Source organism: Sagittula sp. (genome assembly GCF_052825245.1).
The window spans coordinates 110,064-165,337 of record NZ_JBRBWD010000025.1; the positions used below are offsets into that span (position 1 = coordinate 110,064).

Consider the following 55,274-nt stretch of genomic DNA (forward strand, 5'->3'; position numbering starts at 1 on the left):
CTCAACATGGACGCGTTGGTAACCGGCGTGTTCTGCATCGCGCTGGCCCTGCTGGGGCGAACGGTGGCCGTGGTCGTGCCGATCCTGATGCTGAAACCCTTCCAGACCTTCGCGCCCGGCGTCATGCCGATCATGACCTGGGGCGGCCTGAAGGGCGGCATCTCCGTCGCCCTCGCGCTGTCCCTGCCCGAAAGCGAATGGAAGTCGCTGATCCTGACCGTCACCTACGTGATCGTCGTCTTCTCGATCATCGTGCAGGGCCTGACCGTCGGCAAACTGGCAAACCGTGTCGGGCGGGAACCCGATCTGGTCTGAAGCAGCATCACCCTGCCATAAACTGACAGGGCCCCGGGCTAGCGTGGAGACATCCAGAAAAAGGACTGATCCATGCTTACCCTCTACCATTCGCCGATGTCCCGCTCCTCGCGCATCGTTACCCTGATCGAGGAACTCGGCGCCCAAGACGCCGTCACCGTGCGCACCGTCGGCATCACCCGCGCCGACGGATCGGGCGGCCCCGATGCCGGCAACCCACATCCGGAGAAGAAGGTTCCGGCGCTCGATCACGACGGGACTGTCATCGTCGAGAGCGTCGCCATCGCCCAGCACCTGTGCGAGCTGTTCCCCGACGCCGGTCTCCTGCCGCCCGCCGGCACGCCCGAACGTGCCAAGTGCCTCGAATGGCTGGCGTGGTACGCGGGCGTGGTGGAGCCGGTCGTCGTCGCGAAGTTCCTCAAGATCGACAATACGGGTTTCCGTTCCAACTTCCGCGGATGGGACGAACTGGTGGCCCGCCTGTCGGGCACATTGAACGCGCGGGATTACCTGGTGGGCGACAGCTACACCGTGGCCGACCTGATCGTGAACTCGCTGTTCCGGTGGCTGCCGGACCTCGTCCCGGACGATGCGGGCATTCGCGCCTGGGTCGAGCGGTGCAATGCCCGGCCTGCGTCGCAGAACACGATGGCGCGCGACGCGGCGCTTGCCACTGTCGAGTAACCTCCGGCAAACGAAAAACGCCCGCTCCTGTCGGAGCGGGCGCCTGTCCCTCGGAATGATCCGAATGCCTTAGCGGCGGATGCCGAGGCGCTTGATGAGGTCCGTGTAACGTGCCTCTTCCTTGGCCTTCAGGTAGTCCAGCAGCTTGCGGCGCTGTGCGACGAGCTTCAGCAGACCACGACGGGAGTGGTTGTCCTTCTTGTGGGTCTTGAAGTGCTCGGTCAGGGTGGTGATGCGAGAGGTCAGGATCGCGATCTGGACTTCCGGGGAACCGGTGTCGCCCTCTTTCGTCGCGTATTCCTTCATCAGGCGTGTTTTTTCTTCTGCAGTGATCGACATCGGGGTCTCCTTTCGGATTAAGGGTCATGGCACAAGCCGGGATGTCGTCCAGCAGGGCCCGTGGAGAAATCCGCCCGGGTGTCCCGAACGGATGCGTGCGCATACGCGATTCCATCTGGTTTGGAAAGACCGTTTGTGCCCGATGTGCCGGGCAGGTCATGGGTGTGGCGGCCTCCCTGATGCCGTGCAGAGTGTGGCGGGGCGGAGCAACGGCACACCCGTCTCCTTGAGCCTTGCGTGCGCTTGGCTGGCTGCGCACGATTGCACAGGCAAGGCGTTAGTGCGGCCCCGCCTCCTTGAAATTGAGACTGCGGCCGAGCGACAGCCGCCGAGTCATCCCCGGCGCTGGCCAAAACGCACGACCTCGTACCTCAGCCGATCAGGACGTCGGCCATGCTCTCTCCCACAAGCACCAGCCCTTCCAATGTCAGGGCGTCCGCTGTCGGCATGGTGGTCAGTACATGGCCATTCAGCACGATCTCCGTGACAGCGGGGTTGTCGGCGGACAAGCGGATTTCCAGTTCCGGTTCCGCGTTGCCTGGACTGTCGTCGAACACGATCACAAGCTGGTCCTCGGCCGCGTCGTAATCGACAAGCTCCGCCGCCGGGCCGGCGATCCAGTCACCAAGGACTAGCGTGTCCGCCCCCTCGCCGCCGTGCAGGAGGTCGCCGGATCCTGCGATGATCGTGTCGGCACCGTCACCGCCGTTCAGGAAATCGCCTGCATCCAGGTCGGTGCCATCGGCGTCGCGCGTGACGCCGACAAGGAGGTCATTGCCCCAACCGCCCAACAGCGTGTCGGTGCCACGTCCGCCGCGCAGGAGGTCCGCACCCTCGCGACCGTGCAGGGCGTCGTTGCCTGTGCCGCCATCCAGCACGTCGTCTCCCAGCCCGGCCTGCAATACATCCGCGCCGCCGTTTCCGGCGAGGCTGTCGTTGCCGTCGTGGCCATACAGAACGTCCGCACCGTCGTCACCGCGCAGCACATCGTCACCGCCATCGCCATAGAGCGTATCGTTGCCTTCCCCGCCTCGGAGGGTATCTGCGCCGTTGCCGCCACGCAGGTCATCGGCCCCGCCCAGTCCGTCGACCAGGTCATTGCCACCCCCACCGCTCAGCAGATCGGCTGCATCCGCGCCTGTCAGGGGATCGGCGTCGTCCGTGCCGTCCTCGGTCAATCCAGCGCCGCCCACGCCCAATGCCTCATCGCCGGGCATGGTTTGCGGTTCGGGCGACACCGAAGGCGTGTCCACCTGGCTTTCGCCGAACAACCCGGACAAGCCCATCACATCGAACAGGCTCGGCAGTTCGGACACGACCCGAGCGTCTAGTCCAGCTTGCCCGGTCGGAATGTCCATCGGATCGGCAGACGGTCCCGGCCATGGGATGACCTCTGCAACCGGCGCCGTGTCGGTCGAGCCGTCCAAGGCCGAAAGAAGGCTGTCGACGGAGGTATCCGCATCGGCAGAACTGATGCCATCCGGTGGCAGACCGTCGTCCTCCAGGCCTTCCTCCACGTCGGCGGTGCCGGCGATCACGATCGATCCGACAGCCATCATGCCCAGCAACCCGACGAGAAAGAACATGGTAGACTGTCCCGATGCAAACTTTGCGGAAGATCACAGATCACCCGTGTCCCAACAACGAAATTCCCCCAAACAGGTTAAGGAAGCGTCGCCCCGTTCGGGAAAGACCGGGTCAAACTGCCACGGGGTAACGTGCCTCGACCGGCCACGGCACGGGTTGGCGGGCATAAGGAACGTAAAGCGGGTGGCGCGGGTGGCCTTCGCGGGTCAGTCCGAGGTGCCGGACATCGCCGGTCAGCCTGCGTGCGACGCGCGGCCCTTCTCCCATCAGCGCACCATGAACACCCCATGCGGCCAGCGTCATCTCCGCCCCGGCACACCAGTCCTCCAGCAGCGCCGCGTTCTCTGGCCCGACGGGATCGGCGACGGTGCGCAGTTCCTGCGGACGGGTTGCACGCCATGCAAAAAGGTTGGCGATGCGCATCCCGCCGAACCCGAGCTGGACGGCCCGCCGCTGGCAGCGCTCGATGGTCGGGTCGTTGGCCAGCTCCGTCGCGGTCGACGGGTTCAGCATGATGTACAGCAGCTCCGGGCCCGCGCCCCAGACACGCCGCAGCCCGTAGCGCCACGCCAGGCAGGGCGAATAATACGCCCAGCTCCGAATGCCATCTGTTTTCGCTGTCCGCTCGATCATCGCCCGGCCTTCTGCCTTCTCGGACGGCCCGGCGCAAGACCGCGGGCATCGCCGGCCTGCAGCGCTTGACAGGGGTCGGCCTGCGCAGCACCTTGCCCGCGCGACATGAAGTAGGGCGGGGCTGTGCGCCGCCTCCCTCCGGAGATATCCATGAACATCCAGATGATAGAGGCCGCCGCAACGCGCCTTGACGGCATTGTCCGCCGGACGCCGCTCCTGTCTTCCCCGGCGCTCGACGCGCTGGCCGGCCGGGCGGTCTACGTGAAACCCGAGTGCCTGCAGAAGACCGGCAGCTTCAAGTTCCGCGGCGGTTATGCGGCGCTCAGCGCGCTCTCGCCCGACCTGCGTGCCCGGGGCGTCATTGCCTTTTCCTCCGGCAACCACGCACAGGGCGTGGCCTATGCCGCGCGGCTGCTTGACTCCACCGCAGTCATCCTCATGCCCGCCGACGCACCCTCCGCCAAGATCGAGGGCACGCGCTCCTACGGGGCGGAGGTCATCCTTTACGACCGGGCCGGCGGGGCCTCCCGCGAGGAGATCGGCGCAGAGATCGCCTCATCGCGCGGCCTCACCCTGATCCGCCCCTACGACGAACCGGAGGTCATCGCCGGGCAAGGCACCTGCGGGCTGGAGATCGCCGAACAGGCGGCAGACCTCGGCATTACGGATGCGGATGTGCTGACCTGCTGCGGCGGTGGCGGGCTGACGGCGGGGATCGCGCTGGCACTCGAAGCCCGCGCGCCCGGGTTCCGCGTCCACCCAGCGGAGCCAGAGGGCTACGACGACACCGCCCGTTCCCTCCGCTCGGGCACGCGCGAGCGCAACGCGGTCGAGGCGGGCGGGCTGTGCGATGCCATCCTGACGCCGCAACCGGGAGAGATCACCTTCCCCATCGTGAGCCGACTGTGCGGGTCCGGTGTCGTGGTTTCGGACGAAGAGGCGCTGCGCGCCATGGCCATGGCTTTCCGCCACCTGCGTGTCGTGGCGGAGCCCGGTGGCGCCGTGGCGCTGGCCGCCGCGCTCTTCCACGGCCATGAACTGGAAACGGACAGCGTGATCTGCACCGTGTCCGGCGGCAACGTGGATACGGACGTGTTTGCCCGGGCGCTCAGCTACGCCTGACCACGGGCCGCAGCCGTCACGGATCGAGGCGGCGCGCTTCGTCTACCAGCATCACGGGGATCCCGTCGCGGATCGGATAGGCCAGACCGGCGGGCTCGCTCACCAGCTCCTGCCGGTCGGCGTCGTAGCTCAGTACCGACTGGGACACCGGGCAGACCAACGCCTCCAGCATCCTGCGGTCGAAGGCCACCGCCTCGGCCGCGTCTTGCCCGCCGTCATTCACATCAGCAGTCATTGCAGGACATCCTCTTCACCGCCCCTGAGGGCATATTCGATCAGCGTCACCAGCGTCTCGCGCCGGGTCGACAGCGACGGCGCCTCAAGAAGCGCCTGCTTGTCCTCCGGGCCGAAGTCCAGAAGCATCGACAGCGAGTTGACCAGAAGCTCGTCCTCGGCCTCCTGCAGGGTCTGCCAGTCCACCGACAGATCCCGCGCCGTGAAATACCGGTCCAGGAGGTCGAGGAACGACGCCCGGTCAAAGCTGCGGTCGGCCTCCGGTCCCGCCTTGTCGCGGTCGAAGCCGTCCCAGCTGACACGGCAGCGCCGGTAGGGGTGAAAGCCTTCCAGCTCCTCCTGCACCCGGAACCGGGAGATCCCGGACAGGGTGATCATGTATCGCCCGTCCTCCGTCTCCGAGAACTGGGTCACGCGGCCCGCGCAACCGATCCTGTGCAGCCCCTCCTCGCGCCCCGGCGCAGCCATCGGCTGCACCATGCCGATCAGGCGCGTGTCCGTCTTCAGGCTGTCGTCGAGCATGTGCAGGTAGCGCGGCTCGAAGATGTGCAACGGCAGCCGCGCACGAGGCAGCAGAAGTGCCCCGGGAAGGGGAAAGACTGCAATGATGTCCGGGAGATCGCCTATGCGTGTCATACCCGGCTACCTAGACCGCACGACCGGTCAGGCAAATATCATCGAGCTCAATTTGCGGCGGCCGTTTAGCACCACGGGATCGTTGGGCTTCAGCGCCTCGAAGATGGTGAAGAGCTGCGCCTTGGCCGCGCCATCGTTCCACTCGCGGTCACGCCGGAAAACCTCCAGCAGTTCGGCCACGGCGCCTTCGGAATCGCCATGCGCGTATTGCGCCTTGGCGAGGTCGAAGCGCGCCTGCAGGTTGTCGGGCTCCGCCTCCACCTGTGCGGTCAGTTCGGCCACCGGCCCGGCCTGCGCGGCCTGCTTCGCCAGCTCGATCTGCGCATGGGCGGCCTCAAGTTCGGGGGCCTTGGAGATCTCCACCGGTGCGCCGTTAAGGACCGCCTCTGCCGTGTCGAGATCGCCCGCCGCCAGATGCGCGCGCACCATGCCGCCATAGGCCTTGGCGTTCATCGGGTCCTCTTCCAGAACGGCGGCAAAGACTTCCACCGCGTCCGCCGGGGCGCCCTGCTCCAGCATCTCCTCGGCGGCAGCCAGCGCGTCGTCCAGCCCGCCGGAGGCATCGCCACCCGCCGCCTGCACCACGCGTTCGACGAACGCCTTGAGTTCGGACTCCGGCAATGCGCCCTGGAAGCCGTCGACCGGCTGTCCCTGCCAGAAGGCATAGACCGTGGGGATCGACTGGATGCGCAGCTGACCGGCGATCATCTGCGCCTGGTCGACGTTGACCTTGACCATCTTCACCGCGCCCTTGGCAGCGGTCACGACCTTCTCGAGCGCGGGCCCGAGCTGTTTGCACGGGCCGCACCACGGCGCCCAGAAATCGACGATGATCGGCGTCGTCATGGAGGCATCGACCACCTCTGCCATGAATTCCGCCTCGGTGATGTCCTTGACCAGATCGCCTGCCGTCTGGCCCTGCGGCTGCAGATTCAGCTCCATCGTCTCTCCCCTCCGGGTTCGAATGCGTCAGACAGCTAGATGGATCACGCGGCCACAGGTTGCAAGAGCGCGGCACGCCGCAGGTGCCCGCAAGGCCCTTATCCGTTTGTTAACCACAACTGCATAACCATGACCGCATGCGGCGTTGCCAGGAGGAGGGCGTCCCGTGCCATCGGACATTCCCGTCATGCTCATCGGCCTCGCGATCGCCTTCTCGGCCATCGCCGTGGTCGCCCCGTTCAGGCCCTTCACCGGCCGCCTCACGGCTTTCGTCTCGCTGTTGGTGTCCCTGATCCTCTTCGCGACCCTCGCCCCGCGCATGGCGTTGGTGGATGAGGAGGTCGTCTCGCGCAGCCTGCCAAAGCAATGGACCGCGCCTGCGGACGGAACCGCATTACGCGATCACTGAAACGGTGGGCCGGGCGGATCGTCACGGCCAGCTTCGCTTATCCGCTAAGCCCGGCCGGACAAACGGTCATTGCCGCCGCACGTGAGGCAGGCCGCTGCGTTGTAGGGTGGGGTTACACCCCACGTCCCCTCACAGTTCGAAGGTCGCGAAGACCGGGGCGTGGTCGGACGGCTGTTCCCAGCCGCGGGCCGCGCGCAGGATCCGGCTCGAATGACCGGCGTTTGCGATGTCGGGCGTCGCCCAGATGTGGTCCAGCCGACGGCCCTTGTCCGCCGCGTCCCAGTCCTTCGCCCGGTAGGACCACCAGGAATAGAGCCGCCCATCCGGGATGTCCTTGCGGGTAATGTCCACCCAGCCGCCGGCATCCTGAGCGGCGCCGAGGTGCTCCACCTCGACCGGCGTGTGCGAGACGATCTTCAGCAGCTTCTTGTGATCCCAGACGTCATCCTCGCGCGGGGCGATGTTCAGGTCGCCCACGAGGATCGCTTTCTCGGGCCGTTCGGCATGGAACCAGTCGCGCATCTCGGTCAGGTAATCCAGCTTCTGCCCGAACTTGATGTTCTTCTCGCGGTCCGGTTCGTCTCCGCCCGCGGGGACATAGAAGTTGTGGATCGTCACGCCGTTCTCCAGCCGCGCCGCCACGTGGCGGGCATGACCAAGGGTGGCGAAGTCCTTGTCGCCCACATCCTCCAGCGGCAGCCGAGACAGGATGGCGACGCCGTTGTAGCCCTTCTGCCCGCGCCCGACCATGTACCGATAGCCCAGTTCGGCGAAGACATCGTGCGGGATCTTCTCCACCGGCGCCTTGCATTCCTGCAGGCAGAGGACGTCCGGCGCCTCCTCCTGCATCAGTTTCGACACCAGCGCCTTCCGGAGGCGCACGGAATTGATGTTCCACGTTGCAAGGGTAAAGCTCATCGGGCGGTCCTCGTCTGCTGCCCCGGCGGTATCGCAAGCCACCGCGCGCGGCGCAACCTCCCGCAGGCCCGACGTTCAGATGATTTCGTCCTCGTCGAACAGCGCCGGCGCCTCGAGGTGGGAGTCGAAACCGCCATCCGCCGCGGCCTCCGCGTGTTTGCGAAGCGCGGGCTGGGCGATGTGGAACAGGGCGTCGCCCTCGTTCACGACCGGCAGGTTGGTCCGCCCGATGACGATGCCCGGCGTATCGGCCCTGACCTCGGCCTCGCGTTCGCCGAAGGGGTCGGTGACGATCCCCAGCACCGCGCCCTTTTCGACGTATTCGCCGCTGCCCTTCAGGGTCCGCAGCAACCCGCCCGACGGCGCCCTGACCCAGGAAGACCGCTCGCAGAAGACCGACAGGCCCCGCGCCTTCGGCACGCCACGGCCAGAGATCATCCCGAGCGTCTCCATCACCCGCAGGATGCCCGCGACACCGGCCCGGGCAGCGAACTCGTCGAACCGCAGCCCCTCGCCCGCCTCGTAGAGCAGCACGTCGACGCCCGCCGCGCCCGCCTCCAGCCGCAGCGAACCGTCGCGCACCTTGGAGATCATCGTCACCGGCGCAGCAAAGGCATCCCCCAGTTGCCGCAGCCGCGCGCTGCCCGGTGTCAGGCGGATCTGGGGAAAGTTCTCGCGCCCCACGGCGGCGGAATGCAGGTCGATGCCCACGTCGCAGCGCCGCACGATCTGGGTCATGAACAGTTCGGCCAGCCGCGCCGCGAGCGACCCTTCGCTGTGGCCCGGAAAGACCCGGTTCAGGTCGCGCCGGTCGGGAAGGTAGCGCGACTGGTTGAGGAAACCGAAGGAGTTGACGATCGGCACGGCGATCAGCGTGCCTGACAGGCGCGCCACCGGCCCGGCCCGCAGCAGGCGGCGCACGATCTCCACCCCGATAACCTCGTCGCCATGCACCGCCGCCGAGACGAAGATCACCGGCCCGGGCTTGCGGCCATGGATGACATGGGCCGACAGCGTGACCGGCGTATGATCCGACAGGACAGAGACCGGAAGGTCCACGGTCCGGCGCTCTCCCGGACGCACGATTTCGCTGCCAAGCTGGAACGGATCACGCATGTTTTTCCCCTTTCCCCTTCATAGGGAACGGTTTTTCGGGAAACTTCAAGGCGAGGCCAGCATGGATGCCCGCACTGAAGCCTGCCACCGAGGACGATTGCCCTTAACCGTGCAGACCGATCCGCTGACTGACCGCTTGTGTGATTGCAACCTCTGCCCAGTCCGCAGGAGTCCACCGCTGCGACTCCCGATCAGGCGTTCGCAAGTTCGCGACAGCGACAAACTAAAACGCCCCCGCACGTGCATGCGGGGGCGCAAAGACGTCTGGCCCACGATCTTGCCGCGGGCCGGCTTGATCCCATATCAGGACGGGTTCTTGGCGTAGCGCAAGTACGGCAGCTTGATGTCCAGTTCGCCGTACTTCGCCGCCGCCGCCTCGTTGTCCAGCGACAGGGCCACGATCACGTCCTGGCCGGTTTCCCAGTTGGCGGGGGTTGCCAGCGGCTGGTTGTAGGTGCGCTGCAGACCGTCGAGGGCGCGCAGCACCTCGGCGAAGTTGCGGCCGACCGACATCGGGTAGGTCATCATCAGCTGCACCTTCTTGTTCGGCGCTATGATGAAGACCGAGCGCACGGTGGCGCTGTCCGCCGGGGTACGTCCGTCCGGCAGGTAGGCGTCGGCGGGCAGCATGTCGAGCGCCTTGGCCACTTCCAGGCCGTCATCGGCGATGATCGGGAAACCGGCGGTGGCGCCCGCGGTCTTCTCGATGTCGCCCTTCCACTTCTTGTGCTCCTCGACGCCGTCGACGGAAATGCCCATCACCTTGGTGCCGCGCTTGGCCCATTCGTCCGCCAGTTGCGCAACGGCACCGAACTCGGTGGTGCAGACCGGGGTGAAATCCTTGGGGTGCGAGAACAGGATCGCCCAGCTGTCGCCGATCCAGTCATGCAGGTCGTATTCACCCATATCGGTGACGACGTGGAGGTTCGGAATCTCGTCGTTGATGCGAAGTGCCATGGCAGGGGTCCTTTCTTTCCGACTGTCTCGGGTTCAGGGTTGCGCAACTTAGATACGTTCCAGACTGCCCTTGTAAACCCCTCCCTTGCGCCCACCTTCCCTCGGTGACAGAGTGTCGCCGTTATCCGACCGTGCGGTCGGGAAAGCATCGGACTTGGGAGGGTCAGGCAAATGATCGAACGTCGTCAATTCTATATCAACGGTGCCTGGGTCGACCCGCTGGACGGTCGCGACCACGAGGTGATCGACCCCTCGACAGAAGAGCCCTGCGCGGTGATCTCGCTGGGCGGTCAGGCCGACACGGATGCCGCCGTCGCCGCCGCGAAGGCCGCGTTGCCGGGCTGGATGGCCACACCGCCCGAAGAGCGCATCGCTGCGCTTGAGCGGGTCTATGCCGCCTACAAGGAACGCGCCGAGGACCTGGCGCAGGCCATGTCGATGGAGATGGGCGCCCCGCTCGACCTCGCCCGGTCGTCGCAGGTCGGCGCCGGCATCAACCACCTGAAGAACTTCATCAACGCCGCCAAGGCGTTCGAATGGGAAAAGCCGCTGAGCCCGGATCATCCCGACACCCGCATCCTGCACGAGGCGGTGGGCGTCTGCGCGCTGATCACGCCGTGGAACTGGCCGATGAACCAGGTCACGCTGAAGGTCGGCGCGGCGCTGGTGGCGGGCAACACCATGGTCCTGAAGCCGTCGGAGGAAAGCCCGATCGACGCCATGGTCTTTGCCGAGATCATGGACGCCGCGGACCTGCCCAAGGGCGTCTTCAACCTGGTGAACGGCGATGGCGCGGGCGTGGGCTCGCAACTGTCGTCGCATGCCGATGTCGACATGGTCAGCTTCACCGGCTCGACCCGCGCGGGCATCCTGATCTCCAAGGCCGCAGCCGATTCGCTGAAGCGCGTGCACCTCGAACTGGGGGGCAAGGGCGCCAACCTCGTCTTCGCCGACGCGGATGAAAAGGCCGTGAAGCGCGGCGTGCTGCACATGATGAACAACTCCGGCCAGTCCTGCAACGCGCCCTCGCGGATGCTGGTGGAGTCCTCGCGTTACGACGCCGCTGTCGAGGAAGCCGCCGCCACCGCCGCCAAGGTGACGGTCGGACCCGCCTCCCAGGAAGGCCGCCACATCGGTCCCGTGGTCAACAAGACCCAGTGGGAGAAGATCCAGGACCTGATCCAGAAGGGCATCGACGAAGGTGCGCGGCTCGTGACCGGCGGCACCGGGCGTCCGGACGGCCTGAACAAGGGCTTCTACGTGCGCCCGACGGTCTTTGCCGACGTGACCAACGACATGACCATCGCGCGCGAGGAGATCTTCGGCCCAGTGCTCTCGATCATGAAATTCGACACCGAGGAAGAGGCCGTTCGCATCGCCAACGACACCCCCTACGGCCTGACCAACTACGTACAGTCCGAGGACGCGGAGCGCCGCCACCGCCTGTCGCGGCAACTGCGCTCCGGGATGGTGGAAATGAACGGCAAGTCGCGCGGCCCGGGCGCGCCCTTCGGCGGCATGAAGGCATCGGGCAACGGCCGCGAGGGCGGCAGCTGGGGCATCCACGACTTCGTCGAGGTCAAGGCCGTCTCCGGCTGGGCTGCCGAGTAACCGGCGCTTCCTGAACTGAACCACGAAAGGGGCCCCGCCGGGCCCCTTTGCGCGTCCGCCGCCCGCCGCCTAGAACGGCGCGGGCTGGCGGAAGGTCATGCCCTTGCCGCTCTCGGGATGGCTGAGCCTAAGCTCTTCCGCATGCAGCATCATGCGCGGATACTGTGCCGCCGTCTCCGGCGCATAAAGCTCGTCGCCAAGGATCGGATGACCGAGCGCCAGCATGTGCACCCGAAGCTGGTGACTGCGCCCGGTGTACGGAAACAGGCGCACCCGGCTTTCCGTGTCCGACGCCTTCATCACCTTCCAGCCGGTCAACGCGGGCTTTCCCGTCTCGTGGCAGACCATCTGGCGCGGGCGGTTCGGCCAGTCGACGATCAGCGGCAGGTCGACCTCACCGCTCTTTGGCTCAAGCCGCCCGGCGACACGTGCCACGTAGGTCTTCTTCGTCTTTCGGGCCTCGAACTGCGCGCCGAGGTGCCGCTGCGCGTGGGCGGTCAGTCCAAAGACCATCACGCCGGAGGTGTCGCGGTCCAGCCGGTGGACCAGACGCACCGTGGGAAAGGCCGCCTCGAGCCGGCTCAGCAGGCAATCTGCCAGGTCCTCGCCCTTTCCGGGCACCGACAGCAGGCCCGCGGGCTTGTCCACCACCAGCAGATCGCTGTCTTCATGCAGCACCACGATGTCGCCGGAAGGCGGAGAATAATCGCTCATGCCCCAGCCTCTGCCAGAATGACCCTGCCCCGGCAAGGGGCACACCCCCTGCCTTCACAGCGCCCGCCGGAATGACAGGCGCGTAGCCGCCCCTTCATCTTGGCAAAAATACCTACTGCGGCCTCAGGTCCAAAACCGTAGCCGGGCCCCTGTACCCGCACACAACCAAAGGCTGCCGAGGCCGACAAGGCCCTTTGCATGATAACCCCGCCAACGCCTTGCATGGGCGTGCGGGAAGGCGTTTGTATCAGGCCCGGGTGCGTGCGCCCTTCGGATCGTACATCGGTTTCAACGAGGCCTTTGCCGGCACGCGCACCCCAGCAACGTCGATCTCGTAGGCGGAGGACAGCAGCGCATCGGCGCTTTCGCCCGCGCAGGGCACGTAGCCGAGCCCGACCGCACCGCCCAACGCATGGCCATAGGCACCGGAGGACAGGTGTCCGACGATTTCGCCGTCTCTCAGGATCGGTTCGTTGTGATACAGGAGCGGCTCGGGATCGGTCAGCAGGAACTGCAAAAGGCGCCGGTCCAGCCCGGCCTCGCGTTTGGCCAAGACCGCGTCACGTCCGATGAAGTCCGGCTTGTCGGTCTTCACGGCAAAGCCCAGCCCCGCCTCCAGCACATGGTCCTCGCAGGTGATGTCGTGGCCAAAGTGGCGGAACGCCTTCTCTGCCCGGCAGGAATCCATCGCGTGCAGACCGCAGAGGCGCAGGCCCTCCGGCTCCCCTGCCGCCATCAGCGCGTCGAAGACATGCACGGCCATGTCGGCGGAGGCATAGACCTCCCAACCCAGTTCACCCACGTAGGACACCCGGTGCACCCTCGCCTCCCCCATGCCGATGTGCACATGCTGCGCAGTGCCGAAAGGGTTTACCGCATTGGAGAAGTCGCCGTCCGAACAGCCTTCGAGCACGGTACGGGCGCGCGGTCCCATGACCGCCATGACCGCCTCTCCGGCCGTGACGTCGGTGATGACGGCATTGCGGTCGCCGAGGTGGCGACGCAGCCAGGTTTCGTCCGCGCGCCGCGTGGCCGCGGGCGTGACCACGAGGAAGGCGGTTTCCGACAGGCGGGTCACGGTCACATCCGCCTCGATCCCGCCGCGGGCGTTCAGGAACTGCGTGTAGACGATCCTGCCTGCGGGCACGTCGACATCCGCGCCACAGACGCGGTTCAGGAAAGCCGCCGCGTCGCGCCCCTCCACCTTGATCTTGCCGAAGGAGGACATGTCGTAGAGGCCGACGCCTTCGCGCAAGGCCATGTGTTCGGCACGCTGGTTCTCGAACCAGTTCTGCCGACCCCAGGAATAGGCATACTCCCGCGCCTGTCCGGGCTCTGCGTACCAGTTGGCGCGCTCCCAGCCGGACAGTTCTCCGAAGACCGCGCCGCGGGCCTCCAGCCGGTCGTGCAGCGGCGAACGGCGGATGCCGCGCGCGGTGGCCTTCTGGCGGTAGGGAAAGTGGTCGGCGTAGAGCAGGCCCAGCGTCTCCGACACCCGCGCGGCGAGGTATGCGGGATTGGCCTGGAAACCCTGCGCGCGGGCGATGTCCACGTCGCCCAGATCGAAGGGCTTGGCGCCGTCCACCATCCATTGCGCGAGCGCCATCCCCGCGCCCCCCGCCGACTGGATGCCGATGGAGTTGAAGCCCGCCGCGACCCAGACATTCTCCGTCCCCGGGCAGAGTCCCATGTAGTAGGCGTTGTCCGGAGTGAAGCTCTCCGGCCCATTGAAGAAGGTGTGGATGCCCGCCTGCCCCAGCACCGGCATCCGGTGGACCGCCTTTTCGAGGATCGGCTCGAAGTGATCGAAATCCTCGGGCAGCTGGTCGAACTCGAAATCGGCAGGCAGGCCCTTGACCGCCCAGGGCTTGGCCTTCGGTTCGAAGGCGCCGAGCATCAGCTTGCCCGCGTCTTCCTTGTAATAGGCGCATTCGTCCGGCACCCGCAGGACGGGCAGCGCCCCCAGCCCCGCGATGGGTTCCGAGACGATGTAGAAGTGCTCGCAGGCCTGCAGCGGCACGTCGGTGCCCAGCATCTGCCCGACCTCGCGCCCCCACATGCCGGCGCAGTTGACGACATGCTCGCAGGCGATGGAGCCGGAGGTGCCGTCCTCCGCCTGCCAGTCGACGGCGCTCACACGCCCGCCCTGCCGGGTGACGCGCAGCGCCTTCGTGCGTTCGGCGATCACCGCGCCGCGCATCCGGGCCCCCTTTGCCATGGCGAGCGCGATGTTGGCCGGGTCGCCCTGCCCGTCCTTCGGCAGGTAGACGCCGCCCACCACGCCGTCGGTGTTGAGATGCGGGTACTTCGCCGCGATCTCTGCCACGTCGATCTCGCCAATCTCGACCCCGAAGGCCCGGGCCATCGCCGCCTGCCGCCGGAGCTCCTCGTGCCGCTCGCCGGTCAGCGCCACGGTGATCGAGCCTGTGCGGCGGAAGCCGGTGGCGGTGCCGGTCTCCTCCTCAAGCGTGCCGTAGAGTTCCTGGCTGTACTTCGCGAGCCGCGTCATGTTGGCCGTGGCGCGGAGCTGCGCGATCAGGCCTGCCGCGTGCCATGTCGTGCCGGAGGTAAGCTGCTTGCGCTCCAGAAGGACTATATCGGTCCAGCCGAGTTTCGCGAGGTGGTAGGCGACGGAACAGCCGATGACCCCGCCGCCGATGATGACGACGCGGGCCTGGGTGGGGAGAGTCATGTCCGGATCCTTTGGTTTCGGCCCGCCTTCGGCGCGCCGATCCGCGCGCCCTTCGGGCGCGAATGTGAGTATTTGCAAAGCAGAGAAGACATCAGGCGATCTCATGCCCGGCGGCGCGCAGGCGGCGGGCGATCTCGGCGATATGGGCGGGGCCGGTTTCGCAGCAGCCGCCGAGGATCGTGGCGCCGTGGTCCAGCCAGGACATGGCGTGCGTGGTGTATATCTCCGGCCCCATGTCGCGGCGCGCGACGAGGCTGTCGACAGTGGGCCGGTCCTTCAGGAAATCCTTGGTGATCCGGGTGAAGCCGTTGGCGTAGGCGCCTGTGGGCAGGTCGCCGCGTGCGAGGATGTCGAGCGCGGCGGGCATCGCCTCCGGCGCGGAGCAATTGACGAGGAGGGCGGCGGCGCCGTCGTGCGCGATGGGAAGGACGTCCGCGACCTTTTCGCCGGAGCGCAGCCGCGTGCCGTCCTCGTCGTCGACGCTGATCGACAGCCAGACCGGCTTGCCCGCCTGCAGCGCGCCGGCGAGCGCCGCGCGGCAGGTCAAAAGCGAGGCGGCGGTCTCGAGCACGATCAGGTCGGCGTGAGGGGCCATGAGGCGGACCTTTTCGGCGTAAAGCGGGATCGCGGTGTCGAGGTCGGGATGTTTGTCGGTGCGGTAGCTTGCGCCCAGAGGTGCGGTGCTGCCGGCGACCTTCCCGCTGCCGAATGCCTCGCGGGCCTTGGTCGCCTCTGCCATGGCAGCCTCGACCAGCTCTTCGTAGCGGTCCTCGATCCCGGCGGGGGCCAGACGGTCGCGCAGGATGGCATAGCTGTTGGCGGTCGCGATGGTGGCGCCTGCCGCGAAGTAGTCGGCGTGGATCTCCTGCACGAGGCCGGGCCGGTCGATCATCACCTGCGTGGACCACAGCGGCGTGGGGCGGTCGCCCGCCCGGTGAACAAGTTCCTGCCCCATGCCGCCGTCGAGAAGCGTGACCTTCATGCCCTGATCCTTTCGTTCTTCGGGTCCCAGAGCGGTGAATCGCTCCGCACCGTGGCCTTGCAGAGCGTGCCGAAGATGTCGACCTCGACCTCCGTGCCCGGGATGGTCAGGTCGGTGCGCAGCATCGCCAGCGCCACGGAGGCGCCGACCCGGTAGCCCCAGGCGGAGGAGGTGACCTCCCCCACCACCTGGCCGTTGTGCCAGACGGTTGCCATGGGCGGGGCGTCGCAGCCCTGCGCCTCCACGATCAGCGGGGCGGAGCGTTTCTTCACGCCGGTCTCCGCCTGCGCGGTCAGCGCCGCCTTGCCGCGGAAATGCGGTTTCGACAGGTCCACGAAGCGGTCCAGCCCGGCTTCCAGCAGCGTGTAGTCCGACGAGAGGTCGCCCTTCCATGTCCGGTAGCCCTTTTCGATCCGCAGGCTGTCGAGCGCGAACATGCCGAAGGGTTTGGCCCCCGCGACCGTCAGCGCCCCCCAGATCGCCGGGGCGTCGTCCGGGTCGCAGTGGATCTCCCACCCCAGTTCGCCGGCGTAGGACACCCGAATGAGCGCGCAGGCCTTGCCCGCGACCGTGGCGTCGTACTGAACCGACAGCCATGGCAGCGACAGGTCGGCGTCGGAGATCTGGTCCAGCACCTCGCGCGCCTTCGGGCCGGTGACCAGAAGGCAGTCCACCTTGTCCGAGAAGTCCTCGACCGTCACGCCCTCCGGCGCGCCGTTCGACAGGAGGTCGCGGTCGTGCCATTGCGCCACGGCAGCGGTGATCAGGCCGACCTGATCCGGTCCGTGGTTGAGCGCCGTCATCTCCGTCAGGATGCGCCCTCGGTCGTCGGTGAAATACAGCAGGCCCACGCGGTTCTCTGCCGGGAGACGGGAGGCGGTCAGCCTGTCGACCCAGTCCCGCGCGCCCGACCCGCTGACGATCAGCCGGGTGAAGCCGCAGATCTCCAGCACGCCGCAGCCGTCGCGAACCGCCTCGCATTCCTCGCGCACGCGGGTCTGCCACGGGCCGTCCCGTTCCCAGGTCTCGGTGGCAGCCTCCGAGGTGTCGTCGCCGGGATGCGCGAACCATGTCGCACGTTCCCAGCCGTTGTAGGGCGCAAACTGCGCACCCGCCGCCGACAGGCGCTCGTACAGCGGAGAGAGCCGCCGGTCGGGCGCCGCGGGCCAGCGGTGGCGGGGGAAGTGGATCGCGTATTCGTGGCCGTAGGTCTCGATAGCCTTGGCGAGGCAATAGTCCGGGTCGGTGTAGCCGGTGTAGCGGCGCGGATCGCAGGACCACATATCCCACTCCGTCCGGCCCTCCGTCACCCATTCCGCCAGCACCTTGCCTGCGCCGCCCGCCTGCGTGATGCCGAAGGTGAAGACGCAGGCCTCGTAGGCATTCGGCACCCCCGGCATCGGGCCGAGCAGCGGCAGGCCGTCCGGCGCATAGGGAATCGGGCCGTTGATCACCCGGCCGACACCTGCCTGCCCGAGGATCGGCACCCGCGCCATGGCGTCCTCGATGTACCATTCCAGCCGGTCGAGATCGTCGGGATAAAGCTGGAAGGAGAAATCCTCCGGCATGGGATCGTCCGGCGTCGCCCAGTGCGCCTTGCAGTTCCGCTCGTAGGGGCCGAGGTTGAGGCCGTATTTCTCCTGCCGCAGGTAGTAAGAGGAATCCACATCGCGCAGGAGCGGCAGCTTGCCGTTCTCCTTTGACCAGGCCTCGAGCTCCGGGATCGGTTCGGTCAGGAAGTACTGGTGGCTCATCACCGCCATCGGCACGGTGCGCCCGCCATGGGGCACGAACCACTCGCCGACCCGCTGCGCATAGTAGCCCGCGGCGTTCACCACCTTCTCGCAGCGGATCTCGCCCTTCTCGGTCTCGACGATCCAGTCCGCACCCTCGCGCCGCACGCCGGTCGCGCCACAGAACCGCTCGATCCGGGCACCCTTCATGCGCGCGCCCTTGGCCAGCGACTGTGTCAGTTGCGCGGGATCGATGTCGCCGTCGTCCGGATCGTAAAGGGCGCCTGCCAGATCGTGGGTTTCGAGGAAGGGATAGCGGTCCTTCAGGTCGGAGACCTGCAGCATTTCCAGCGCCATGCCCTGATACTGCCCCATGCCGCGCGCCCGCTCGAATTCCATCATGCGCTCGCGGGAATGGCCCAGCCGGATCGACCCCGTGACGTGATAGTTCATCGGATAGTCGACCTCGGACGCCAGCCGCCGGTAAAGCTGCAGCGAATAGCGCTGCATGTTCATCACCGCCCAGCTGGTGGAGAACGACGGGCAGTTGCCGGCCGCGTGCCAGGTCGACCCGGCGGTCAGCTCGTTCTTCTCCAGCAGCACCACGTCCCAACCCGCCTGCGCGATGTGGTAGGCGCAGGACACCCCCACGGCACCGCCGCCAATGATGACCACGCGGGCCTGTGCCGGCAGGCGCCCCTGATCCTGTGTCGGAGTGTCAGTCATGTCTCACCTCTGGGGAACGCCTTCCGCGATGTCGTAGTAGTCGCCCTTGTCGGCCGTGAAGATATGCTTGGTCAGCCGCAGCCCCGTGGGCGCATCCAGCGCGCCGAGGGCAAAGCTGATCGTGTCCTCGTCATGCGCCTGCCAGAACAGGAAGGAGCCACAATCCGGGCAGAACCCGCGCTGCGCCTTGTCGGAGCTGTCGAACCAGCGCACCTCTCCCTCGACCGTCAGGGCGTCCTTCGGCACATAGGCCGAGGCCCAGACATGCCCGGACATCCGGCGGCACTGGCCGCAATGGCAGGCGCTGGCGCCCTGCGGCTCGGCCTCTGTCCGGAAGCGCACCGCGCCGCACAGGCATTGTCCCTGGATCATGATCTTCGCTCCCTCTTCTCCGTTGCCGCGCTCAGTACACCGGCGGCGCGATCACCCAGATCGCAACCGCCGCCTCGTCATGTGGATTTTCCCAGCGGAACGGCTCTCCCCTGATGCGAAAGCTGTCGCCCGGGAAGATGCTGAACCGGTCCGCGCCGATGGTCATTTCCAGCCGCCCGGACAGCAGGAAGGCCACCTCCTGCGTCGGGCGGGTCACCGTCTCTCCGATCTGTGAATGCGGCTCGAACCGGCAGTGCACCATCTCGAAGTCGTCGGCGAGGTCGGGTGACAGGAGTTCCTCCACCAGCCCCGACACCCGCGATCCGATGGGCCGCCGGGTGCCACGACGCACGATCCGTCCGACCTCCTCCGGTGCGGCGGCCTCGTGCCGGGCCAGCATGGAGACGGACACTTCGAGCGCCTTCGCAAGGTGCCGCAGATCGGTGATCGAGGGCTCCGACAGGTCGCGTTCCACCTGGCTCAGCCACCCGACAGAGCGGCCCAGCTTGTCCGCAAGTTGTTGCAGAGTCAGCCCGCGCGTCCGCCGAAGCGTCCGGAGGTCAGAACCGAGCGTGGCCGGAGGCGCGTCCATCTGCATGTGCGTGAAATTCTCCCGTTTTTTTTCATGATGCCGGGAGCGAGTGAAAAATCAAGGGGATTTTTCACGGGAGGAGGCGGAAAAGATGTGGGCGCCGCCCCCGAACTCGGGGGCACCCCGCCATACCCGTCCGAAACAGCGCAAGGCCGGCACATCGCCGCCCCTGAGCCGCGTCAAGGCCTTGTCAGATACGTTCGATCGCGATGGCGGTGCCTTCGCCGCCACCGATGCAGATCGCCGCGACACCGCGCCGTGCGCCGCGTTTCTCCAGCGCGTTCAACAGGGTCACGATGATCCGCGCCCCCGAGGCGCCGATGGGATGCCCCAGTGCACAGGCCCCGCCGTTCACGTTCACCACGTCGCGCGGCAGGCCCATCTCCTTCATGAAGGCCATGGGCACCACGGCAAAGGCCTCGTTGACCTCCCAGAGGTCCACGTCGCTCTTCTTCCAGCCGATCCGGTCCAGCAGCCTGCGGGCCGCCGGGATCGGCGCGGTCGGGAAGTCCTTCGGCGCCTGCGCGTGGCTCGCGTGTCCGAGGATGCGGGCACGCGGCAGGACACCCCGGCGCACAGCCGAATCCAGCGTCGTCATGACCAGCGCCGCCGCCCCGTCCGAGATCGAGGACGAGTTCGCCGCCGTCACCGTCCCGTCCTTGCGGAACGCCGGTTTCAGCATCGGGATCTTCTCGGGCCGCGCCTTGCCGGGCTGTTCGTCGCGGGTGATGATCTCTTCGCCATGGCGGGTGTGCAGCGTCACCGGGCAGATCTCGTTCTCGAAGGCGTCGGAGCGTTCCGCGTCCAGCGCGTTCGACAGCGACGCAAGCGCGTACTGGTCCTGCGCCTCGCGGGTGAACTGGAACGCCTCGGCGCAGTCCTCGGCGAAGGTGCCCATCAGGCGGCCCTTGTCATAGGCGTCCTCCAGACCGTCGAGGAACATGTGGTCGACGACCTGGCCGTGACCGATCCGCGCGCCGCCGCGCATCTTCGGCAGCAGGTAGGGCGACAGGGTCATCGACTCCATGCCGCCCGCCACGATGCACTCCGCATGTCCCAGCGCCAGCCGGTCCCAGGCCAGCATCGCCGCCTTCATGCCCGAACCACACATCTTGTTCAGCGTCGTCGCCGGGACGTCGTCGCCCAGGCCTGCCGCGAATCCCGCCTGCCGGGCCGGGGCCTGCCCCTGTCCCGCAGGTAGCACGCAGCCCATCAGGACCTCGTCCACGCTCCGGTCGGGGTGGCCGTCCAGCGCGGCGCGGATCGCGGCGCCGCCCAGCTTCCAAGCCTCCTGTTCGGCAAAGACCCCCTGGAACCCGCCCATCGGCGTCCGCGACGCCCCTGTGATTACTACGTCCTGCATGTGGAACCCTCCCATCTTAGGACATGCATACCGAATGGTAAGGATTCGCGTCTAGGGTCCGTTGCCGAGGGACGCGGTGTGCGCCGCACCAGGGAAAGGGCAACCATGGAACTCAGCACCACATCCGACATGGGCGTGACGATCATCCGGGTCGACGCCGACCGCATCGACGCCGCGGTCGCGATCAGCTTCAAGGATCGGATGCGCGAACTCCTCGGGGGGGCGTCGGGCCGCGTCGTGCTCGACCTCGAAAAGGTGGACTTCATCGATTCGAGCGGGCTTGGCGCCATCGTCGCCGCGATGAAGCTGATGCCGCCGGGTGCCAAGCTGGAACTCGCCGGACTGTCCCCGGCCGTCGACAAGGTCTTTCGCATGACCCGCATGGATTCGATCTTCCAGATCCATGAGACTGCCGTCACCGCGCTGAGCGCCTGACCGGCTGTGCCGCGGAGGCAGAGATGAATGCAGAACTGCGGGATGACGGGAGTTTCGTCATCCACGGTGTTCTTGGCAACACGCCGCAGGCGGTCACTCTGGCCCTTCGTGAAGTACGCGCACATCTCGAACGGCGCCCACCTTTAGCCGACCTCGACGCATCGTGGGAGATTGTCGTGGCGGAGGTGCTCAACAACATCGTCGAGCATTCCTATGCCAACGGCTCCGCCGGGAGAATCGGCCTCCACCTGGCCTTTTACCCCGACACCCTGCACGCCGAATTCCTCGACACCGGCCTTTCGATGCCCGGGAACGCCCCGCCGCAGGGGCCCGCCGCCAACCTCGACGTGCCGACCGCGCACCTTCCCGAAGGTGGATTCGGCTGGCACCTGATCCGCACCCTCGTGACCGACCTCGACTACTCCTGCGCCGAAGGCACCAACCGCCTCGCGCTGGAAATGCCCCTATCGCGCGCATCGTGATGCCGCTCCACGCGCCCCGATGGCATATCCGCTGTTTCACGCTTCTCTGAAGGGTCACGTTCCCGAAATGACCCTACGGCAGCCACAATCGCGCCCGATTGGAACGTCATCTTCGGTCTTGTAGCTGCATATGGCTTCACCTCGGTGCCGCGTGTTATCAGCCCCCACCCAGTGCGCGGCACCGAGGTTCTATGCACCTAGAACACGCCCCATCGCGGGCGTGTTCTTGCGTTTCGGCCCCCCGCCACACCGCGCAACCCAAGCCACGAAATGACCCACACCGGATCACATTTGCGCCGCGATCCGCCAGCATACATGGCCTTGTAGCTGCATATGGCTTCACCTCGGCGCCGCGCGTTATCAGCCCCCACCCAGTGCGCGGCGTCGAGGTTCTGACTTCCCCCTTCCGCATGGATTGACGCCCCCGCTTGGCTGCCTATCCTGCGCGCAAGACGCAGGGAGGCAGAGCATGCGCGATTTCCAGAAACCAGGACGGTCCCCCGTCCTCGCCATGAACGGCCTGTGCGCCACCTCGCATCCGCTGGCGGCTTCGGCTGCCGTGGACGTGCTGCGCCGGGGCGGCAACGCCATGGACGCCGCCATTGCCGGGGCGGTGATCCTCGGCCTGTGCGAACCGGCGATGACAGGAATCGGGGGCGACTGCTTTGCGCTCGTCTCGCCTGCGGGCACCGAAGACGTCGTTGCCGTCAACGGCTCCGGTCGCGCGCCTGCCGGTCACAACGCGGCGCTGCTGCGGGGCGAGGGGCACGGCACCGTGCCGCTCGACCACCCCTATGCCGTCACCGTCCCCGGTGCCATCGACGCGTTCTGCGCCATGTCCGACCGCTGGGGCAGGCTTGGCCTCGCCGACAGCCTCGCCCCGGCGATCCGCTACATGGACGAGGGCGTGCCGATCGCGCCGCGCGTCGCCTTCGATTACCAGCAGGCGCACGAGAACCTGCAGGGCGTCGCCCGCCGCCACTTCCTGAAGGACGGCAAGCCGATGCAGACCGGGGACATCCTCACCCTGCCCGGACAGGCGGAGGTCCTGCGCCGCATCGCCAAGCATGGCCGCAGCGCCTTCTACGAAGGCGAGGTCGCCGAGGACATGCTCGCCGCGCTCAACGCCGGTGGCGGCCGCCACACCGCCGAGGACTTCGCCGCCGCGCAAACGACCTTCGCCGATCCGCTGGCGGGCCACTACAAGGGCCGCGAACTGCTGGAGCATCCGCCCAACGGCCAGGGCATCACCGCGCACCTGATGCTGAACATCCTGTCGCATTTCGATCTCGCCGCGATGGAGCCTTTCGGGGTGGAGCGCGCCCATGTGGAGGCCGAGGCCGCAAAGCTCGCCTACGATGCCCGCAACCGCTTCCTGTCCGATCCCGACACGATGACCGGCCTCGCCCATCTTCAGGCGCCGGAGACGGCGGAACGGCTGGCCGCGCTGATCGATCCGAACCGGGCGATGGCCTCGGCCACGACGATTTCCGAGGCCGTGCACAAGGACACGATCTACCTGACCGTCGTCGACCGCGACCGGATGGTCGTGTCGCTGATCTACTCGGTCTTCCACAGCTTCGGCTCCGGCATCGCGTCCGAGAAGTTCGGCATCCTGTTCCAGAACCGTGGCGCCGGCTTCTCGCTGGCCGAGGGCCACGTGAACGAGATGGCCGGCGGCAAGCGTCCCTTGCACACGATCATCCCGGCCATGGTGCGGGACGAGGGCCGCGTGACCATGCCCTTCGGCGTCATGGGCGGCCAGTACCAGCCCAACGGCCACGCGCGCGTCATGACCAACATAACGGATTACGGCATGGACCCGCAGGCCGCGCTCGATGCTCCACGCAGCTTTGCGGAGAACGGTAAACTGATGCTGGAACGCGGTTATGCGCCCGAGGTCGCCGCGGCACTGGCCGAAAAGGGGCACAAGGTGGAAACGCCCGTCACCCCGATCGGCGGCGCGCAGGCGATCCTGATCCACCCGTCGGGCGTGCTCGAAGGCGCGTCCGATCCGCGCAAGGACGGCTGCGCCATAGGCTACTGATCCGGTCGCGGTGCCTCTCCCGGGGGGGCACCGCTCCGCCCCGCAAGGCGATGCCACGGTCTGGCGCCGCCGTTCGGGCAATTGATCTCGAATGCCGTCAAGAAATCTCAACGCCGCCGCAATCTCGCCCCGGACAACCCTCAACAATAGGGTGTCACCCGTTGGAGAGCTTGCCACATGATCGGACCCCTGCCGGCCATCGGCCGTTTCTTCACCCGCGCGCTGGACTTCGGCGGTCGTGCCACCCGGGCGGAGTTCTGGTGGGTCCAGCTGGCCTATGTCCTGCAGGCCGCCGCCCTCGTCGCGGTCGTCGTGACGGGCACGGTTCCGAAGGCCCTGCTGTTCGATCCGGCCACCGGCGCACCGGGGATGGCGATACAGCTCTACGGGCTGTTGATGACCGCGCTCTTGGTCCCGGGCCTGACGCTCTGCATCCGGCGTCTGCACGACACGGACCGCTCCGGCTGGTGGTACTGCATCCTCTTCGTGCCGCTGATCGGTCCGCTGTGGTTCATCTTCCTGATGCTGCAGCCATCTGACGACACGAACCGCTTCGGGCCCAATCCGCACGATGGGCCGGACCGTCCACTGCGCGAGGCTCCGTCCAGCGCGCCGGCACCGCAACCCAAGGCCAGAGCCCGTCACGCCAAGGGGCCGAAGAAATCGACCGCCTGGGACAGCGCCCATGTCATCCTGCAGGTGGACTCCGCGCCCAGCCCGGCCATGCGGCAGGCCCGCAAGGCGGAGATCAGCGACTACTACCGCCGCAATATCCTCAAGGAAGTCCCGGCAGAGTGACCTCTCGGCCCCCCCACAAGCGACACCGACGGTCTATCCGACACGCACCGCCAAACGGCATGACCCGATGTAGGGCGGAGATTCTCCGCCCTCCGCCATGGCCAGCGGCACGTTTTCAGTACGAATAGGCGGCGTAGATCCGGTTCAGGTCGCCGTTCCAGTCGCCATGGTAATGCTCCAGCAGTTCGTCCGCCGGTGTCATGCCGCTCTCGACGCTTTCCTTCAGAGCGCTGAGGAAATGCGTCTCGTCGGGCACCAGCCCGCCCGCGCCGGGACGGGCCCGCGCCTTCAGACCCGCCTCGCAGATCTCCAGCACCTCACGCGCGAGGTCGTGCATCCGGATGCCATCGACCTCCGCCGCCAGCGCATCGCGCGTGGCCGCCAGCCGCAGCGCCTCGCGCTGCTCCGCCGTCCAGTTGCGGCACAGGTCCCAGGCCGCGTCCAGCGCGGTCTGGTCGTACATCAGCCCCACCCAGAAGGCCGGCAGCGCGCACAGCCGCCGCCACGGACCGCCATCGGCGCCGCGCATCTCGATGAACTTCTTCACGCGCGCATCCGGGAAAGCGGTGGTCAGATGGTCTGCCCAATCCGAAAGGGTCGGCGTCTCGCCCGGCAGCGCGGGCAGCTTGCCCTCCAGGAAATCGCGGAAGGACATCCCCAGCGCGTCCACGTACTTGCCGTCCCGGTAGACAAAGTACATCGGCACATCCAGCGCGTACTCCACCCAGCGCTCGAAGCCAAAGCCCTCCTCGAAGACAAACGGCAGCATCCCCGTGCGCGAGTCGTCGAGCGTTTCCCAGATCTGCATCCGCTTGGATTTCACGCCAACCGGCTTGCCTTCGAAGAACGGCGAGTTGGCGAAGAGTGCGGTCGCCACGGGCGACAGCGCAAGCGCCACGCGCATCTTCTGCACCATGTCCGCCTCCGACCCGAAGTCGAGGTTGACCTGCACGGTGCAGGTCCGGCGCATCATCTCCCGGCCCGTGGTGCCCACCTTGGGCATGTAGGCGTCCATCAGCTTGTAGCGGCCCTTGGGCATCAGAGGCATCTGGTCATGCGTCCAGACCGGCGCCGCACCCAGTCCGATGAAACCCACGCCCAGTTCATCGGCAACCCCCTTCACCTCGCGCAGGTGCTCGTTCACCTCGTCGCAGGTCTGGTGGATGGTCTCCAGGGGTGCACCGGACAACTCCAGCGCGCCGCCGGGTTCGAGCGAGACGTTCGCCCCGTCCTTCGTCAGGCCGATGAGGTGACCGCCTTCCTCGACGGGTGCCCAGCCGTGGCGGTCGCGCAGCCCCTCCAGCACCGCCCGGATGGAGCGTTCGCCGTCATAGGGCAGCGGGTTCAGGGTGTCCTTGCAGTAGCCGAACTTCTCGTGCTCCGTCCCGATGCGCCAGTCTTCCTTCGGCTTGCACCCGGAGGCGAGGTAATCCGCCATCTGGTCAAACGATTCGATGGGGCCGCCGCCGGACTGTGGGATGGACATGGTGGGAGGCTCCCGATCTCTGTTCGCTGTCGTTCTGGTTACCGTCCTGTCGGCATTCTCACGGACTGTCAATGCAACCGATCTGGTGCATTGCGCAGGGGACCTGCGCGCCAGATCACGACCGGGATGCGCGACCCCGCCTTCATCTGTTTCAGCATGTGTTCCGTGCGGATGCCCGGCAGGCTGGCAAAGGCGTCGAACAGCCCCTCTGCCCCGCGCGCCGTCAGGGGGATCGACAGGGGCGCCTGCCCGGGCACGCGCAGCACCCAGTGCGGTGGCTTGCCGGAGGGGTCGAGCACCACGCTCGACAATGCCTCAAGGTCGACCACGCCGCCATCCAGCGGCCCGAAGTAGCTGACCCGCTTCTCGACGATCTGCACCACGCCCGGCCCGTCGCTGCCGACGCGGAACCGCGCCCGCTGCACGCCCGCCGCCGCCAGCAGGACCCCTGCCGCCACCAGCGCCCAGCCGATGACCGCCAGAACCGGCCCGGTGGCCGCAATTGCCCAGTAGAGCCCGAGCGCCGCGACACAGGCCGCGGCGGCCACCTCGCGCCACCGCCACAACAATCTGCGCGCCTCCCTCCGGATCATGGGGCAGTCCCCAGGGTCAGCGGCTCGCGCAGGATCGTCACACGGTAGTCGCCGCACCGGACAAAGCCGATCCGCTCGTAGGCCTTGGCCGCCGCGGGCGAAGCCGCGAAGAGGATCGCAAGCTCCGCCCCGCGTGACCGCGCATTCGCCAGCAGCCCGGAGACGACCCGTCCGGCGCGCCCCTCTCCGCGCAGGTTTTCCGGCACGAAAACACCGCCCACCTGCACCGCCTGCCCCGCACGCGCGTTGATCCGCGCCATGGCCACCGGCCGGCCGCGCTCTTCCATGATCTGGGTGTCCGCCGACCCGACCGCCGCCCGCGCCCGCACCGCCGCCTCGCGGTCGATGCGCGAGGCCGGACAGGTTCCGGTCTCGGACAGGTAGCGCACCCACCAGTCCGCCAGCATCGTGACATCCGACTCCTGCGCTTGCCGCACGGGCGGCACCTCTCCCAGTCCGGAAAGCGGCAACCGGTACAGCGGCTCCACCCGGTTCAAGGACAGCGCATCCGGTGACACGGGCAGGGCACGCAGGAGCGCGTCCATCTGCGCCACGTCCCCTGTCATCCCGGTCAGCGTGTAGCCTTTCAGCAGATGGGCATAGGTCTGCGCCTCGGTGGCGGAGAGGCCGGGCAACTGGCACATCAGGAAGCCGCCGTTGGTCGCACCGAAAACGCCGGTGATGCCCTCACCGGTCTCGCGCAGGAAGAAGGACGTGCCATGCGGGTGCGTCGCGTTGTTCACGCCATGCGCTTCGAGGTTGCCGAGCAGGAACATCGAATGTTCGATCCGCTTTTCGAGGAACGCGACCATCGGCCCGATGTCTGCCTCGGTGGCCTTGCGGATCATCTTGTCATTTCCTCGAACCAGGTCGTCACGCTGCAAAAGATGCCTGCATTCCGGCATCGGCCGGAAGCGCCAAGATGCCGTGCCGCCACGCCGGAGGCAACCCGCCTGCCCCGCCATCCGCGCGGCCCGTTGGCTGCCAAGCGGGGTTCCGCCCCCGCCTTCCTGCGCAAGCCTCCCCCGAGGTGTTTGTCACCAAGACAAGGGCGAAACATCACATCCTTCATCTTGGTCACAAATACCTGAATCCCCGACCGACCACATGCGGACCGACCGGGCATTATGAGGCAGCCTTTCCAGGGGCGGCGGTCACGTCCAGTCGCCCAAATGCGCCTGCCAAAGCGCGAGCGCCGCGACGGCGGCGGTTTCCGCGCGCAGGATGCGCGGGCCGAGGCTCACGGCGCGGGCGCAGTCCATCTGCGCCAGCCGGGCACGTTCGCGGTCGGAGAAGCCGCCCTCGGGTCCGATCAGCACCGCCCAGGGGCCGGGGCTCAGCCCGTCGAGGGCGGTCGGGGCACCGGCGGCGGTTTCGTCGCAAAAGAGGATCTGCCGGCTGTCGTCCCAGTCCGCCAGCAGCCGGTCGAGCCGCGTCATCTCCGCGACCTCGGGGACGAAGGTGGCGCCGCATTGCTCGGCGGCCTCCACCGCATGCGCCTGCTGCTTGTCGACCCGCAGCCGTTCGGAATTGGTGAACTCGGTCTGCACCGGCAGGATGCGGCGTGCGCCCAGTTCCACCGCCTTCTCGACGATGAAGTCGGTGCGGGCCTTCTTCACCGGTGCGAACATCAGCCAGAGATCGGGCGGCGTGCCCTGTGCCGCCAGCCTGTCGCGGCAGACGAGAGTGCCGCCGCGCTTGCCCGCCTCGGCGACTTCTGCTGCCCATTCGCCATCCCGCCCGTTGAACAGGGCGACGCGGGCGCCGGGCTCGAGCCGCATGACACCGAAGAGGTAGTGCGCCTGCTCCCGCGACAGCGCGACCTCCTGTTCCTCGGACAAAGGCTGGTCTACACAGAGGCGGATTTTCGGTTTCTCGAACGACATGGAGGGGACCATATGACCGGTGCGCAGCAGACGCCAGAGGCGCAGAGGCCCGAACCCTCGGGTCAGGTTTCGGATGCCGTGAAGGGCAACTGGGTCGACCACCACGCCCCGGCCTTCGCCCGCCCCTACCTGCGGCTCAGCCGCGCGGACCGGCCGATCGGGACGTGGCTGCTGCTGCTGCCCTGCTGGTGGGGGCTGACGCTGGCCATGGTGTCGGACGGCCGCGCCAGCTGGTTCGACCTGTGGATCTTCGCGGGCTGCGGGCTGGGCGCGGTGCTGATGCGCGGCGCAGGCTGTACCTGGAACGACATCACCGACCGCCACATCGACGGCTCCGTGGCGCGCACGGCGTCGAGACCGATCCCCTCCGGCCAGGTCACTGCGAAACAGGCGCTCGCCTGGGCCGTGGCGCAATCGCTCATCGCCTTCCTGATCCTGCTGACCTTTCCGCCCATGGCCATCGCGCTTGGCGTGCTCTCGCTGGCGCCGGTGGCGATCTACCCCTTCGCCAAGCGGTTCACCTGGTGGCCGCAGATCTTCCTCGGCATCGCCTTCAACTGGGGCGCGCTGCTGGCCTGGACCGCGCACACCGGCACGCTGCAATGGCCGGCCGTCTTCCTCTATGTCGCTGGCATGGCGTGGACGCTGTTCTACGACACGATCTACGCCCATCAGGACAAGGAGGACGACGCGCTGATCGGGGTGAAGTCCACCGCCCGCCTCTTCGGCGACGCCGCGACGCCCCGCTGGCTCGCGCGGTTCCTCGCCCTGACCGTCGCCCTGCAGGGGATCGCCATCGTGATGGCGGCGCCCGAAGGCGAGATCCTGAAACTGGTCGTGGCGCTCGCCGGGCCCTGGGCCATGGGCTGGCACATGCTCTGGCAGATGCGCAGGCTTAAACTGGATGACAACGACCGGCTGCTGGAGCTCTTCCGGTCCAACCGGGACGCGGGACTCCTGCCCGTGCTGTTTTTCGCCGCCGCGATAATCGCCTGATTGCACAGACCCTTTGGACTGCGTATCTACCGTAACACTCGAAACCGGGACGTCACCACGTACATGCGGCTCTCTTCGCTCTTCACCATCGCCGGGACTTTTCTCGCCGCCAGCGGGCTGAGCGTACTGACTGCATACTTCACCGCCCAAATGATCGAGACAGCGTCGCAGTCCAGCGTGCTGAACGAACTCGACCGCGAGGGCCTCCCCTGGGCCGAGGTCGACACCAACGGTCTGCAGGTCTTCCTGATCGGCACGGCACCGGACGAGGCCGCGCGCTTCAAGGCGCTGTCGACCGCCGGGCGTGTCGTCGATGCCTCCCGCGTGATCGACCAGATGCTGGTGGAGGAACCCGAGGACGTGGCACCGCCGCGCTTCTCGGTCGAGATCCTGAGAAACGACGCGGGCGTCTCGGTGATCGGGCTTGTGCCCCAGTCGACCGACCGCGAGGCGCTGATCGAGAGCTTCCGCCAGATCGCCGGTGGGCAGGAGGTTTCCGACCTGCTGGAAGCCGCCGATTTCCCCGCGCCCGACGGCTGGGAACAGGCCCTGCGCTTCGCCACCAGCGCGTTGCGCGACCTGCCGCGCTCCAAGGTGTCGGTCGATGCCGAACGGGTGGAAATCAAGGCCATGACCGAAAGCGCCGAGGCGCGCAGCCGGCTGGAAACCAACCTCACGCGGCGCAAGCCGGAGGGTCTGCGGCTTGCGCTCGACCTCTCCGCCCCGCGGCCCGTCATCACGCCTTTCACCCTGCGCTTCCTGATCGACGACGAGGGCGCGCGCTTCGACGCATGTTCCGCCGACACCGAAGAGGCGCGGTCCCGCATCCTGCGCGCCGCCTCCGGTGCAGGTCTCGAAGGCAAGGCGATCTGCACCCTCGGCCTCGGCGTGCCCTCGCGCCGCTGGGCCGACGCGGTCGAGCTGGGCATCGCCAAGCTGAAGGAAGTGGGCGGCGGCTCCATCACCTTCTCCAACGCCGATGTCACGCTGGTGGCGCTCGAAGGCACGCCGCAGGGCACCTTCGACCGGATCGTCGGCGAACTGGAAACCACCCTGCCGGAGGTCTTCGCGCTGCATGCCGTGCTGCCCAAGGCGCCGGAACAGGATGCCGAGGGCCCGCCCGACTTCACCGCCACCCTCTCGCCCGAGGGCAAGGTCCAGTTGCGCGGACGCCTGACCACCGAGATCGCCCGCCAGACCGCAGACAGCTACGCCCGCGCGCGCTTTGGGTCGGAGGCGGTCTATACCGCCGCCCGCCTGGCCGACAACCTGCCCTCGGACTGGCCGGTGCGCACGCTCGCCGGGCTGGAGGCGCTGTCGATGCTGGCCAACGGCTCTGTCACCGTGACGCCCGACGACGTTATTGTGACCGGCCAGACCGGCAACCAGGAGGCCAGCGCCCAGATCGCGAAACTTCTGGCCGGTAAGCTCGGTGAAAACGCCACCTTCGACATCGACGTGACCTATGTCGAACGGCTGGACCCGACGCTGGGCATTCCCTCGCCCGAGCAATGCGTCGGCATGATCAAGGAAGTGGTCGGCACGCGGAAGATCAACTTCGAGCCGGGCTCTGCCACGCTCGACATCTCGGCCCGCGACATCCTCGACGAACTGGCGGACCTTCTGAAGACCTGTGGCGACATCCCGCTGGAAATCGGCGGCCACACCGACAGCCAGGGCCGCGAGTCGATGAACCAGCAGCTCAGCCGGGACCGCGCGCAGTCGGTGCTCGACGCGCTGCGCGGCCGCCGCGTGCCGGTGCGCATGTACGAGGTGAAGGGCTACGGAGAAGAGCAGCCCATCGCCGACAACGGCACCGAGGAAGGCCGCGAGGCCAACCGCCGGATCGAGTTCAAGCTGCTGATCGACGAGCTGGAAGAGGCCGTCGCCGAAGCCGAGGACGCTGCCGAAGAGGCAACCGAAGCGGCCGAGACCGGAGAGACGGCCGAGCCCGCCGACACGGCAGATACCGCGGCGACAGACGCGCCCGCGGCCTCCACGACCGAAGACACCGACGGGGAACAGACCGCCGACACGACGGACGCAGAGCCGGACGGCCAAGACGACACGACGGATGCCGCCACGGACACCCCGCCGATGCAGGACCCGGAGGCCACAGAGGCTGCCGCCGGCATCGGGGCGGACAAGGCGGTGCCACAGGGCGCGGTGCGCGATGCGGATTTCAAGCCGGAAAACGGCGAAGACGGCTAACATGCCGGAGGGACAAAACACCAAATGGACAGAACCCAGTTCATCATCGCGACGGCGATCATTCTTTTTGTCGCCTTTTGCCTGGGCTGGTTCGCCCACTGGCTGATCCACCGCTTTCGCCGCGTCAGCCAGGCCGATGTCGATCAACTCGAACGCATGAGCCAGGAACTGCATGAGGCGGAGGAAACCCGGGATCAGGCGATCACCTACCTCCAGCAGCGCGAGGCCGAGCTGACCAACCAGCTTGCCCAGACCGAGGCAGAGCTGGCCGCAGCCATGGACGGCCTCCGCGAAGCCCGGCAGGAGGCCGAGGAAATGCGCGCCTACGCCGAGCGGATGAGCCAGAACTGACAGACCGCGCCACCGTCGCACAAGCGCGGGCTTGACCGGAACAGTTTTCCGCCCGTCGCATCGGCGGGGGCACTTAGGTATCATGTTGCGCCGTGCCACGGAACGTGGGCGGACCATGCTCAACGCAGCAGCCCATCCTCGGTCATGGTCTTGCCTCCCGGCCCTTTCGAATGGCCTTCGCCTGCCCCGGCAAAGCCGCGCGTTCCCGCCTGAATCGCCTGTCCTATTGCGTCCGCAGCCTCTATGCAGGGGCCAGACATTCCCGACCACCGGACGCCCCAATGACCCAGATCATCTCTGCCCTTTCCGACGTATCCGACCGCTATGACGCGCTGTTCGTGGACCTGTGGGGCTGCGTGCACAACGGCATCAAGGCCATCCCCTCTGCCGTCGCAGCCCTTCAGGACTACCGCGCGAAAGGCGGGGCCGTCGTGCTGGTGACAAACGCTCCGCGCTCCCGTCACGAGGTCGCAAAACAGCTGAAGAAGTTCGAGGTGCCCGAAGACGCCTACGACGACATCGCCACCTCCGGCGACGCCGCCCGTGCCGCCATGTTCCAAGGCGCCGTGGGCTCGAAAGTCTATTTCATGGGGCTCGACTTCGACCTGACCTTCTTCGACCCGCTCCAGATCCTCGACAACCCTGTCGAGATCACCCGCGTGCCGCTTCAGGAGGCCGAGGGCATCGTCTGCTGCGGCCCCTTCGATCCCCATGCCGATCCGGAAGTGAACCGCCCCGACTTCCTCTATGCCAAGCAGAAGGGCCTGAAGCTGCTCTGCGCGAACCCGGATATCGTCGTCGACCGTGGCGAACGCCGCGAATACTGCGCCGGGGCCCTGGCGAAACTCTACACCGAGATGGGCGGCGAGAGCCTCTATTTCGGCAAGCCGCACCCGGCAATCTACGACCTGGCCCGCCGCCGTCTTGCCGCGCATCGCGCGGACGTGCCCGACAGCGCGATCCTCGCCATCGGCGACGGCCCGCACACCGATATTCTGGGCGCGATGGGCGAGAACTTCGATTCCCTCTTCATCACCGGCGGCCTCGCCCGGACCGAGACCAAAACGACGCAGCAGCCCGATCCGGACGCGCTAAGCGCCTATATCGAAAAGGAAAGGGTGGCGCCGACCTACTCCATGGGCACGCTCGGGTAACAAAATTACCGCTTGCTTTTGCTGCGTTCGCAAAGTAATAAAATTACCAATCTCGCCTAGAGATGACGCTTTTATTACCAGACGGATGCTCATGGAGGGCAAGATGTTGGACAACCTGCCACGCGGAACGATCTGCATCGAAGACATCGAGATGGGCATGACCCGTTACCTCCGGAAGCAGGTGACGGATCAGGACATCGAGATGTTCGCCGAGGTCTCCACCGACCGGAACCCGGTGCACCTCGACGACGCCTATGCGCAGGACACCATCTTCGAGGGCCGCATCGCCCATGGCATGCTGACCGCGGGGCTGATCTCCGCGGTCATCGGCGAACAGCTTCCCGGTCACGGCACCGTCTATCTCGGCCAGTCGCTGAAGTTCCTCGCGCCCGTGCGCCCGGGCGACACGGTCTATGCCGAGGTCAAGGTGACCGACATCGATATCGCCAAGCGCCGCGTGACGCTGGAGACGCACTGCTCGGTCGACGGCAAGAAGGTCGTCATCGGCGAAGCCAAGGTCCTCGCCCCCTCCCGCAAGTTCGACTAAGCCGAAAAACCTCCGTGTTTTTCGGCTGGTGGGCAGGCGAGTTTTCCAAAGGAAAACGCAGCGCCCGCACCCAGCCATGCCGGGCCCACCACCCCGCGTTCTTCGGCTGGTGAGCAAACGCGCTCCCCAACGGAAAACGCAGCGCCCACACCTAAACATGCCGGCCCCCAAGATCACGCGCACCACACGACCCGCCCCACCCGGCGGGCCCATCGCGTTCAGCCCAGCCTGAACCCATCGGGAATCCCCTCGTCCCGACCGTCCAGCACCAAGTCGGCCATCACCTCCGCCACCTTGGGCGCCATGCCAAAGCCGATCTTGAACCCGCCGTTGGCGACGAAGTGCCCGTCGCGCCCCGGCCAGCCGCCCAGCACCGGCGCCCGAGTCCGTGCCCGGGGCCGCACGCCCGCCCAGCGGGACACGACCTCCGCCCCTGACAGATCCGGCACAGCCTCTCGCGCCGCCGCGATCAGCTCCTCGCATTGCGCGTCCAGCGCCGATCCATCCTCGAAATCCCGCTCAGAGGTCGATCCGATGGCGACCGTCCCGTCCGCGTGCGGCACGATGTGCAACCCGCCGACGAACAATTGCGGCGCCTCGCGCGCCTCGAACCGGAAAGCCGCCGACTGGCCCTTCACCCCGTCGCCGACCTTGCGTCCCAGCGCCTCCGACAGATCGGCTAGGCCGCGCCAGCCGGTCGCCCAGATCACCGCGCCCGCAGCCTCGGCCTCCGGCACCACCGATACGCCTTTCGCCTGAAGCGCCGCGACCAGCGCCGCGCAGGCCCGGCGCGGGTGCATCCGCGCGCTCAGCGTGTCGCGGATCAGCCAGCCCGAAGGCGACACCGGCGCAAAGGACCCGGCCTCCGACTGCGGCACCACCTCCCAGACCGCCCTGCCCTGCCACAACGCGGCGGCGCCTGCACCCCGCGCGCGCGCCAGCGCCAGCCCGGCCTCGTCCGCCACGGGTTGCAGCCGCCCCGTCCGGGCATAGCCGGCAGAGACGCCGCCCAAGGCCTCGACCTCCCGCCAGAACCGCTCCGCCATCAGCAGGCTCTCCAGCTGGAAGGCCTTCTTCTCGTTCCAGTTCTCCGGGACATGCGGCGCCAGCGCCCCCACCAGCCCGCCCGAGGACCCGGCCCCGGCGCCATGGGGATCGACCACCTGCACCCGCGCCCCGCGCTGCACCAGCGTCCAGGCGATCGAGAGCCCGAAGATCCCCGCGCCCCGGATCGTCACGTCCACGCTTGCCATTGCCGTCTCCCCGCGTCACATCTCGGCACATCCCATAAGGACTTCCCCCATGGCCGACCAGAGCCCCGCGCTCGACTGGCGCGACGACATCCCCGTGTCGACCCGTTTCGACGACCCCTACTACTCGCTCGAGAACGGGCTGGAGGAGACGCGACACGTCTTCCTGTCCGGCAACGGCCTGCCGGAACGGTTCCGTGACGGGTTCCACATTGCCGAGCTGGGATTCGGCACGGGGCTGAACCTTCTGGCCGCGCTCGACCTCTGGCGCAGGACCGGCCAGCAGGGCCGCCTCAGGTTCACCAGTTTCGAGGCCTATCCGCTGGACGGCCCCCAGATGATCCGCGCGCAATCCGCCTTCCCCGCGGTGGCGGAGGTCGCCCACGATCTCGCCCCCCACTGGCAGGACCGCGCCACGCGGATCACCCTGCCCGACCTCGACTTCACCCTCGTCACCGGCGACGCGCGCGAGACGCTGCCGCGCTGGGACGGCCTGGCCGACGCATGGTTCCTCGACGGCTTCGCCCCGGCCCGCAATCCCGAACTCTGGGCGCCCGACCTCATGGCCGAGGTCGCCCGCCACATGGCCCCCGGCGCCACCGCCGCCAGTTACACCGCCGCGGGCCACGTCCGTCGCGCGCTGGCCGACGCGGGCCTCGACGTGACCCGGCAGCCGGGATATGGCCGCAAGCGCCACATGACGACGGCAAAGAAGCCCTGACATGACCGAACAGAACACCCGCCTCGGCATCCTTCTGATGGTTGCCACGACCTTCGTCTTCGCCATGCAGGACGGGCTCTCGCGGCACCTCGCGACGGAATACAACGTCATGATGGTGGTGATGCTGCGCTACTGGTTCTTCGCGGCGTTCGTCATCGCCGTGGCCGCGCGCCAGCCCGGCGGCCTGCGCCGCGCCACCCGCAGCGGCCACCCGCTGGTGCAATGCTTCCGCGGTGCGCTGCTGGTGGTCGAGATCAACGTGATGGTGCTGGCCTTCGTCTTCCTGGGCCTCGTGGAAAGCCACGCCGTCTTTGCCTGCTACCCGCTGCTGGTTGCGGCGCTCTCCGGCCCGGTGCTGGGCGAAAAGGTCGGCTGGCGGCGGTGGGCGGCCATCGGCGTAGGCTTCGTCGGCGTGATCGTGATCCTTCAGCCCTCGGGCGGGGTGTTCTCCCCCTATGCCGCGATCCCACTGCTGGCGGCGCTGATGTTCAGCCTTTACGCGCTGCTCACCCGCTACGTCGCGCGGACCGACACGGCGGCGACCTCGTTCTTCTACACCGGCACGGCGGGCGCCATCGTGGCCACCGCCATCGGCCTGTGGTTCTGGGAGCCGATGACCGCCCCCGACTGGGGCTGGATGGGGCTGCTGTGCCTGACAGGCGCGCTGGGGCACTGGTTCATGATCCGCGCCTACGAGGTGGCCGAGGCCAGCGCCGTCCAGCCCTTCGCCTACCTGCAACTGGTCTTCGCCAGCACCCTCGGGCTGATCGTCTTCAACGAAACGCTGCGCACCAACGTGGTGATCGGCGCGGCAATGATCGTTGCCGCCGGGCTGTTCACCCTCTGGCGCGCCCGCGTCAAAGGCTGATCCTCGGCGTCACGCCGCCACCTGCCCGAGGCTCCGGCCGCAGGGCCGGAGCCGAGACACCCGGCATGGGCGCCCGACAGGGCGCGCATTCCGCAAGGTTCAGTCTGCCACCACCGACCGCGCCAGCATCGACGCGCCGACCAATTCCTCGGAAAACGGCACCGGCAGGGGCTCCTTGCCCAGCCGCGCGCGATAGACCGGCAGGCTTTCCGCCACTCGCATCACATAGTTGCGGGTCTCGTCGAAGGGGATCATCTCGATCCAGTCGACCACGTCCACCGCGCCGTTCCGCGGGTCGCCGAACTCCGCCATCCAGCGCAACGGGCGCGACGGCCCGGCGTTGTAGCCCGCGGCCATCATCACGACGTTGCCGTCGAAGGTGTCCGCCAGCCCGGCCAGGTAGGTCGATCCCAGCGTCGCGTTGTACGCCGGATCGGACAGCAGCCGCGCCGCATCGTAGGGCTCGCCCACCTTGGCGGCGACCTCGCGGGCGGTGCCGGGCATCAGCTGCATGAACCCGCGCGCGCCTGCGCCCGAAATCACGCCGGGATCGAACTCCGACTCGCGCCGCGCGATGGCCAGCACCAGCTCCTTCGGCACCGGGTATTCCGTGCCCACCACTTCCGGGTGCAGCGCGTAATACGGCCCCGCCAGCTCGATCCCGAACTGCGCCGCGCGCTTGCCCAGCATCACCTGGATGTGCGGGCGCTTCATCTCGGCCAGCATGTCGCCCATCTGGCCCATGCCCGTGCGGTCCTGGCTTTCGGCAAGATGCGTCAGGAAGCGTTCGCCCAGGTCGATCTCGCCCGCCGCCAGCAACAGGATCCCCGCCTGGAAGACCGTCGACTTGGCAAACCCGGCCTCGCGCCAGTCCGGGAAATCCTCCTCGCCGGACAAGAGCGGGTTCACAGGGATGCCGCCCCGTTCCGCCGCGAGCAGCCCGTAGAAGGAGGTCTGGAAGGCCGCGCCCTCCGTGTAGGCCGCCTGTGCGCCCTCCGCATCGCCCGTGGCCTCCAGCGCCCGGCCCAGCCAGTAGCCCGCCCGGCCGACCGAGATCGGCGTCCACACCGCCTCCCGGAAGTTGCGGAAGTGCTGCACGGCAAGGTCCGTGCGGTCAAGGAACTGCATGGCGAGGTAGCCCGACAGCCACTCCAGCTCCGCGAACTCGGAGCCTTCGACAAGGTAGTGCCGCGACGCGATCTCGTAGGCCTCGTCATAGGCGCCCGCCCGCATCCGCATCCGCGCGAGGTCCACCCGCTCGTTCGCCCAGGCCCAGGGCTCGCCCAGCCCTGCCAGCGAGGTGGACCGCTCCTTCAGCAGCTCGATCGCCTCGTCGCGGCGCCCCTTGCGCACCCGCCACAGGAACCGCTCGTAGGCCAGCCCGGCGTTGTCTGCCAGTTCCTCAGGCACGCGCGAGATCAGCGAATCGACGTTGCCGACCGCCGCGCGCAGGCCCATGCGCGCCTCGGCCAGCGCGCGCCAGCCATCGTCCGCGAAGGGCAGCATGGCGGTGGCGTTCTGGCTCCAGCCGTTCCACAGCGCCATGTCCAGGCGCGCGATGTGGTGCGGCTTCAGGATCTCGCCCCAGGTCGCCATGAAGGCGCGGCGCTCGTCGCTGGTCAGCGACAGCGTCCGCCACGCCAGCACGATGTCGGCCTGCGCCAGCCCCTCGTCTCCTTCGGTCATATGGACTCGCGCCAGCGCCAGCGCGCCCGCGCCGGACTGCGGCTGGTGATCCGAGAAGAAGTGCTGGATCTGCGCATTCGTCGCCTCGTCGGCCATGATCGGCTCCGACTTCTCGCGCAGGTAGTCCATGCCCGGCCAGTCGGGGTTGCGGGCGATGAAGTCCATGACCTCTTCCGAATCCCCCCGCCCCGACCGCAGCGCGTGCCACAGGATGACATCGACGGCGATCTGGCCGTCGCCACGCGCCTCGATCTGGGCGGCGGCCCAGTTTCCGGTGCGCATCGACTGCATGGCCTTGGCCAGCGCCTGCCCGCTCTCCTGCGCGGCGGCGGCCATGCTGGTGCATATCAACAGCAAAACGGCTAGAAGGCGCGACATGAGCTTGCAATTCCCGCAATGAAACTTAATAGACCCCTCCGGAGGATATCGCCCGCACTCATGGCTTCAACTCACATTCCCGCTGGGTCGGCGGAAATTCTCCACAAGCGACGACGAACCCGAAACAACAAAGGAGCGTGAGATGTTCAAGGGATCGATGCCTGCCCTGGTCACGCCGTTCAAGGACGGCGCGGTGGATTTCGACACGCTCAAACAGCTTGTCGACTGGCACGTCGACCAGGGGAGCCACGGGCTGGTGCCCGTCGGCACGACCGGCGAAAGCCCGACGCTGACCCATGACGAGCACGAAGAGGTCATCCTCTGCGTGGTCGAGGCCGCCGCTGGCCGCATTCCGGTGATCGCCGGGGCCGGGTCGAACAACACCGACGAGGCTGTGCGCTTCATGGTCTACGCCCAGACCGTCGGCGCCGATGGTGCGCTGGTGGTGACGCCCTACTACAACAAGCCGACTCAGGCCGGGATGATCGCGCACTTCAAGGCGGTACACGATGCCGCCGACCTGCCGATCATCATCTACAACATCCCCGGCCGCTCGGCCGTGGACATGAGCCCCGAGACCATGGGCGAACTGGCCAAGCTGCCGCGCATCGTCGGCGTCAAGGACGCCACCGGCGACCTCGCCCGTGTCTGCAAGCAGCGGATCACCTGCGGCAAGGACTTCATCCAGCTCTCGGGCGAAGATGGCACCGCGCACGGCTTCAACGCCCAGGGGGGTGTCGGCATGATCTCCGTCACCGCCAACGTGGCGCCCGCCCTCTGCGCGCAGATGCAGGAGGCCTGCCTCGCCGGGGACTACGCCGCGGCGCTGGATCTGCAGGACCGGCTCATGCCGCTGCACCAGGCGATCTTCCTCGAACCGGGACTCTGCGGCGCGAAATACGCCATGTCGCGGGTCGGCCTCTGCGCCGAGGACATGCGCCTGCCGCTCCTGCCGGTCACCGAGCCGGTGCGCGAGCGGATCGACGCGGGCCTGCGCCACGCCGGGCTGCTCAACTGATGACGGACCGGGCCGGGATATCGTTTCTCGGCCCGAACCCGCTGCGCGCGCGGCGGCGCATCTTCCTTGCGACGGCCGCGGGCGCTCTTGTGCTACTCGGTCTCGACGTGGCGCTGCACGGCCTCGATGGCAGGGGCCCGCTGATCGTCGCCTCTCAGGTGCTGTCTGCAGTGGCACTCTACGTCCTCGTCTTCCGGCTGGTGCATCCGGCCATCATCCGCTGGATGCTGGCGCGGACGCGCAAGGGCTCCGCCCGCAGGCTGTCCCGTTTCACGCGATGGTATCTCGGCACGGGCGTCAGCGATACGCCTTCAGACCCACGGTGAACGCGCCCAGCTTCAGGTCGCGCTTGTAATAGGCGTGATCGCGGTCCAGCCGCTTCACCGCCTCCTTCGCGAACCCCAGAACGTCGTCGACGAACAGATCGAACGGCTCCATCGCCTCAAGGATGCGCGGCTCGATCCGGTAGTCGAGCTGCCCGGCATCGTCGGACCGCGCATGGGCCTGCGCCAGGGCACGGCCACAGGCGGCGGCATAGCGCTTCCAGCTCTTCTTCGACAGGTCGTCGAGGTCGATGTCCTCGCGGAACGGCGCGCGCTCCCGGGACATGAAGCTGACGCCGTCGATCTCCACGTTGCCGTAAAAGACGTCGCCGTTGGCCAGATGCACCGCCTGCCCGTGGGCAATGCGGTCACCCTCCTCGCCGGCGTGGAAGTCGTTGGCGGGCACCAGCCCCTCCAGCGCCGAGCGGCGGGCGCGCTTGAACTCCACGATCAGGTCGTCCGTGGCGTCCTCCGACGGTCCTTCCAGCAGGACGTAGTACCGCGCCAGCCCCAGCGAGGCCGTGCCCTGCCCGTGACGCAGGCAGACATCCTTGACCTTCAGGCGGTTCACGCGGCCCGACTTCTCGACCCCTGCGGCCTTTGCCAGCTGGTCGACATAACCCTGGAACTCCTCGACCCGGGTGGTCAGCGGCGTCAGCTCGTGGTTGGCGCGGAAGCCCAGCCCGTTCTCAGACAGGTAGCGGTCCCACAGCCAGTCCCTGCGGCTCTCCCGCGCCTCCTCGAAGAGCTTGCGGATCACCTTCGGCGAATTGTCCTGCCGCATCTGCTGGCTCGATTCCGTGTCGTGCCGGGCGTAGAAGGCGATGCCCTCGCGATATCCCTTGATGAAGCGGCGCGCGATCTTCAGCCGGTGCTTCTCCTTCAGGTCGCCCTCTTCCTCGGCGGCCAGCAGGAAGCCGGTCACGCCACGCTTCAGGTCCCAGGTGAAAGGGCCATAGACCACGTCGTCGAAATCGTTCACCCCGAAGATCGGCGCGTTGTCCGCGTTGGGCATCACTCCGAAGTTCTCCGGATGCACGTCGCCCAGAACCAGCACCGTGGGCATCCGCGCGTCGTCCCCCACCATGTCGCGGTGAAACAGCAGCGATGTGCCCCGGAAGAACGAAAACCGGCTGTCCGCCAGCTTGCGGAACTTGGCATCCGCGCCGTCCGACTTCTGCGAGATCCGGACGGCGTGATCCTCGATGATCGTCTCGCGCACGTGGCGCCGCCGTGCCTCGCCGGTCAGGTTGCAGGGCCGCATGACGCAGGGATCCTCGACGAACCGTTTCGCGAGACGGCGGTAATCCTCGACCCGGCTCTTCAGTTCGGTCACGGGGTTCTCGGCGGGCGTCTTGACGGACGGGGCCCGCTTTGCCTCCTTCGAATTGCCGGATGCGGATTTCGGTTTCTGCTGCCGTTCCTTCGCCTGCGTGGCCACTGGTCCCTCCTGTCATCTGTCAGGAGCGCAACGCAGCCCCGCGCCGCTTCGTTCCGGCAGCCAGGGCGGCGCACAGCCCCGCCCTGCATGGCCACGCGCCCCTTCCAAACGGCAGACAAAAGAAAAGGCCGGGACAATGCCCCGGCCCGTTCCTGCGTCCTGGCCCAAAGACCTGAGGGGGTTTCCGGAGGGCTGAACCCCCGGCGGACTACCTGCACTGCACGCGCAGGCGATGCCCCTCACTGACCGACGGTCGCGTCCTCCAGCCCCTCGGGTTGGCCCACCACGACGAAGTGCAGCTCCTCCGGCTTCATCAGCTCGGCCGCCACGCGCTTCATGTCGTCGAGCGTGATCGCCTCGATCTTGGCGTTGCGCGTCGTGACGTAGTCGATGCCGAGGTCGTCCATCTGCATGCCGACGAGGATCTGCGCGATGGGCGCGTTGCCGTCGAAGCGCAGCGGGTAGGCGCCGGTCAGGTATGTCTTCGCCTGCTCCAGCTCTTCCTCGGTCACGCCCTCCGCGGCCACCTTCGCCCATTCGTCCCGGATGACCGAGATCGCCTCGGCGATGCGGTTGTTGGCCGAGGCCACGCGCCCGATCACCAGTTCGGCGTGGTCCTTGGGCAGCAGGTAGGAATAGACCCCGTAGGTCAGGCCGCGCTTCTCGCGCACCTCCTCCATCAGCCGCGCCTCGAAACCGCCGCCGCCGAAGATCGTGTTCAGCATGTAGGCCGCGAAGAAGTCCGGATCGGCCCGCTTCAAGCCGCGATGACCGAAGACCGCCACCGACTGCGGCGTGTCGAAGGGCACCACGGTCACGCCCGCCTCCGTCTCGACCGTCACGTCCTCGGGCATCGGCGCGCCGGTCTCCGGCAGGTCGCCCAGCAGCCGGTCCATCAGCAGGCCAAGTTCCTCGGCCGAGATGTCGCCCGCCGCCGCGATATAGACACGGTCCTGCGCCAGCGCGTTCTTCCACGCCTCCACCACGTCGTCACGGGTCAGCGCGGTCACGCTCTCGATCGTGCCGGAGTAGTCGGAGCCATAGGGATGGTCGCCGAACACCATGCTGTCCCAGGCGCGGGTGACGATCTCGTCCGGGTCCGTCGCGTCGGAGCGCAGCGAGGACAGCACCTGCTGGCGCACCCGCTCCACGCTCACCTCGTCGAAGGTCGGCTCCACCAGCGAGGCGCGCAGCAGGTCGACCGCCGCGTCCTGCGTCTCCGTCAGGAACTTGAAGGAAATGCTCACCGCGTCGTCGCCCGCGTCGTACCCGATCTGCGCGGCCAGGTCTTCCTTCGCCTCGGCAAAGGCCTTGGCATCCATGTCGGCAGAGCCTTCCTCGAGCAGGCCGACCATCAGGTTGGTCGCGCCGCGCTTGCCCTCCACGTCCAGCGAGGTGCCGCCCCTGAAGCGCAGTTCCAGCGCCACGAAGGGGATGGAGGGTTCCTCCACCAGCCAGGCCTTCAGGCCGCCGGGGCTCTCCACCTCCTGGATGTCGATTTCCGCATGCGCCACCGTGGCGCCGAAGATCAGCCCGAAGGCCAGGATGAAACGCTTCATTGGGTCACCTCCTCGGCGGGCATCAGATAGCCCGTGACGGATTTCTGCGGATCGAACACCTCCTTGGCGGCGGCGATCACGTCTTCGCCGGTCACTGCCTGCAGCACGTCTGGCCAGGCCTGCACGTCCTCGATGGTCAGGCCGGAGGTCAGCGCGTCGCCGTAGCGGCGGGCCAGGCGGCTCACGTCATCCTGTTCGTAGATCCGCGCGGCCTTCATCTGGAACTTGATCCGCTCGAGCTGCTTTTCGTCCACGCCGTTCTCGATGAAGGCCTGAATGGTCGCGTCCATCTCCTTCTCCGCGTCTTCGAGGCTCACGCCCGGCGCGGGCACCACGACCAGACCGAAGGTGGTGTCGTCCAGCGACACGCCGCCGTAGTAGGCGCTGGTATAGACCGCCTTCTTCAGGTCGAACTGCAGCCGCTGGTTCAGGACCGAGGTCTGCCCGCCGCCCAGGATCTGCGACAGGATCTCCAGCGCCGCGGCCTTTTCCTGGTCGCCCGGATCGCGTTCCGGGGCAAGGTAGGTGCGGGTCACGTAGGGCGTCGAGACGCGCGGGTCGCGGTAGGTCATGCGCCGTTCGGCCAGCTGCCGCGGCTCCGACGCGCGATCGCGCTCCCCAAGCTCCGGATTGGGCGCCAGAGGCTCGTAATATTCCTTCGCCAGACGCAGCACCTCTTCGGGCTCCACGTCGCCAGCGACGATCAGGATCGCGTTATTCGGTGCATAGTACTTGTGGTAGAAGCTCAGCGCGTCGTCAAGGTCGAGGCTCTCCATCTCGTGCCGCCAGCCGATGATCGGCGTGCCATACGGATGGTTGAGGTAAAGCGCGGCCTGCGACTGCTCGCGGAAAAGCGCGCCGGGGTCGTTTTCCACCCGCATGTTGCGCTCCTCGATGATCACCTCGCGCTCCGTCAGGATGTCCTGCTCGGAAAGCTGCAGGTTCACCATCCGGTCGCTTTCCATGCGCATCATCATCTCAAGCCGGTCGGCCGCGACGCGCTGGTGATAGGCGGTCTGGTCGGCGCTGGTGAAGGCGTTGTCGGATCCGCCGTTCGCTGCCACGACCTTCGAAAACTCGCCCGGCTCAAGCTTCTCGGTACCCTTGAACAGCAGGTGTTCGAGGAAATGCGCCACGCCCGATACGCCGCGCTCCTCGTCGGCGGCACCGGCCTTGTACCACACCATGTGTTCGACCACCGGGGCGCGGTGATCCTCGATCACCACGACATCCATTCGGTTGTCGAGCGTGTATGTGGTGACCGGCACTTCGGCCTGCGCGACCTGCGCCGCCAGAGGCGCCGCGAGCAGGGACAGGACCATGGGAAGTTGGCGCATCTCGTTTTCATCTCTCTTAGGGAAAGGTTGACACAATAGGTACGCAGGCGGCCATTAACTTCAAGTTAACTCTGGTGTCCCTCGCGCAGTGGTGACGGGGACGTGAAGCGCAGGCCGGTCGATGTCTGCGGTTTGCCGTGCATTCACAGCAAAAGCCCCGCAGCCACGGGACTGCGGGAGCAAAGTTCACCCGATTTCAGATGCAGATCAGGGGGCCGGCGGTGCCGACGGCGTACGCGCGCCCGCCTGACGATAGCGGCGCAGCCAGGAATAGGAATCCAGCTTCTGACCGCGGTACGCGCGTTCGTAATCGTCGCGCGGCACGATGGACCACGAGAAGCGGCCCTTGTTCTTGCGGTACTGCTGATCCTCTGCCGCCAGCGTCTGGCGTATGGTGCTGTCGCGACCGTAACGGCTGGCCTGCTGCACGAGGGCAGCGTCGCCCGCGCCGATGGAACCGGCCGCGCCCGGCTGCAGCGCCGCCGGATTGCCGCCAAGCGCCGCCACGGCGTCGGCCTTCGGCGTCTGGTCGGTGCGGTTGGCGCTGCCCGGCGTGGGCTGCGGCAGTTCCGCGAAGGTCTGCGGCATGGTCAGCGGCTTGTTGGGAACGATGGCGAACTCTTCCGGCTCACCGCTGTTGGAACGCAGGTCGTGCAACGGCTTCGGTTCGCCGCTGCGCGAACAGGCCGACAGCGCCAGCGCGCCCGTCATCACAATGATCGCCAGATGCGCAAGCCGCATCACACCCTCCGTTCACCCATGGTCTGACCGCTTCTAACCCATCAGGACGGCGCCGTCACGCCCATCCCGGCATCAAACCCCGAAGATCAGGTGTTTTTCGCCGACGGGAAGATCACAAGCCCGAAAGCCCCGGCAAAGATCGCGATATCGGCGACGTTGAAGGCGAAGGGGTTGGAGAAGCCGCAGCAGGACATGTTGAGGAAATCCGCCACCGCACCATAGAGCACGCGGTCGACGACATTCCCCAGCGCGCCGCCGATCAGCATCCCGGCAGAGATCAGGCCAAGCCTGCCCGGCGGGTCGCGGCGCATCCAGACCAGCACGAACAGCACGATGCCAAGCGCCACGGAGATCAGGATCCACCGTGTCGCGGGCGCCTCTCCGGCCAGAAGGCCGAAGTTGATGCCGTAGTTCCAGGCCATGTGGAAATTCAGGAACGGCGGCCAGACCTCGATCTTCAGCCGCGTGGCGAGGTCGAGCACATGCACCACCCAGATCTTCGAGATCTGGTCGATCACGAAGACCCAGAAAGCCACCCACCAGACCAACCGGAGGGTCCCTTGCCGTACTGCGTTCTGCCTGCCTGCCACTGCCGTCTCGTTCATTTTCAACCCGGCCCTGTTAACCGTTCTCGACCGGGCGGGATAGGTCCGTTTTCAATCAACTCTTCGCAATCTGCCAGAGGCGGCGCGCCGGATGACGACGCGGCCGCCCGATCCGGAGGCCCTGCCCCACCTGCCGAGAGGCTACGCGCGCCCGAAAGCGCGCACAACCCAAGGCTGCGTGAAACGGCAGGCCGCTATCGCCCGGATCAGTGGCGGAAGTGCCGCATCCCGGTAAAGACCATCGCCAAGCCAGCTTCGTCGGCTGCGGCGATCACCTCGTCGTCGCGCATCGAGCCGCCCGGCTGGATCACGCAGGTGGCACCCGCCGCCGCCGCTTCCATCAGCCCGTCCGGGAAGGGGAAGAACGCGTCCGACGCCACGGCGGACCCGCGGGTCAGCGGCTCCGGCAGGCCAAGCGCCTCGGCCATCCGCTCAGCCTTCTTGGCGGCGATCAGGGCGGAATCCACGCGGCTCATCTGGCCCGCGCCGACACCCACCGTGGCCTTGTCCTTGACGTAGACGATGGCGTTGGACTTCACGTGCTTGGCGACCTTCCACGCGAACAGCAGGTCCTCCATCTGCGCGTCGGTCGGCGCGATCTTCGTCACCACCTTCAGGTCGTCCACCGTCAGCACGCCGTTGTCGATGTCCTGCACCAGTATCCCGCCGGACACCTGCCGATAGGACACGCGATGCTCAGACGTGTCGGCAAGGCCCGGCGCCAGGATCAGGCGCAGGTTCTTCTTCTTCGCGAAGATGTCCCTTGCCTTCTGGTCGATGGCCGGCGCGATCACCACCTCGGTGAAGATCTCGGAAATCGCCTCGGCCGTGGCAGCGTCCAGCGTCCCGTTCAGCGCCACGATCCCGCCGAAGGCAGAGGTCCGGTCACAGTCGAACGCCTTCCGGTAGGCCTCAAGCAGGGTCGCGCCCTTCGCCACGCCGCAGGGGTTGGCGTGCTTGATGATCGCACAGGCCGGGCCGTCGCCGGGCAGGAATTCACTGACCAGCTCGAAGGCCGCGTCGGTGTCGTTGATGTTGTTGTAGCTCAGCTCCTTGCCCTGAAGCTGCTCGGCCACCGCAACGCCGGGGCGGTTGGTGCCGTCCACGTAGAACGCCGCCTTCTGGTGGGGGTTCTCGCCATAGCGCATGGTCTGCTTCAGTTCGCCCGCGAACACACGGCGGCGCGGAGTCGTCTCGCCGATGGCGCCCGCCATCCATGTCGACACGGCGGCATCATAGGCGCCGGTGCGGGCATAGGCGATCTGCGCCATCTTCTTGCGGAACCCGAGCGTGGTCTGCGCCTCTTCCCCGCCGTTCGCCTTGATCTCTTCCAGGAGCGCGCCGTAATCCTCCACGTCGACCACCGTGGTCACGAAGGCATGGTTCTTCGCCGCCGCGCGGATCATCGCCGGGCCGCCGATGTCGATGTTCTCGATCATCTCGTCATAGTCCGCACCGCGCGCCAGCGCCGCCTCGAACGGGTAGAGGTTCACCACCAGCAGGTCGATCGGCACGATGCCGTGCTCGGCCATGGACGCCACGTGCATCCCGTTGTCCCGCAGCGCCAGAAGGCCGCCGTGCACCTTGGGATGCAGCGTCTTCACCCGGCCGTCCATCATCTCGGGGAAGTTGGTCAGGTCGGACACGTCGCGCACCTCGATGCCCGCGTCGCGGATCGCCTTGGCGGACCCGCCCGTGGACAGCAGCTCGATCTTCAGGTCGGCCAGCGCGCGGGCCAGCTCGATCAGGCCGGTCTTGTCGGAAACGGAAATCAGCGCGCGGCGCACGGGTGCGAGGTCGGTCATGTGGGGCACTCCAAGGGTCAGACTCAGACGTCCGTCGGATCCTGCGCAAGATCGCGCACGGCCAGCGCGGTCTCCTGCGCCTTGGCCAATGACCACCGGACGCGCGTCGCATACTGCATCGCCCGCCCGGATAGAACCACCTGCTTCGTCGCACGTGGCCGCAATCGCCCCTTTTCGAGATACACCGAGGGTTCGAGGGTCAAATCCACGCCGCCGTCGAAGCGCAGCACCCAGATTTCACCCGACCGGAGCGCCATCGACACCGCGTTGCCGCCCATGTCGACGGTCACATCGACCTCCGGATGCAGGTGAAAGCGAATCTCGTAGGGCAGCCCCCCCAGCTTCACCGCGTCCATCGCCTTGTCGAACCGCTTCTTCGCCGGACCGTCGAGCGCGACGAGGTAGTCCTCGCCCCTCAGGCTCCGCCCGTCCAGCGACAGCTCCAGCGACCGGGCATGGGTCAGCCCCTGCACGGCGACATAGCCGTCGTGCCCACCTTCGAAGCGCAGCGATTCGGCAAGGTGGGTCATCTGGATCGGCACGTGCTTCGGTGCGTCCTCAAGCAGTTCCCGCCGCGCCTGTCCGACCCAGCGCGGCGCCGCCAGCCGGGCCGAGCTGTAGCCCTGCAGGCACAGCACCGAATGCGACAGCGTGGCCCGCCCCGCGCGGCGCCAGTCCTCGCCGAACCCGCCGCCCGAGCCGCAGTTGACGATCAGCGGCCGTCGGCCCGAAGTCAGCTCGAACGCGAGGGTGGAAGCATGGGCGTTGCCCGAGGCCGCCCCGACCGGCGGCACGGCGGCATCGATGACGATGCTCGTGCGCCCGGCCGAAAGCCGCGCGAACCCCATCGCCAGCCCGTCCGCCTGCCGCTTCTTCGATCCGGAGGCCGCCAGCGCCATGTCCAGCCGCCCGTCCAGACCGCGCCCGCCGCCATGGAATCGCGCCAGCCCGCCGTCCGCATGGCGCAATGTGCGCAATGTGGGCGCGATCCGCGCGATGGCCTCAAGGTGGTCCTTGTGGGGGACGAGGTCCGCCTCCTCCAGCGCCGCCTGCGCCCATGTCAGCAGGGTGAAGACCTCAAGCAGTTCCTCCGGGTTGCGCGTCGGGATGCCGCCCTGCGCCGACACCTGCCGCCGGCACTCCGCGCCAAGCGCCTCGCGCGCCGGATCGACATGCGCCTCCATCCCCTCCAGCGACAGCGCCGCGTAAAGCAGCCCGGTCATCGCCTCGAACCGCGCCAGCCCCGGCGGGGCCGAGGCACCGCGCCGCGCCAGAAACGTCGCCTGCGCACCCAGGGCGGCATAGAACGCCTCGCTCTTCTCCGACGGAAGGCCGCGCAGCACGAACAGCGCGTGATGTATCCAGCGGATCAGCCGCCGCCCGGTCAGTTCCGGCGTCCAGCCCGGCCCGGTGCCGCGCCCGTACCGCGCGATCCAGCCCCAGAGCCACTCCTGCGCCAGCTTGCGCGCCTTGATGTCGCCCACCGCCGCAAGATCGTCGAGCCAGGCAAAACCGTTGATTTCCTCGGTGAACGTGGCGTCCGGCGCGGGGATGTCCCAGAGCATGGCGCCCGGCGCCTCGACGAAATGGCCGGCGAACATCAGGTTGCCCGCGCACATCTGCCGCCCCTTGGCAAAGAAACCCACGGTGCGCGGTTCCGGCTGGCTGACGAATCCGTCCGCCGCACGCGCACGTGCGGCCAGCCGTGCGTGCACACGGTTCATGACCCGCTCCGGCGCGGTCCGCCAGTTGCGCTGCGTCGTCATCGCTGCCTTGCCTCGTTGCCCTTCCGGGGACCCTTGACGGGAACGGCCCTTTGCGGGCGCTTGCGCGGGATCATAGCTTCCGCATTCGACAAAGTCATTAACGAACGCCACCGGTAAGGCCGCGGATCAGTCCTTGGTCACGCAGGCCATGTAGAAACCGTCCATGCCGCCGCGCTCCGCCCAGAAATCGGGCCTGAGCCGCAGCCCGCCCTCCTCGCTCTGCCAGGCGGGTTCGATCCAGGGCGCCTCGGCCGGGACGACGCGCAGGCCGGGATGACGCTCCAGCGCCTCCTCGATCTGGCACTCGCCCTCGTCGGGGAGCAGCGAACAGGTGGCATAGACCAGCCGCCCGCCCGGTTTCAGCAGCGACAGCGCATGATCCAGCATCCAGCCCTGCAGCCCGATCAGTTCCGAGATCTTCTCGCCCATGTGCACATGCGGCAGGTCGGGATGGCGGCGGATCGTGCCGGTCGCCGAACAGGGCGCGTCCAGCAGGATGGCATCGTATTGCCCGCGATGCTCCAGCGCGTCGCCCGCAACCAGCGTGGCCTCCAGCCCGCAGCGGTCGAGGTTCTCGCGCACCCGCGCCAGCCGCGCCTCCGATATGTCGAGCGCGGTCACCCGCGCGCCCCGGGCGGCCAGTTGCAGCGTCTTGCCGCCCGGCGCCGCGCACATATCCAGCACGTCGAGGCCTGTCACGTCGCCCAGCAGCTTCACCGGCAGCGCCGCGGCGGCGTCCTGCACCCACCACACGCCCTCCGCAAAGCCGGGCAGCGCGCTCACCTGGCCCGCGTCCTTCAGGCGCACCGATCCGGTGGGCAGCGTCTCGCCCGGCAAGCCCTCCGGCAGGTCGCCTTTCAGCGTCAGGTCGACCGGCGCGCCCGCGAAATGCGCGCGCTCCATCGCCGCCACCGCCTGCGGGCCCCAGGCCTCCACCAGCGGGGCGCGCAGCCACTTCGGCAGGCGCGGCACCCGCAGCTTCGCCCATTCCGCCGGGCCTGTCTCGGCCACCTTGCGCAGGACGGCGTTGACCAGCCCCTTAGCACCCTGCGTCCGCTTGCCGCGCGCGGCGATCTCGACGCAGTCGCTGACCACGCCATGCGCGGCCCCGCCGGTGCACAGCTCGGTCGCGCCCAGCCTGAGGATATTCATGACGCGCCCCGCCGGGGCCTTCCTGAGATGCGGCTTCAGCACCCGGTCGGCACGCTCCAGCGCGCGCAGCACCTCCGTCGCCAGCCGCTGCGCCGCCGCGCGGTCGGGCGCCTCAAGCCGGTCGAGACGGTCGGTCTCCGACAGCGGGCGGTGCTGCACCAGCACCATGTCCAACAGGTCGACGGCGGCCAGACGGGCCGGGCTGGGGTCTGCCATGGAGTCTCCGGAATCTGGCCCGGGCTTGCCCCGGACGGCACCGGGCGCCTATATCAACAGCCATCGCCCTAGGAAAGCCCAGCGAGGACCGTCATGCCCGAGACCCCCGAAAGCGACCTGCCCCCCGCCGCGCAGCGCGCCCTTGCCGAAGCGGCGGAACGCCGGGCAAAGGCAGAGGCCGAGGCAAAGGCCCTCCCCAAGGAGTACGGCGGCCGCGACGGCCCGGAACCCGTGCGCTACGGCGACTGGGAGAAGAAGGGCCTCGCCATCGACTTCTAGGACGCGCGCCCGAGCGGGCCGGTCAGCGCCAGATCCAGAGAAGCAAATCCGGTGCCGCGACCCGTCACGGCTGTACAAGCGCGCCTCACGCCAGCGGCCACCTCCAAAACGCGGCCCAATCCCCACAATACCTGAATTGTGCAAGTCGCCACAGACGTCGCCTCGCGTCCAAAGCGTCATCACCGCGCTTTCGCAGGGGAGGCTCTTCGTGCCAACATCGGGAAACAACAAGTTACAGAGAATGGGTTGCAGTCAAAAACTCGGCGCAAACCTCTAAGGCGGGACATCAGATCGTCCGCGCAAACCATAAATATCGTGTAGGGTTTTGGGACCACATCTCGAGACACCTCGCCAACCTGGAAGCAATCCAAGGGCTGCGGGCGCCAATGAGAATATCGGATTATCGAAAGAACGGCACGCATCGTATCCTGCGGCCGCCAGCGCGAAACACCAGCGCCGGATTTCCGCCAAACATCGCAATTGTGAAAGAAACCCGAACGACCCGGCCTTCACCCAACCGGACAAATGCGCCATAAACTCCCTGCCTGACCCCACGCCCCGGCGTCCCCGCGCCCTGAGCGGGGCGCCGAGGGTGGGCGGGTGGGCGGCGCTCCGGTCAGGGCGCGGGGACGCCGTCAGCCCAGCCCCAGCACGTCCAGCATGTCGTAATGGCCCGGGCCCTTGTCCTGCCCCCAGAGCGCGGCCTTCAGCGCGCCGCGGGCAAAGAGCGTCCGGTCGGAGGCGACGTGCTTCAGTACGATCCGCTCTCCCGGCGTGGCGAACAGCACCTCGTGCTCGCCGATGATGTCGCCGCCGCGGATCGCGTGGAAACCGATATCGCCCCGCTTCCGCGCGCCGGTGATCCCGTCGCGCCCCCGGTCGGACACATCCGACAGCTTCACGCCCCGCCCCTCTGCCGCGGCCTCGCCCAGCATCAGCGCGGTGCCCGAGGGCGCGTCGACCTTGTGGTGATGGTGCGCCTCGATCACCTCGATGTCCCAGTCGGCATCCAGCGCCGAAGCCACCTGCTTCACCATCCGCGTCAGCAGGTTCACGCCCAGCGACATGTTCCCCGCCCGGACCACCACGGCGTGGTGCGCCGCGCGGTCGATGGCGGCGATGTCGTCATCCGACAGCCCCGTGGTGCCGATCACGTGCACCGCCCGCGCCTGCGCCGCCAGTTCGGAAAACGCCACGGTCGCCGCCGGGGCGGTAAAGTCGATCACCGCCTGCGCGCACGAGAACGCCTCCAGCGCGTCGTCGCTCACCTTCAGGCCCATCTCGGCAGCGCCCATGGCCAGCCCCAGGTCGCGCCCGACCCAGTCGTGGCCCTCGCGCTCCAGTGCGCCGACAAGGGTCAACCGGTCCGAGGCCATGACCTCCTTCACGAGCATCTGACCCATGCGTCCGGAAACGCCCGTTACAACGACACCTGGCTGATCCGTCATCGTCCACACTCCTCAAGTCCGTTGCGATCCCATACAGCGGTCGTCGGCGCTTGGCAAAGCGACAGCTTCGCTCTACTTCTCCCCCCATGGCACGCAACAGATTCCAAGACGGCCCCGGGCCAAGCCAACGTCAGCTCCGGGTGAGCGAAGTCATCCGGCGCCAGCTGTCGGATGTGCTCATGCGCGGCGACGTTCACGATCCGGAGCTCAACCGCCTCTCGATCACGGTCGGCGAAGTGCGCGTTTCCCCCGATCTCAAGGTCGCCACGGCCTATGTCGTGCCCCTGGGCGGGCAGAACGCCGACGACATGTTCGCGCTCCTCGACCGCAACAAGGGCGAGCTGCGCCGCGCCGTCTCGAAGGGGCTGACTCTGAAGTTCGCGCCCGAGCTGCGCTTCCGCCTGGACGAAACCTTCGACAATCTCGACGAGGCCCGGCGCCTGTTTTCCGACGAAACCGTGCGCCGCGACGTGGAGGGCTGACCCCATGCTCCGTGTCTGCCTTGCGCTGACGGCGTTGCTCGCCTCGGTGGCAGCGCCCGCCGGCGCGGTCACCTGCCAGAACGTCGAGTTCGAGTCGATCCGCTACGCCGTCTGCGAGGTCGACGCCACGAAGGAGGACCTGCGCCTCTTCCGCGCCGACGCCAACGGCCAGCCCATCGGCCAGTTCTCGCGGCTGGAGGCGATGCTGGCCGAGAACGGCGAGACGCTCGCTTTCGCGATGAACGCCGGCATGTACCACGAGGACCGCGCCCCGGTCGGCCACTACGTCGAGGACGGCAAGGAAGAGATGCGCGTCATCTCCTCCCCCGGGCCGGGCAACTTCGGCCTGCTGCCCAATGGCGTGCTCTGCATCACCGACAAGCGCGCCCGCGTCTACGAGACCCGCGATTTCCTTGCCGCGAAACCCGCCTGCCGCGACGCGACACAGTCCGGCCCGATGCTGGTGATCGGCGGAGAGCTGCACCCCCGCTTCCTGCCCGACTCAACCTCGCGCTACATCCGCAACGGCGTCGGCACCTCGAAGGACGGCAAGCGCGCGGTCTTCGCGATCTCGCAGAGCCTCGTGACCTTCCACGAGTTCGGCCGTTTCTTCCGCGACGGTCTGAAGCTGCCCAACGCGCTGTTCCTCGACGGCAACGTCTCGCGGCTCTACGCGCCGGAACTGGGGCGCAACGACCTCGGGCGGCGCATGGGTCCCATCGTGGCGGTGACGCAGAAGGCCCCCTGACCGGCCGAAGCCTGCGCTGCCAGCGGACACCGCCGGGGCGGAAGCGATTGCCGCGCGTGGGTCCGCGTGGCAGGCTGCCCGGACAGACCATTCGTTGCTGCGATCTTTCATGACCGGACCTTTGCGCACCCTTTTCGTGCTCCTCCTGCTGGCCCTGCCCCCGTGGCGACCCGCCTTGGCGCAGGAGACGGTCGACCTCGCCGCCCCCTTCACCGCCGAGGACCTCTCGATCCAGGACCGGCGCTTCCTTCAGGTCGCGCTGGCTTTCGAAGGGACCTTCGACGCCCCCGTCACCCCCGACTGGACCCCCGGTGCGGAGGCGGCGATGCACGGTTTCGTCCGCACCGCATATGGCGCCGCGCCCTCCGCGCTGCACATGGCCGCGCTGGCGCAGGATCTGACGGACCGCATCGCGCGGGACGGCTGGACGTGGCGGCACCTCGACACGCTGGGGCTGTCGCTCCTTTTCCCGGCCAAGACCGCGGACCCCGCCCCGCCGGAAGGCGCGTTCACCGTCTGGGACCATGGCGGATCCTCTCTCCGCTACCGCTTTGCCACCCTCTCGCGGGTCGAGGCGCAGGCCCTGCACCGCGACACCGTGGCGCTTCAGGCAGAGGGCGGCACGGCGATCCGCACCCGCGACGCCAGCCTGGCCGTGACCCGGATCACCGGCGCGGACGGCACCCTGCGCCACGTCCGTTCCGACTACATCGACGGCGCGTGGTCCACGGTGGTCCTGTCGGCAGAGGCGTCCGACCGCGCGCTCCTCGGGGCGGTGGCGGCCAGCATCGCGCCGGGACTGGCGGCGCCGCTTGCGGTGACGCGGGGCGGGCGGCTCGACCGGACACGAACGGCCGCGGCGCCACTGCTGGCAACCCTCGACCGGCTGCCGCAGGACGCGCCCACCCCGAACGAGGCCACCCTCCCGCACCCCCTTCCGCCCCGCGCCGCCAGCACCGGCAGCGGTTTCTACGTCTCGGCAGAGGGGCACGTGCTGACCAACGCCCATGTCACCGACGACTGCACCACGATCCGCGTGGACGGCCTGCCCGCCCGCCTGCTGGCGGAGGCCACGGACAGTGACCTTGCGCTTCTTCTCTCGGACGGCCTGGCCCCCGCGGTCGCCACCTTCTCCGAGGCGCCCGCGCGGCTCAATTCCGACGTGACCGCGCTGGGGTATCCGCTGTCGCACATCCTTGGCGGGATGAACGTGACGCGCGGCGCGGTCTCTGCCAGCACCGGGCTGTCGGGCGACCGTGCCACGATGCAGATCACCGCGCCCGTTCAGCCCGGCAACTCCGGCGGGCCGCTGATCGGTGCCGATGGCTCGGTGGTGGGCGTCGTGGTGGCCAAGCTCGACGCGCTCTCCATCGCCGACCAGCTCCGCGACATTCCCCAGAACGTGAACTTCGCGGTGAGGGCCGAGGTGGCGGCGCGGTTCCTGGCGGCGCAGGGCATCTCTCCGCGCCACGCCGCACCGCACGCGGCGCTCCCGCCCGAGGACCTGGCCCAGCGGGCCGCCGCCTTCACCGCCTTCGTGGAGTGCGATCCGCGCTGACCGGCAGGGCCCGGCCCCGCGCCCTTCCGCGAAACGCTTGCACCCCGACGCGCGGCGCCCTACCTCGGGACAACGACCGACGAAAGGCTGCAGATGTCCCAGACCCCGACCGAGCTGACCCAGGCCCTGCTCGACGCCGCGAAGAAAGCCGGCGCCGATGCCGCCGACGCCATCGCCATCGAAGGCACGTCGCTGTCCATCGACGTGCGCGCCGGGACGCTGGAACAGGC

Annotated in this window: 54 protein-coding genes (2 of these 54 cut by a window edge); 23 read left to right on the forward strand and 31 right to left on the reverse strand. The window is 67.7% G+C overall.

Annotated features, from left to right (window positions below; all coding sequences use genetic code 11):
* Both ACU0DV_RS08790 and ACU0DV_RS08795 read left to right on the forward strand, forming a co-directional pair.
* Positions 1-315: the end of a cation:proton antiporter gene (locus tag ACU0DV_RS08790; protein WP_446241355.1), read on the forward strand. The gene continues 954 nt to the left of window position 1, outside the view; only the last 315 of its 1,269 coding nucleotides appear in the window; the start codon falls outside the window, past its left edge; its stop codon occupies positions 313-315.
* Between the two features lie 72 nt (positions 316-387).
* On the forward strand, positions 388-999 hold the full coding sequence (locus ACU0DV_RS08795; protein WP_446241356.1) for a glutathione S-transferase family protein: 612 nt from the start codon (positions 388-390) through the stop codon (positions 997-999).
* A 69-nt stretch (positions 1,000-1,068) separates the two neighbouring features.
* On the opposite strand, the gene rpsO is transcribed toward ACU0DV_RS08795, so the two are convergent.
* From rpsO to ACU0DV_RS08810, 3 genes are all read right to left on the reverse strand, one after another.
* Complete coding sequence (rpsO, locus tag ACU0DV_RS08800; protein ID WP_283982455.1) at positions 1,069-1,338, reverse strand: 30S ribosomal protein S15; 270 nt, start codon at positions 1,336-1,338, stop codon at positions 1,069-1,071.
* Positions 1,339-1,709: 371 nt separating this feature from the next.
* Positions 1,710-2,924: a calcium-binding protein gene (locus tag ACU0DV_RS08805; protein ID WP_446241357.1), complete on the reverse strand. Its 1,215-nt coding sequence runs from the start codon at positions 2,922-2,924 to the stop codon at positions 1,710-1,712.
* Between the two features lie 112 nt (positions 2,925-3,036).
* Positions 3,037-3,558: a DUF1643 domain-containing protein gene (locus ACU0DV_RS08810; protein ID WP_446241358.1), complete on the reverse strand. Its 522-nt coding sequence runs from the start codon at positions 3,556-3,558 to the stop codon at positions 3,037-3,039.
* Between the two features lie 150 nt (positions 3,559-3,708).
* On the opposite strand from ACU0DV_RS08810, the gene ACU0DV_RS08815 reads away from it, so the two are divergent.
* The gene (locus ACU0DV_RS08815; RefSeq protein WP_446241359.1) at positions 3,709-4,680 is read left to right on the forward strand and encodes a threonine ammonia-lyase; all 972 of its coding nucleotides are present in this window, start codon (positions 3,709-3,711) and stop codon (positions 4,678-4,680) included.
* A 16-nt stretch (positions 4,681-4,696) separates the two neighbouring features.
* Here the strand turns inward: ACU0DV_RS08815 and ACU0DV_RS08820 are convergent, their stop codons facing one another.
* Genes ACU0DV_RS08820 through trxA form a run of 3 tightly spaced genes read right to left on the reverse strand, consistent with a single transcriptional unit; the run spans position 4,697 to position 6,492 of the window.
* A complete protein-coding gene (locus tag ACU0DV_RS08820) occupies positions 4,697-4,915 on the reverse strand; it encodes a Trm112 family protein (protein WP_100927710.1) in 219 nt (72 codons plus the stop codon).
* Positions 4,912-5,550 (reverse strand): LON peptidase substrate-binding domain-containing protein, encoded by a 639-nt coding sequence (locus tag ACU0DV_RS08825; RefSeq protein ID WP_100927711.1) that lies wholly within the window; start codon positions 5,548-5,550, stop codon positions 4,912-4,914. The genes ACU0DV_RS08820 and ACU0DV_RS08825 overlap by 4 nt, the downstream gene beginning before the upstream one ends.
* 27 nt (positions 5,551-5,577) lie before the next feature.
* The gene (trxA, locus tag ACU0DV_RS08830) at positions 5,578-6,492 is read right to left on the reverse strand and encodes a thioredoxin (protein WP_446241360.1); all 915 of its coding nucleotides are present in this window, start codon (positions 6,490-6,492) and stop codon (positions 5,578-5,580) included.
* 166 nt (positions 6,493-6,658) lie between these two features.
* Here trxA and ACU0DV_RS08835 point away from each other — a divergent pair, with 166 nt between their 5' ends.
* Entirely contained in the window at positions 6,659-6,901 is a 243-nt protein-coding gene (locus ACU0DV_RS08835) for a hypothetical protein (RefSeq protein ID WP_446241361.1), read from the forward strand.
* 129 nt (positions 6,902-7,030) lie between these two features.
* Here ACU0DV_RS08835 and ACU0DV_RS08840 read toward each other — a convergent pair whose 3' ends face one another.
* From ACU0DV_RS08840 to ACU0DV_RS08850, 3 genes are all read right to left on the reverse strand, one after another.
* Positions 7,031-7,819 (reverse strand): exodeoxyribonuclease III, encoded by a 789-nt coding sequence (locus ACU0DV_RS08840; RefSeq protein WP_100927714.1) that lies wholly within the window; start codon positions 7,817-7,819, stop codon positions 7,031-7,033.
* Between the two features lie 75 nt (positions 7,820-7,894).
* Positions 7,895-8,935: a succinylglutamate desuccinylase/aspartoacylase family protein gene (locus tag ACU0DV_RS08845; protein WP_100927715.1), complete on the reverse strand. Its 1,041-nt coding sequence runs from the start codon at positions 8,933-8,935 to the stop codon at positions 7,895-7,897.
* A 303-nt stretch (positions 8,936-9,238) separates the two neighbouring features.
* Positions 9,239-9,892 carry a peroxiredoxin gene (locus ACU0DV_RS08850; protein WP_100927716.1) on the reverse strand — a complete coding sequence of 218 codons (654 nt, stop codon included), beginning with the start codon at positions 9,890-9,892 and terminating at the stop codon, positions 9,239-9,241.
* A gap of 171 nt (positions 9,893-10,063) precedes the next feature.
* Between ACU0DV_RS08850 and ACU0DV_RS08855 the strand changes: the two genes are divergently transcribed.
* A complete protein-coding gene (locus tag ACU0DV_RS08855; protein ID WP_283982449.1) occupies positions 10,064-11,503 on the forward strand; it encodes an aldehyde dehydrogenase family protein in 1,440 nt (479 codons plus the stop codon).
* A gap of 69 nt (positions 11,504-11,572) precedes the next feature.
* On the opposite strand, the gene ACU0DV_RS08860 is transcribed toward ACU0DV_RS08855, so the two are convergent.
* From ACU0DV_RS08860 to ACU0DV_RS08890, 7 genes are all read right to left on the reverse strand, one after another.
* On the reverse strand, positions 11,573-12,217 hold the full coding sequence (locus tag ACU0DV_RS08860) for an RluA family pseudouridine synthase (RefSeq protein ID WP_446241362.1): 645 nt from the start codon (positions 12,215-12,217) through the stop codon (positions 11,573-11,575).
* Positions 12,218-12,464: 247 nt separating this feature from the next.
* Positions 12,465-14,909: a GcvT family protein gene (locus tag ACU0DV_RS08865; protein ID WP_446241363.1), complete on the reverse strand. Its 2,445-nt coding sequence runs from the start codon at positions 14,907-14,909 to the stop codon at positions 12,465-12,467.
* A 91-nt stretch (positions 14,910-15,000) separates the two neighbouring features.
* Positions 15,001-15,891 (reverse strand): homocysteine S-methyltransferase family protein, encoded by an 891-nt coding sequence (locus tag ACU0DV_RS08870; RefSeq protein WP_446241364.1) that lies wholly within the window; start codon positions 15,889-15,891, stop codon positions 15,001-15,003.
* On the reverse strand, positions 15,888-18,350 hold the full coding sequence (locus ACU0DV_RS08875; protein ID WP_446241365.1) for a GcvT family protein: 2,463 nt from the start codon (positions 18,348-18,350) through the stop codon (positions 15,888-15,890). The genes ACU0DV_RS08870 and ACU0DV_RS08875 overlap by 4 nt, the downstream gene beginning before the upstream one ends.
* A gap of 3 nt (positions 18,351-18,353) precedes the next feature.
* Positions 18,354-18,722, reverse strand: coding sequence for a GFA family protein (locus ACU0DV_RS08880; protein WP_446241366.1), 369 nt, complete (start codon positions 18,720-18,722; stop codon positions 18,354-18,356).
* A gap of 31 nt (positions 18,723-18,753) precedes the next feature.
* Positions 18,754-19,320, reverse strand: coding sequence for a helix-turn-helix domain-containing protein (locus ACU0DV_RS08885; protein WP_446241367.1), 567 nt, complete (start codon positions 19,318-19,320; stop codon positions 18,754-18,756).
* A gap of 184 nt (positions 19,321-19,504) precedes the next feature.
* Positions 19,505-20,677: an acetyl-CoA C-acyltransferase gene (locus ACU0DV_RS08890; RefSeq protein ID WP_446241368.1), complete on the reverse strand. Its 1,173-nt coding sequence runs from the start codon at positions 20,675-20,677 to the stop codon at positions 19,505-19,507.
* 105 nt (positions 20,678-20,782) lie between these two features.
* Between ACU0DV_RS08890 and ACU0DV_RS08895 the strand changes: the two genes are divergently transcribed.
* The 4 genes from ACU0DV_RS08895 to ACU0DV_RS08910 all read left to right on the forward strand — a co-directional run bounded on the left by ACU0DV_RS08895 (position 20,783) and on the right by ACU0DV_RS08910 (position 24,439).
* Complete coding sequence (locus ACU0DV_RS08895; RefSeq protein WP_283982442.1) at positions 20,783-21,112, forward strand: STAS domain-containing protein; 330 nt, start codon at positions 20,783-20,785, stop codon at positions 21,110-21,112.
* 23 nt (positions 21,113-21,135) lie between these two features.
* A complete protein-coding gene (locus tag ACU0DV_RS08900; RefSeq protein ID WP_446241369.1) occupies positions 21,136-21,594 on the forward strand; it encodes an ATP-binding protein in 459 nt (152 codons plus the stop codon).
* Positions 21,595-22,063: 469 nt separating this feature from the next.
* Positions 22,064-23,641 (forward strand): gamma-glutamyltransferase, encoded by a 1,578-nt coding sequence (ggt, locus tag ACU0DV_RS08905; protein ID WP_446241370.1) that lies wholly within the window; start codon positions 22,064-22,066, stop codon positions 23,639-23,641.
* Positions 23,642-23,818: 177 nt separating this feature from the next.
* On the forward strand, positions 23,819-24,439 hold the full coding sequence (locus tag ACU0DV_RS08910; protein WP_283982439.1) for a DUF805 domain-containing protein: 621 nt from the start codon (positions 23,819-23,821) through the stop codon (positions 24,437-24,439).
* Between the two features lie 115 nt (positions 24,440-24,554).
* Here ACU0DV_RS08910 and ACU0DV_RS08915 read toward each other — a convergent pair whose 3' ends face one another.
* The 4 genes from ACU0DV_RS08915 to ACU0DV_RS08930 form a co-directional block, all read right to left on the reverse strand.
* A complete protein-coding gene (locus tag ACU0DV_RS08915) occupies positions 24,555-25,925 on the reverse strand; it encodes a glutamate--cysteine ligase (protein WP_100927729.1) in 1,371 nt (456 codons plus the stop codon).
* A 68-nt stretch (positions 25,926-25,993) separates the two neighbouring features.
* Complete coding sequence (locus ACU0DV_RS08920; RefSeq protein ID WP_446241371.1) at positions 25,994-26,518, reverse strand: hypothetical protein; 525 nt, start codon at positions 26,516-26,518, stop codon at positions 25,994-25,996.
* Positions 26,515-27,366 (reverse strand): GNAT family N-acetyltransferase, encoded by an 852-nt coding sequence (locus ACU0DV_RS08925; RefSeq protein WP_283982436.1) that lies wholly within the window; start codon positions 27,364-27,366, stop codon positions 26,515-26,517. Before ACU0DV_RS08925 ends, ACU0DV_RS08920 begins: the two co-directional genes overlap by 4 nt.
* A gap of 306 nt (positions 27,367-27,672) precedes the next feature.
* On the reverse strand, positions 27,673-28,404 hold the full coding sequence (locus tag ACU0DV_RS08930; protein ID WP_254698338.1) for a 16S rRNA (uracil(1498)-N(3))-methyltransferase: 732 nt from the start codon (positions 28,402-28,404) through the stop codon (positions 27,673-27,675).
* Between the two features lie 12 nt (positions 28,405-28,416).
* Between ACU0DV_RS08930 and ubiA the strand changes: the two genes are divergently transcribed.
* From ubiA to ACU0DV_RS08955, 5 genes are all read left to right on the forward strand, one after another.
* Positions 28,417-29,400 carry a 4-hydroxybenzoate octaprenyltransferase gene (gene ubiA, locus ACU0DV_RS08935; RefSeq protein ID WP_100927733.1) on the forward strand — a complete coding sequence of 328 codons (984 nt, stop codon included), beginning with the start codon at positions 28,417-28,419 and terminating at the stop codon, positions 29,398-29,400.
* A gap of 63 nt (positions 29,401-29,463) precedes the next feature.
* On the forward strand, positions 29,464-31,611 hold the full coding sequence (locus ACU0DV_RS08940; RefSeq protein WP_446241372.1) for an OmpA family protein: 2,148 nt from the start codon (positions 29,464-29,466) through the stop codon (positions 31,609-31,611).
* A 24-nt stretch (positions 31,612-31,635) separates the two neighbouring features.
* Complete coding sequence (locus tag ACU0DV_RS08945; RefSeq protein WP_100927735.1) at positions 31,636-31,962, forward strand: hypothetical protein; 327 nt, start codon at positions 31,636-31,638, stop codon at positions 31,960-31,962.
* 281 nt (positions 31,963-32,243) lie between these two features.
* The gene (locus tag ACU0DV_RS08950; RefSeq protein ID WP_446241373.1) at positions 32,244-33,116 is read left to right on the forward strand and encodes a TIGR01459 family HAD-type hydrolase; all 873 of its coding nucleotides are present in this window, start codon (positions 32,244-32,246) and stop codon (positions 33,114-33,116) included.
* 103 nt (positions 33,117-33,219) lie between these two features.
* Positions 33,220-33,663 carry a MaoC family dehydratase gene (locus ACU0DV_RS08955; RefSeq protein ID WP_100930839.1) on the forward strand — a complete coding sequence of 148 codons (444 nt, stop codon included), beginning with the start codon at positions 33,220-33,222 and terminating at the stop codon, positions 33,661-33,663.
* A 218-nt stretch (positions 33,664-33,881) separates the two neighbouring features.
* Here ACU0DV_RS08955 and ACU0DV_RS08960 read toward each other — a convergent pair whose 3' ends face one another.
* Positions 33,882-34,916: an NAD(P)/FAD-dependent oxidoreductase gene (locus ACU0DV_RS08960; RefSeq protein WP_446241374.1), complete on the reverse strand. Its 1,035-nt coding sequence runs from the start codon at positions 34,914-34,916 to the stop codon at positions 33,882-33,884.
* A 49-nt stretch (positions 34,917-34,965) separates the two neighbouring features.
* On the opposite strand from ACU0DV_RS08960, the gene mnmD reads away from it, so the two are divergent.
* Positions 34,966-35,634, forward strand: a complete 669-nt coding sequence (mnmD, locus tag ACU0DV_RS08965; RefSeq protein WP_446241375.1) for a tRNA (5-methylaminomethyl-2-thiouridine)(34)-methyltransferase MnmD — start codon at positions 34,966-34,968, stop codon at positions 35,632-35,634.
* A gap of 1 nt (position 35,635) precedes the next feature.
* Positions 35,636-36,502 (forward strand): DMT family transporter, encoded by an 867-nt coding sequence (locus ACU0DV_RS08970; RefSeq protein ID WP_283982427.1) that lies wholly within the window; start codon positions 35,636-35,638, stop codon positions 36,500-36,502.
* A 99-nt stretch (positions 36,503-36,601) separates the two neighbouring features.
* Here the strand turns inward: ACU0DV_RS08970 and ACU0DV_RS08975 are convergent, their stop codons facing one another.
* Positions 36,602-38,566, reverse strand: coding sequence for a transglycosylase SLT domain-containing protein (locus ACU0DV_RS08975; RefSeq protein WP_446241376.1), 1,965 nt, complete (start codon positions 38,564-38,566; stop codon positions 36,602-36,604).
* A gap of 142 nt (positions 38,567-38,708) precedes the next feature.
* Here ACU0DV_RS08975 and dapA point away from each other — a divergent pair, with 142 nt between their 5' ends.
* The gene (dapA, locus tag ACU0DV_RS08980; protein ID WP_446241377.1) at positions 38,709-39,584 is read left to right on the forward strand and encodes a 4-hydroxy-tetrahydrodipicolinate synthase; all 876 of its coding nucleotides are present in this window, start codon (positions 38,709-38,711) and stop codon (positions 39,582-39,584) included.
* The gene (locus ACU0DV_RS08985; RefSeq protein ID WP_446269796.1) at positions 39,584-39,910 is read left to right on the forward strand and encodes a hypothetical protein; all 327 of its coding nucleotides are present in this window, start codon (positions 39,584-39,586) and stop codon (positions 39,908-39,910) included. Before dapA ends, ACU0DV_RS08985 begins: the two co-directional genes overlap by 1 nt.
* On the opposite strand, the gene ACU0DV_RS08990 is transcribed toward ACU0DV_RS08985, so the two are convergent.
* From ACU0DV_RS08990 to ACU0DV_RS09025, 8 genes are all read right to left on the reverse strand, one after another.
* Positions 39,882-41,348: a DUF2252 domain-containing protein gene (locus ACU0DV_RS08990; RefSeq protein ID WP_446241379.1), complete on the reverse strand. Its 1,467-nt coding sequence runs from the start codon at positions 41,346-41,348 to the stop codon at positions 39,882-39,884. The genes ACU0DV_RS08985 and ACU0DV_RS08990 overlap by 29 nt on opposite strands.
* 239 nt (positions 41,349-41,587) lie before the next feature.
* Positions 41,588-42,907, reverse strand: coding sequence for a M16 family metallopeptidase (locus ACU0DV_RS08995; protein ID WP_446241380.1), 1,320 nt, complete (start codon positions 42,905-42,907; stop codon positions 41,588-41,590).
* Positions 42,904-44,244, reverse strand: a complete 1,341-nt coding sequence (locus ACU0DV_RS09000; RefSeq protein WP_446241381.1) for a M16 family metallopeptidase — start codon at positions 44,242-44,244, stop codon at positions 42,904-42,906. Before ACU0DV_RS09000 ends, ACU0DV_RS08995 begins: the two co-directional genes overlap by 4 nt.
* A gap of 207 nt (positions 44,245-44,451) precedes the next feature.
* Positions 44,452-44,985: a DUF3035 domain-containing protein gene (locus ACU0DV_RS09005; protein ID WP_370311168.1), complete on the reverse strand. Its 534-nt coding sequence runs from the start codon at positions 44,983-44,985 to the stop codon at positions 44,452-44,454.
* 86 nt (positions 44,986-45,071) lie between these two features.
* Positions 45,072-45,590, reverse strand: a complete 519-nt coding sequence (lspA, locus tag ACU0DV_RS09010) for a signal peptidase II (RefSeq protein WP_446241382.1) — start codon at positions 45,588-45,590, stop codon at positions 45,072-45,074.
* Between the two features lie 206 nt (positions 45,591-45,796).
* Positions 45,797-47,395: a bifunctional phosphoribosylaminoimidazolecarboxamide formyltransferase/IMP cyclohydrolase gene (gene purH / locus ACU0DV_RS09015; protein ID WP_446241383.1), complete on the reverse strand. Its 1,599-nt coding sequence runs from the start codon at positions 47,393-47,395 to the stop codon at positions 45,797-45,799.
* A gap of 23 nt (positions 47,396-47,418) precedes the next feature.
* Positions 47,419-49,161, reverse strand: coding sequence for a heparinase II/III family protein (locus ACU0DV_RS09020; protein WP_100927748.1), 1,743 nt, complete (start codon positions 49,159-49,161; stop codon positions 47,419-47,421).
* Between the two features lie 126 nt (positions 49,162-49,287).
* On the reverse strand, positions 49,288-50,529 hold the full coding sequence (locus ACU0DV_RS09025) for an RsmB/NOP family class I SAM-dependent RNA methyltransferase (RefSeq protein ID WP_446273539.1): 1,242 nt from the start codon (positions 50,527-50,529) through the stop codon (positions 49,288-49,290).
* Between the two features lie 93 nt (positions 50,530-50,622).
* Between ACU0DV_RS09025 and ACU0DV_RS09030 the strand changes: the two genes are divergently transcribed.
* A complete protein-coding gene (locus ACU0DV_RS09030; protein ID WP_100927750.1) occupies positions 50,623-50,808 on the forward strand; it encodes a DUF1674 domain-containing protein in 186 nt (61 codons plus the stop codon).
* 635 nt (positions 50,809-51,443) lie between these two features.
* Here the strand turns inward: ACU0DV_RS09030 and dapB are convergent.
* The gene (dapB, locus tag ACU0DV_RS09035; RefSeq protein ID WP_446241385.1) at positions 51,444-52,256 is read right to left on the reverse strand and encodes a 4-hydroxy-tetrahydrodipicolinate reductase; all 813 of its coding nucleotides are present in this window, start codon (positions 52,254-52,256) and stop codon (positions 51,444-51,446) included.
* Between the two features lie 86 nt (positions 52,257-52,342).
* Between dapB and rbfA the strand changes: the two genes are divergently transcribed.
* From rbfA to ACU0DV_RS09055, 4 genes are all read left to right on the forward strand, one after another.
* Entirely contained in the window at positions 52,343-52,738 is a 396-nt protein-coding gene (gene rbfA, locus ACU0DV_RS09040; RefSeq protein WP_100927752.1) for a 30S ribosome-binding factor RbfA, read from the forward strand.
* A 4-nt stretch (positions 52,739-52,742) separates the two neighbouring features.
* Positions 52,743-53,486: a phosphodiester glycosidase family protein gene (locus ACU0DV_RS09045; protein WP_283982416.1), complete on the forward strand. Its 744-nt coding sequence runs from the start codon at positions 52,743-52,745 to the stop codon at positions 53,484-53,486.
* A 109-nt stretch (positions 53,487-53,595) separates the two neighbouring features.
* Entirely contained in the window at positions 53,596-55,044 is a 1,449-nt protein-coding gene (locus tag ACU0DV_RS09050) for a S1C family serine protease (RefSeq protein WP_446241386.1), read from the forward strand.
* Between the two features lie 93 nt (positions 55,045-55,137).
* Positions 55,138-55,274: the start of a TldD/PmbA family protein gene (locus ACU0DV_RS09055; RefSeq protein WP_446241387.1), read on the forward strand. The gene runs 1,210 nt beyond the window's last position; 137 of the gene's 1,347 nt are visible here — the first part of the coding sequence; the start codon lies at positions 55,138-55,140; the stop codon falls past the right edge of the window.

Excerpts from the sequence above, each read along its gene's own strand:
- ACU0DV_RS08805 (WP_446241357.1), bottom strand. The coding sequence starts at position 2,924 with ATGTTCTTTCTCGTCGGGTTGCTGGGCATGATGGCTGTCGGATCGATC.
- ACU0DV_RS08960 (WP_446241374.1), bottom strand. The coding sequence starts at position 34,916 with ATGGCAAGCGTGGACGTGACGATCCGGGGCGCGGGGATCTTCGGGCTC.
- ACU0DV_RS08895 (WP_283982442.1), top strand. The coding sequence starts at position 20,783 with ATGGAACTCAGCACCACATCCGACATGGGCGTGACGATCATCCGGGTC.
- ACU0DV_RS08975 (WP_446241376.1), bottom strand. The coding sequence starts at position 38,566 with ATGTCGCGCCTTCTAGCCGTTTTGCTGTTGATATGCACCAGCATGGCC.
- ACU0DV_RS09025 (WP_446273539.1), bottom strand. The coding sequence starts at position 50,529 with ATGGCAGACCCCAGCCCGGCCCGTCTGGCCGCCGTCGACCTGTTGGAC.
- ACU0DV_RS08815 (WP_446241359.1), top strand. The coding sequence starts at position 3,709 with ATGAACATCCAGATGATAGAGGCCGCCGCAACGCGCCTTGACGGCATT.
- lspA (WP_446241382.1), bottom strand. The coding sequence starts at position 45,590 with ATGAACGAGACGGCAGTGGCAGGCAGGCAGAACGCAGTACGGCAAGGG.
- ACU0DV_RS08860 (WP_446241362.1), bottom strand. The coding sequence starts at position 12,217 with ATGAGCGATTATTCTCCGCCTTCCGGCGACATCGTGGTGCTGCATGAA.
- ACU0DV_RS08915 (WP_100927729.1), bottom strand. The coding sequence starts at position 25,925 with ATGTCCATCCCACAGTCCGGCGGCGGCCCCATCGAATCGTTTGACCAG.
- mnmD (WP_446241375.1), top strand. The coding sequence starts at position 34,966 with ATGGCCGACCAGAGCCCCGCGCTCGACTGGCGCGACGACATCCCCGTG.
- ACU0DV_RS08970 (WP_283982427.1), top strand. The coding sequence starts at position 35,636 with ATGACCGAACAGAACACCCGCCTCGGCATCCTTCTGATGGTTGCCACG.
- ACU0DV_RS08810 (WP_446241358.1), bottom strand. The coding sequence starts at position 3,558 with ATGATCGAGCGGACAGCGAAAACAGATGGCATTCGGAGCTGGGCGTAT.
- dapB (WP_446241385.1), bottom strand. The coding sequence starts at position 52,256 with ATGACGGATCAGCCAGGTGTCGTTGTAACGGGCGTTTCCGGACGCATG.
- ACU0DV_RS08945 (WP_100927735.1), top strand. The coding sequence starts at position 31,636 with ATGGACAGAACCCAGTTCATCATCGCGACGGCGATCATTCTTTTTGTC.
- ACU0DV_RS09000 (WP_446241381.1), bottom strand. The coding sequence starts at position 44,244 with ATGCGCCAACTTCCCATGGTCCTGTCCCTGCTCGCGGCGCCTCTGGCG.
- rbfA (WP_100927752.1), top strand. The coding sequence starts at position 52,343 with ATGGCACGCAACAGATTCCAAGACGGCCCCGGGCCAAGCCAACGTCAG.
- ACU0DV_RS08985 (WP_446269796.1), top strand. The coding sequence starts at position 39,584 with ATGACGGACCGGGCCGGGATATCGTTTCTCGGCCCGAACCCGCTGCGC.
- ACU0DV_RS09050 (WP_446241386.1), top strand. The coding sequence starts at position 53,596 with ATGACCGGACCTTTGCGCACCCTTTTCGTGCTCCTCCTGCTGGCCCTG.
- ubiA (WP_100927733.1), top strand. The coding sequence starts at position 28,417 with ATGACCGGTGCGCAGCAGACGCCAGAGGCGCAGAGGCCCGAACCCTCG.
- ACU0DV_RS09030 (WP_100927750.1), top strand. The coding sequence starts at position 50,623 with ATGCCCGAGACCCCCGAAAGCGACCTGCCCCCCGCCGCGCAGCGCGCC.
- ACU0DV_RS08885 (WP_446241367.1), bottom strand. The coding sequence starts at position 19,320 with ATGCAGATGGACGCGCCTCCGGCCACGCTCGGTTCTGACCTCCGGACG.
- ACU0DV_RS08910 (WP_283982439.1), top strand. The coding sequence starts at position 23,819 with ATGATCGGACCCCTGCCGGCCATCGGCCGTTTCTTCACCCGCGCGCTG.
- ACU0DV_RS08795 (WP_446241356.1), top strand. The coding sequence starts at position 388 with ATGCTTACCCTCTACCATTCGCCGATGTCCCGCTCCTCGCGCATCGTT.
- ACU0DV_RS08925 (WP_283982436.1), bottom strand. The coding sequence starts at position 27,366 with ATGATCCGCAAGGCCACCGAGGCAGACATCGGGCCGATGGTCGCGTTC.
- ACU0DV_RS08825 (WP_100927711.1), bottom strand. The coding sequence starts at position 5,550 with ATGACACGCATAGGCGATCTCCCGGACATCATTGCAGTCTTTCCCCTT.
- rpsO (WP_283982455.1), bottom strand. The coding sequence starts at position 1,338 with ATGTCGATCACTGCAGAAGAAAAAACACGCCTGATGAAGGAATACGCG.
- dapA (WP_446241377.1), top strand. The coding sequence starts at position 38,709 with ATGTTCAAGGGATCGATGCCTGCCCTGGTCACGCCGTTCAAGGACGGC.
- ACU0DV_RS08865 (WP_446241363.1), bottom strand. The coding sequence starts at position 14,909 with ATGACTCTCCCCACCCAGGCCCGCGTCGTCATCATCGGCGGCGGGGTC.
- ggt (WP_446241370.1), top strand. The coding sequence starts at position 22,064 with ATGCGCGATTTCCAGAAACCAGGACGGTCCCCCGTCCTCGCCATGAAC.
- ACU0DV_RS09005 (WP_370311168.1), bottom strand. The coding sequence starts at position 44,985 with ATGCGGCTTGCGCATCTGGCGATCATTGTGATGACGGGCGCGCTGGCG.
- ACU0DV_RS08880 (WP_446241366.1), bottom strand. The coding sequence starts at position 18,722 with ATGATCCAGGGACAATGCCTGTGCGGCGCGGTGCGCTTCCGGACAGAG.
- ACU0DV_RS09020 (WP_100927748.1), bottom strand. The coding sequence starts at position 49,161 with ATGACGACGCAGCGCAACTGGCGGACCGCGCCGGAGCGGGTCATGAAC.
- ACU0DV_RS08875 (WP_446241365.1), bottom strand. The coding sequence starts at position 18,350 with ATGACTGACACTCCGACACAGGATCAGGGGCGCCTGCCGGCACAGGCC.
- purH (WP_446241383.1), bottom strand. The coding sequence starts at position 47,395 with ATGACCGACCTCGCACCCGTGCGCCGCGCGCTGATTTCCGTTTCCGAC.
- ACU0DV_RS08930 (WP_254698338.1), bottom strand. The coding sequence starts at position 28,404 with ATGTCGTTCGAGAAACCGAAAATCCGCCTCTGTGTAGACCAGCCTTTG.
- ACU0DV_RS08840 (WP_100927714.1), bottom strand. The coding sequence starts at position 7,819 with ATGAGCTTTACCCTTGCAACGTGGAACATCAATTCCGTGCGCCTCCGG.
- ACU0DV_RS08995 (WP_446241380.1), bottom strand. The coding sequence starts at position 42,907 with ATGAAGCGTTTCATCCTGGCCTTCGGGCTGATCTTCGGCGCCACGGTG.
- ACU0DV_RS08900 (WP_446241369.1), top strand. The coding sequence starts at position 21,136 with ATGAATGCAGAACTGCGGGATGACGGGAGTTTCGTCATCCACGGTGTT.
- ACU0DV_RS08890 (WP_446241368.1), bottom strand. The coding sequence starts at position 20,677 with ATGCAGGACGTAGTAATCACAGGGGCGTCGCGGACGCCGATGGGCGGG.
- ACU0DV_RS08920 (WP_446241371.1), bottom strand. The coding sequence starts at position 26,518 with ATGATCCGGAGGGAGGCGCGCAGATTGTTGTGGCGGTGGCGCGAGGTG.
- ACU0DV_RS08850 (WP_100927716.1), bottom strand. The coding sequence starts at position 9,892 with ATGGCACTTCGCATCAACGACGAGATTCCGAACCTCCACGTCGTCACC.
- ACU0DV_RS08845 (WP_100927715.1), bottom strand. The coding sequence starts at position 8,935 with ATGCGTGATCCGTTCCAGCTTGGCAGCGAAATCGTGCGTCCGGGAGAG.
- ACU0DV_RS08870 (WP_446241364.1), bottom strand. The coding sequence starts at position 15,891 with ATGAAGGTCACGCTTCTCGACGGCGGCATGGGGCAGGAACTTGTTCAC.
- ACU0DV_RS08950 (WP_446241373.1), top strand. The coding sequence starts at position 32,244 with ATGACCCAGATCATCTCTGCCCTTTCCGACGTATCCGACCGCTATGAC.
- trxA (WP_446241360.1), bottom strand. The coding sequence starts at position 6,492 with ATGGAGCTGAATCTGCAGCCGCAGGGCCAGACGGCAGGCGATCTGGTC.
- ACU0DV_RS09045 (WP_283982416.1), top strand. The coding sequence starts at position 52,743 with ATGCTCCGTGTCTGCCTTGCGCTGACGGCGTTGCTCGCCTCGGTGGCA.
- ACU0DV_RS08855 (WP_283982449.1), top strand. The coding sequence starts at position 10,064 with ATGATCGAACGTCGTCAATTCTATATCAACGGTGCCTGGGTCGACCCG.
- ACU0DV_RS08940 (WP_446241372.1), top strand. The coding sequence starts at position 29,464 with ATGCGGCTCTCTTCGCTCTTCACCATCGCCGGGACTTTTCTCGCCGCC.
- ACU0DV_RS08820 (WP_100927710.1), bottom strand. The coding sequence starts at position 4,915 with ATGACTGCTGATGTGAATGACGGCGGGCAAGACGCGGCCGAGGCGGTG.
- ACU0DV_RS08955 (WP_100930839.1), top strand. The coding sequence starts at position 33,220 with ATGTTGGACAACCTGCCACGCGGAACGATCTGCATCGAAGACATCGAG.